The organism is Companilactobacillus hulinensis (assembly GCF_003946555.1).
GTDB lineage: Bacteria > Bacillota > Bacilli > Lactobacillales > Lactobacillaceae > Companilactobacillus > Companilactobacillus hulinensis.
In genome coordinates this window covers 1-57,671 of record NZ_RHOO01000002.1, presented here as the reverse complement: position 1 = coordinate 57,671, position 57,671 = coordinate 1, and the positions used below count along the sequence as shown (strand labels likewise).

The following is a 57,671-nucleotide window of genomic DNA, read 5'->3' as shown; positions in this document are numbered from 1 at the left end:
TACGATCTTTATTTACTAGTCTACCAATTTCTTTGCCATTTTCAATGATAACAAAGCTAGGAATTCCCATAATTTCCAATTCTTGAGCAATTTCCATATTATTATCACGATTAAAGCTTATCCATTCAAAATCTGAGTATTCAGCTTCAAGTTCAGGAAGTTTAGGTTCAATAAACTTACAATCTGGGCACCAGTCAGCGTGGAAGAACAAAATAAACTTGCCTTCTTTAGTAACTTGATGCCAATCTTCTACATTATAATCTTCAAAATTTTTCATAATTTATTTCACCTCTCCTTATTAAGATACTTTTTCTTGACCAATGGGTCAATTTAAATGTTCTTAGCTAGGGAATTAATATATAATAGTGTTAATATATGATTAAAACAAACATCAAGGAGTGATTTTATTATGAGTAAAAAAGGTATCGGTTCAGTACTAGTTGTAGGTACAGCACTTGTTGCAGGAGCTGCTGCTACAGTTTTAGTAAAGCATCACCTAGATAGTGAGAAGATCATTGCTAAAGTTAAATCTGTTCTTGGCGAGGATAGTAAAGTTATCGGCTCATGGGTTGAACCTTTCTACCAACGCGTAAATGTTAATGGACAAGCTTCTTGGGGCATCGTTGGCGGCGTTACAACTATGGACGACTTCGATGTTGCTCAATACCACTTCATCGCCGACGCTGTAACAGGCGAACTACTAAACATTAAAAAGGTTCAATAATTCAATATAACTATTCAAAACTGGCTTTCAGGTAATTAATCCTGAAGCCTTTTTTACTGAATTTTTCTTCATATTCAGTCGGAATATTGTGTTCATTCAAAGCTTCGTCATTATGCAGATCCAAAGAAATCTCTTCGAACTTCATACCAAAGTTATTCATACTTATAAGTGAATATTCGAATAATCCTTGGTTATCTGTCTTAAATTGAATGTATCCATCCTTGTTCAATACATATTTGTATTGCTCTAAGAATGACTTATATGTCAAACGACGCTTCTCATGACGAGTCTTTGGCCACGGATCAGAAAAATTGAGATACATACCAGTAATCTCATCTTCCGCGAATAAATCAAATAAATTAGCACCATTGGCTAATAACAATTGCAAGTTGGGAAGCTTATTCTCAACTTGTTTTTTTAGTAGCAAAGCAATTGCTCCTTCTTGAACTTCCATCGCAATGTAGTTATTCTGAGGGTTTTGCTTAGCTAGTTCAGTAATAAAGCCACCCTTTCCTGAACCTAGTTCAAGAAATAGTGGTTGTTTTTTTTCAAATCTATCCTGCCATTTACCGGCCATATTCTCAGGCTGAACTGAAATCAGATCCAAATTGTCATTGATCATGTCTTTTGCCCAAGGTTTGTTTCTAAGTCTCATAAAATCTAGTACACTCCATCTATATATTTTTTCAATTGTTTTGGCATATAAAAATAGCTAACAAACACTAATACCGCAAGTCCGGCGGCAATAATTATCAATCCATTCATGCTCAATCCAAATTTGTAGATCAATGCAATCGCACTGACTACCCATTGAATACACAACACAAATGCACTTAATTTGGTGAAATCGCCAATTTTGTCCTTGCTGGATACCGGATATAATTTTTGCATCATATTAAGCATTACATCCTTAAAGTACGGTTTCAACTGGAAACCAACTAAATAGATAAACAACATCTCTACAATTAAGGAAATGTAAAAATTGTCGATCAAAGCAAGCATCAGTGCTTGAATAATTGTCAAACGTAAGAACAAACCGATATACTCATTATTTCTAACAAATCCTCGTGCGAATAAATACAAATATGTATTCTTTTGAACTGGTTTGATTCCATTAAATAAGAAGTCCAGCCACTTACGACGTTTGATTTTGCTATTAACGCCTGGTACATCAGTAAATAAGTTGTAGAATCTCTTAACTCTAAACATTCTTTGGTTCTCATCCGCAATAGCTTGTTGCCATTGTAGTTGACCCGCATTACATATCTTTTTGTTTTGAGATTCCGTATATCCAAAAGCTACGATACCTACTATTAAAGTAAGCGAACTAAATAAGTATACAGAAACTACTAGTGAAATTAATAGTATTATATTAAAAATTAATTTTGAGCTCATACCAGAAATATGGTTTTTCCCATAAATATTGAACATTTCCAAGTTAAGAAATGTCAATTTGAAGAAAACCAGTCCAACCGCAATCACAACAATATCAAATATACTCATCCCCGCTGCTGTAAATGCAAACGGTGATAACAAAAAGTTGACTATTACGATTGCTACTACAGGCAACATAATACTGTAATTTCTTGCAGATTTGAAATACTGGTAAAACTCTCTTTCTTTTACTAATAAGAAAGTACTATCTGGATCTTCTAATAATGTTGCAACTTTCCCTACTTGGGTAATTAATAGAAGAAATAATATAACTATTGGTTTACCTATTACTAATTCGTTTTTGATTGTTCCAAGCAAATTTGAATACCAAAAACCTAATGCACCAATTAAAACAATGAACGCTAAAACAAAATTATCATTAAAAATCAATCTTAAATATTTGAACTGATCAAGTTGATGTCTTCTTAATCTATTTTTCCAAAGTTCACTCATTATAAGTCCTCATTTGACATCTTAATGTAGATATCATCAAGATTAGCATCTTTCATATCAAACTTGTCTTTTAGTTGATCCAGAGTTCCATCAGCTCGTACTTGACCGTGATTAAGTAGAACAAACTTGTCGGCATGGTTTTGAACAGTTGCCAAAATATGGGTAGACATCAACACTGAACACCCCGCCTGCTTCTTTTCTTCAACTATATTCAATAAATCATTTACAGCTAAAGGATCAAGACCGGTAAATGGTTCATCTATAATAAATAGTCTTGCATCGGTCATGAAGGCACAAACAATCATAACCTTCTGTTTCATACCCTTAGAAAAATTCTGAGGGAACCAATCTAATTTGTTGTCTAATCTAAATGTCTTCAACAATTCACTGGCATTATTCCATGTGGCATCATGATCAAGTCCATAAGCCATAATGGTCATATCGATGTGTTCTCTTAATGTCAATTCAGGGTATAAGATTGGCATTTCGGGAACATATGCAATCTTTTTACGATATGCCTCTACGTTATCATGTAAACTCATACCATCAATGAGGATTTGACCGCCACGTGGTGTTAATAACCCAATGATGTGTTTGATAGTTGTTGATTTACCGGCACCATTTAACCCGATAAGTCCGACAACTTGACCATTTTCAACTGTAAATGTTTCTTTCTTTAATACTGAAACTTGACCGTAACCACCGGTCAATTCTTTTATCTCTAAAGTCATGGATAAACCACCTATTGTCTGTTTTTAGTTTCTTAGTTATGATAGCATGTTAATTAATATTATATGTTTTTTGAAAGGAGATTTTTGTATGGACGATTGCATTTTTTGCAAAATAATTAATAATGAAATTCCTAGTACTACTATTTACGAGGATGACGATATTAAAGCATTCTTCGATATTTCTCAAGTAACTCCTGGACACACTTTGGTAGTTCCTAAGAAACATGTTCAAAACATCTTCGAATACGATGAAGAACTAGCTCAAAAAGTATTCAAGAAGATTCCCATGATTGCTCGTGCAATCAAAGAATCAAATCCCGACATCATTGGTATGAATATTTGCCAAAATAATGGTGAAATTGCATATCAAAGTGTCATGCATTCACACTTCCACCTAGTACCTCGTTACTCCAAAGATGACGACTTCTCAATGCACTGGGGCGACAATACTGGCAAAGCTTCAAATGAAGAGTTGCAAGAACGCGCTGATAAGATCAAACAAAACTTGGAGGGTTAAGATGAAATTTTTTGCAGGATTCGTAATCGGAACTATTTCAGGTGCAGCGATACAAATTATTCAATCACAAAAAACTACGTCTACCCTCAATAGTAACAAGTTATTCAATAATATAAAAGATTTAAAAGACACATTGATTGAACTAAAAGACAATATGTCCATAGTGCCAGAAGTTGTTTCTGGTATACAATCTGATATATCAAATTACGCAGAGGACATCGCTCCTGACGTTGAAAAGCTCAAAGATTCAATTTCTGAAATGCAAAACAATGTTTCAGAATTACAAAACATTAGTAAGTAATTTATGAATTTTTTGTGATTTTTTCATCAATAGATTAACTATTTCAGTAATTTTATGGTAGTCTTTTCAATTGAAGACATATTAAATAAGGATGTGTAAAGGATGAACAAACGTTTGACAAAATGGGTTCTAGCTTTGGCTGGCCTATTGATGGTAACAGTTGTTGCTGGTTGTTCTGGTAACAAAACAGTTGCTACATTAAAGGGTGGAAGAATTACCCAAGAAGAATACTACAAAGAAATGAAGAGTTCTTCATCTGGTAAGCAAACACTTCAAACAATGATCATTACCAAAGCTCTCGAAAGTCAATATGGTAAAGATGTTTCAACTAAGCAAGTAGACAAAGAATACAACAAATACAAGAGCCAATATGGTTCTTCATTCAGTTCTATTCTTTCACAAAACGGTATGACTACTGCTCAATTCAAGAAGAACATTCGTACTAACCTTCTTACAAAGGTAGCTTTGAAGAAGAATAAGACAGTTACAAATGCTCAACTTAAGAAAGAATGGAAATCATATCAACCTAAGATTACTGTTTCACAAATCTTAGTTGCCAAGAAAGACACTGCTACAGAAGTTATCGGTAAACTTCAAAACGGTGAAGATTTCAGCAAACTTGCTAAGAAGTATTCAACAGATTCAGCCACAAAGAACAATGGTGGTAAGATGGATGCCTTTGACAACGATAGTACAAGCGTTGACTCAGACTTTAAGACAGCCGCATACAAACTTGACAAAGTTGGCGACTACACAACAGAACCTGTTAAGACTAGTTATGGTTACAGCATCATCAAACTTGACAAGAAACCTGCCAAGGGTAAGATGAGCGATCACACAGCAGAGCTTAAATCTAAGATTTATGCTAGCTGGATGCAAGATTCAACTGTAATGCAAAAAGTTATTTCTAAGGTATTGAAGAAAGCTAATGTATCTATCAAGGATAGCGATTTGAAAGATGTTCTTTCAGGATATGTTTCATCATCAAATTCTTCTAAATAATTAGACAAATTAAAAGAGCTCGATTTTTAAAATCGAGCTCTTTTTTTGTTTGGAGTTTACGGGTACAAGATATTTTATCTACCGTGTGGACCGATTCCGTGGTTGATGAAATATCTTGTACCCTACGGCTGAGTAACTTCTTACTTTTAAAATTTAATCCATATAAAACACGATAACAACATAGCCGGAGGAACCCCCCACTTATGAATGCTTATAAAACGAACGATTATCTAATCCAAAGATACGTTCTGAAAAACTACCTTTTTCTGTTTTATCGAGCGCCTTAGTAATCATATTAATATCAGCATCCATAACATCAATATTATGTAATACTTCAGCTTCCAATAACTTAGGACGTTCAGGTGAACCGTACTCAAGCAAGCCGTGATGTGACAATACCATGTGTCTCAACAATATCATGTCTTCCGATTCGAGACTAATGTCCATTTCTTGGGCAGCTTTAACTATTTCCTCATCAACAATAGTTATGTGTCCCAACATGTTACCTTCAAAAGTATATTCAATATCCAGATTACCAGACAATTCAATTGTCTTACCTAGATCATGCAAACATGCTCCTGCAATCAATAATGCACGGTCAATTTGAGGATATTGGTCGGCAATATGTTGAGCCTGTCTGACCATACTCAAAGTATGATATGCAAGTCCACCTTGAAAATCATGATGGTTACTTTTGGCAGCAGCACTAGTAAAGAATTGGTCGTGATATTTTTTAAATAAATATCTGACAATTCTGTTCCAGGCACCATTAGTTATCTCAAGAAAAATATCATCGAAGTCACTTTCCATATCTGCACGTTTGATTGGTGCTGTCTGAACAAACTGCGACATGTCAACTGTTTCAGAATCAAGTACACCCAAATGGTTAATGATTATCTGTGGTTTACCTTGATAAATATCTCTTTTACCATCTAATTGAACGACAGTTCCAATTTTAAATGTTTTGGCGTTTTCTTCATTAGCATCCCAATATTTACCAGGAATTTGACCAGACTTGTCTTCAAAAACCAGTGATAAAAAGTTTTTACCATTTTTGGCTAAACGAAAATCAGACTTTTTAATAACTGCTTCCAAACTCATTGTTTCGCCATTTTTGTAATCAATAATTTTTTTTGCCATTAGCTACCTCTCTCTACGTTAATCACGTGATTCTTTGGTAAATCAACTGTCATATTGGCTGTGACATAAATGATCTGATTTACTTTTGATACTTCCTTAACAAGTTCGAACATATTACCAGTTCTTATTTTATCAAAATCGACAAATGCATCATCAATTAAAATTGGCAGATCTACTAAATCAGATATTTCAGATACAAATGCCATTCTTAAAGAGATATAAAGTTGAACCGTAGTTGCTTTTGACAGTTCATGGACATCAAATTTGGTTTTATCTTGACGAGTGACCTTTAAATTACGCTTATTAGCCAGGCTGCTAAACTCTATATCAATATAATTATTATTAGTTAGTAAACTAAAGTACTTACTAGCACGATCTAGCATTTTTGGATAGCGATTCTCACTGGCCGCATTAAGCATCTGATGAATCCACTTACTTGATAGTTTATCAGCAAGCCATTCGTCATACAATTCTATTATATCCGACTTATTCTGAGCTAATTCATCGATAAGATTCTGATACTCTTGATTATCAAACATTTGCTTACGCTGATTCTTTAGAGAACCAACTTGTCTATTAAGTTTGTTATTCTGAATAGATAACTCATTCAATTTCTGTTCAGCATTCACCAATTGATCTTTTAACGAGTTCAAATTTGAATATTCCTGTAATTTTGCAATATCATCACCAAGAACTGCCTTATTCCTATCGATGGCATCAATAATTTTCTTGTTATCGATCTGTTTCGTGTGATGTCTGGTAAATCCATCAAAATCTGAAACTGAATATTTGGCAAGAATATATTTTAGCTGACCAACAAGCTCAGTAATTTTATCGAAGTTAGATTTTTGAGATTGCTTTAATTCCGAATTACTCTTCTCAATCATTTCAGATCTTGTTTGAATATTCTGCAGTTTACTAAAGTAATCATCAATTGCCTGAGCATAATCATCATCCCCAGAAATCAACAAGTCATAATTATTAAGATAATTCTTCCACTTGTTCAATTCAATTTTGACATTCGCCAATGTATTCTCAATTGCATTTTGCTTATTCCGAAGACTATATATCTGAAGAATCACTGGCTGCAATGATTTGACCTGTTCAATAGACATCCCTTGATATCCCTTATCCACCAAAAATGGAAAACGCTCATCGATATCGGTAGGAACTCGAACTTTTGATCCATTGCTTTGCTGATAATAAATGAATCCTAATCCAGCAATGGCAACAATTGCCCCAATAATTCTTAAGAAGCCTGATGTAAATAATGCCAGTAATATGCCAATTACTGACACAACTGCTAACGGTATATTCAATGGTGTTTTAACAGGATCAGCATCAAATTGACGGTTTAACTTACTCATCTCGTCTTCTGTCAGCATCCTCATTTTTTCATCGTACTGAGGATTAGAAGAGATCAAATTATCAATCTGTAAATCGTTGCTCTTCAATTGTTCGTTCGAGTTATGCTTTTGATATTGTAGATCTCTGATACTATTCTTCTTAGCGCTCAAGTAATCCAGATCATTTTTGTTTATTTGATAATTCTTCAATATCCGTTCTTCAGTGTCGCTGAGGTGACTCATCTCAACAGAACTTTTGTTTTGTTGAAGAATTGTCAATTCTTGATTTGTTTTCAGAGCCTGCTCCCAGTCTTCATCTGAAATAGGATTGTCCAATTTATTATCATGCTGTATCTGTTGAAGATACTCACTATACTTGGGCCATTTTTGATAAAGTCTTTGCAAGTCACTTTTTTGCTTCTGAGCAATTTGGAACTCTTGATTATTATTATCAAACATTTCTTCAGTCTGGCTTACTTGACCATTGATCTGTTGGTAGGCAGTTTGCTGATTTGCAAACTCTGATTTTTTAGATATTAACGTTTTACGTCGATCGATTGCTTCCGACAATGGTTGTTTGCGTCCACGCGGCTTATAAGTCTCATCAGCTGACGATTCAAGCTGATCGGCGGTCAGTAGCCATTCTTTGCTTCCAACAGCTCCTACAGCTAGAATTTCAGTTTCTAACTGTTCTTCATCTAACTTATAAATAGACAAAATATTATTATCATCAATCACATGGGTATCTTCAAAATCTTCCTTGGTGAACCCTCTGGTTATCTTATCTGCAAGCAGATTCTCCGGAACCTGTTGATCTCCTCTATACAGCATCAGGTCTCCACCCGATTTACCATCTACACGCTTTACGGTCCAAACAGTGCCATCATCATCTCTAAATTGTAGTTCACCACCGTAACTATTCGCCTGCTTAGGCTTGTACTGTTGGTATTTATCATCCCCACGGGCAGTAGCAAATCCGAACAGAATACTTTTTATAAAGGTCAATAGAGTAGTTTTACCAGCCTCGTTCGGACCAAAAATAACTTGATAGTCTGAATTAAAATCAAATTCTTTATCGACCCATTTTCCGAAACCGTAAATTTTAACTTTAGTTAATTTCACGATTAATCTCCAATGTATTTTTTATTAATACTATTTTTTGTTAATTCCTTAATATGATTCAGAAATCCTGGATCATTTATATGTTCTCGAATTATTTCTTCACTAAATAATTTACTATCCATATCCTTGATATTATCTAAGTCAAAGACGTTTGGTTCACTATCTTTCCAATATTTCTCATCAATCATTGATAAACTACGATTGTTATTGAACTTCAAATATATTTTGTACAGTACCCCCGCAGTATTACTACCCGCAAAATGCATTAGGATCTCATTACGTTCAATTGCTTTAATAATATCTTTGTTCAACCTTTGAGCATTAACAATGTTTAATGTTACCAAACTATTAGACTCATTAAGTAAATTTTTAATTTTTTCATTTAAATCATTTATAGTATCGTTTTCTACCACGTCAATCTCAGCATTCTTCCAGACATAAATAGAACTCGAAATAAACTTCGGCTTAGTAATACCATTTTCAACTGTAACTAAATAAAATCCCTTTTGCTCAAGTTCATTCTGATTACGACCCTGTGTATCACCCGGATAAATTATCCATGGATTCTCGTGAAGAACTTCTCGCTTATGAATATGTCCTAATGCCCAATAATCATAACCTTTAGTTAACAATTCACTAACTGAAAATGGCGCATAATTACCATCACCGATTCCCGCATGTAAAATTCCAATTTGATAATCATATGACTTTCTATCGGGATAATTCTGTACCATATCTTCAGTAACATGATTCTGATAATAACTGAATCCAGTAATCCCAACATTCTGACCATCATTAGTAACTAACTCTGATGTAGATACTTCGTCACTAAAAATTGTCACATTATTGGGGAAATCTATCACTGAAAAACCGTCTCGGTAATAATCGTGATTCCCATAAACCATAAATACTTTGATACCGTACTTGTTTAGTTCATCAAACTTATTCTTCAAATACATCTGTGCGCCCAAAGTACGTTCGGTATTGTCAAATGTATCACCAGCTAGAATAACAAAATCAACTTGTTCAGATATTGCTGTCTGAAATATTTTGTCAGCAGCGGTATAAGTCGAACTTTTTAGTTTCTGTTGAAGCTCCTGAGAAAAATTGCTGATACTAATAAATGGTGTATCAAGATGTAGGTCAGCGGCATGTATGAATTTCATAACAATCTCCTTTACAGCAAAGAAGCTGGGACAATTACTCGTCTCAGCTTCTTTATATATCTATATTATTTATTTATCTTGATAGATTTCTGCGATTGGTTTAGAAATGATTTTGTTCAATTCTTCCATCATAGAATTCATCTTTTGTTCTTTATCCATCAAGTTTTTGATTTCGCTATAGTTTTGAAGTTGATCTGTTAATTGACGCATTGCTTCGATATCGTCATCAGTAATTTCTTGACCTTGCATTTGTTTTTGTTGTAATTCAAATTGCTTGTTTTGAACTTTATCAAAAAGTTTAAAAGCCAAGTCGTTAGCTTTAACAGCTTCAAATGCAAGCTTGAGATCAGCAACTTCTTGAGTCTTTCTCAAATCTTGTTCTAGTGAATTGGCGCTATCATAAATATTCATACAGTCCTCCTACTGACCAAAAAAATTCTTAATATCATTATACCATTCTGAAGCCTTGTCTTTAACGTTATTTACTCCATCTTGGAAAGATTTCACAATATCGTTGCTATCATTGTTATTATCACTTTCGCTATCTTCAGTGGCAATAGTTGCAGCATCCTTGACACCGAAACTAGTCTGGTTCGTTAATGGCAAGACATTTGTCATTTCAGACTTGAATAACGAAGCAACTCCATTCTCGCTGACACCATACAAGAAGTGATTCTGATCAGTCTTATCGAACCCGATCCAGCTTGCAACAACAATATCAGGAGTATAACCAATCATCCACTGGTCCTTAGTACCAGCATATCCATAAGAACTTGGTACTTCTGTACTACCGGTTTTACCAGCAATCTTATAACCATTTGGTTTGGCAGTCTTACCAGTACCCTCGTTGTAAACTCCCAGCATCATACTTGTCATTTCTTTGGCAGTATCTTTACTGATTATTTGCTTATTTGAAGTACTTGTATTGTCTACGATCACCGTACCCGTAGAATCAACAATCTTACGAATAAAGTGTGTTTCGGATAACTTACCTTCATTCGCAAAAGCTGTATAGGCTCTCGCCATTTGCAATGGTGACACACCTGTTTCCAGGCCTCCCAATGCAAGTGCAAGATTTCGATCATTCTTATGGACCTTAATGCCAAAGTTTTCGACAGAAGATACACCTTTTTTAACTCCAATTTTGTCCAATAATGAAACAGCCGGTACGTTTTCACTCTGAGCCAGAGCTTTGTACATTGGAATTTCATCTTGATACAATCCATCAGCATTTGTTGGTGTATATTTGTTCTTACCAAAACTAGTAATTTGATCCGGCAATTCTGAGTCATAACTGTAACCATTCTCGATTGCTGGAGTATAAACTGCTAATGGCTTAATGGTAGAGCCAGGCTGACGTTTCATCTGAGTAGCACGATTCCAACCTCTAAAGGTATGTTCACCACGGCCTCCCACAACACCCAGTACTCCACCATTTACTGGATTCACAGCAACTGATGCACCTTGTACCTCAGTTCCATCTGATGCATTGGGTGGGAATAGATAACTAGCATCAAATGAATTCTCCATCGACTTTTGAATACTTTGGTCCAAAGTCGTATAGATCTTGTAACCTTTATTCAAAATATCATCTTCACTGATACCGTACTTATCAACGGCTTCAGCAATTACAGCATCGAAGAAATAAGGATACTTGTATGAATTATTATTATTATAATTATCATTCAAAGTAATTGGCTGATCTTTGAAATAAGCTGCCTCAGATGAAGTAAGCTTATTATTATCGACCATCAAATCAAGCACAAGATTTCGACGAGACTTAGCATTATTCATATTATCTATTGGATTGTACATTGTTGAACCCTTCAATGTACCCGCTAGAACTGCAGCTTCACCAGCATTTAATTCACTGGCACTCTTACCGAAGTATTTTTCGGATGCATCCTGTACACCCCAAACTCCATTACCAAAGTATGCATTATTAAGATACATCGCTAAAATATTCTTCTTAGAATAAACGCGATTGATCTCAATAGACAGGAACAACTCCTCACCCTTACGAGAAAGCGTCTGTTTCTGAGTTAACAATGCATTCTTTGCCAATTGTTGTGTCAAAGTACTACCACCACCGGTAATTCGGTGATAAATCAATATACCAAGAAGTGCCCTTGCGTAACCTTTGATACTAAAACCTGGATTAGTCCAAAATGTTCTATCTTCAGTAGAAATAACCGCATTTTGAATATTCTTAGAAATTTTATCTAAACCAACATATGTTCCTTTGCTGGCATATAGTTCTCCAGCATCATCATTATCTTTGTCATAAACTGTTGTTTTAGTTTGTAATGATGATTTCAAATCTTCAACATTAGCTGTCTTGGCATCGTAAGTCCAAATCGTACTCAAAACTAATACTAATGTTAGGAATAGTAGAATCAACCAACGAGTCAATTGGAATCTCTTCCAATATTTTCTTACAAAAGCCCAAGCAATTTGTAATTTTGGTTTTAACCAACCCCAAAAACCATTATTATTATTCATTGTTATACCTCTGCTATAAAAACAAATTTTATCACATTATGATGGTGTTTTTAAAATACAATAAAAATCTTAGGGAGAAATCAAGCAATGTATACGCGTAAAATCAAGTATTACAACGATAATAACGACAAGATTAATATTCGTGAATTACTTCAAAAATGGTTAATTCCAAAAAAATGGCAGCATTTTTTTCGTGTTCAAGAAGATGTTTTGATCAATGATCAGTACCATCCCTTCAATACCATTGTCAAAAATGGCGATGCCATTACACTGAACTTTGACTTTTCTCCACGCTCAAATAGTCAACAATATCTCCCTGGAAATCACCCAATTGACGTATGTTACGAAGATGCAGATGTTATTGTGGTCAATAAAAAAGCTGGAATAAAAACCCATCCTAATTTACCAACTGAAAATGACTCACTGATGAATGATGCAGAAACCTATCTTGCACCAGAGGACCATCCCTTCATGGTTCATCGAATCGATATGAATACCAGCGGATTAGTCTTGATTTCTAAAACACCGTACCTTGTACCCATATTTGATCGGCAATTGAGTTCAAAAACTCTGCATAGAGAATATCTCGCAATCGTCAATTTGAATCACCCGATTGAAGAATCTGGTACCATTACGTTACCAATTGGATTAGATCCAACTGACAAACGGAAGCGTATGGTTAGGGATGATGGTCAAAGTGCCATTACAAAATATAAGGTTATAAAACAAAATAATAATTTTGCTTTACTGAAACTAAACCTACTAACTGGTAGAACTCATCAACTCCGAGTTCATTTATCTGCCAATAATTGGCCAATAGTTAACGATAACCTCTACAATCCTAATGGAAAACATGGTAATCTATTATTGTTCGCTCATAAGCTTGATTTTGTAAAACCGTTTTCTGAGGACATTCAGACGGTTGAAGCCGATCTACCCGACTTTATGATCAGCTTTATAAAAAACAATTTTAATTGAGTGACACTAAAGAAGTTTTAGGAGTGATTCTTTATCTATCATTTCTGTGGATTGAATACTTTTGCCGCCTCCGTTTGGAAGTGACAAGCCTGTTGTGGGAACAATTTCAGCCAAAAAACGGTCTGAAATCTCATTTTTGAACTCCTACGGATTTCAAAAAATGTCCTGTGCTGTAAGTCCGGCGAAATGCCGGCCAACACCACTATCACTGCTGGCTTATCATTTCCAAACTCCGACTAATCTATAACCATTATTTTATTTCCGACTATTCAGTAGATATATAGTTATTTGCGAATAGCTGTGTTAGCAGGAGGTTACGAATATTTTATCAGCCGTGAATGTGTCGTTTTACGACACGGACGATCTTTAAGATTTGCACAGCAAAGCTTAAAGTCGAGGTTTCAGACCGCTTCTTGGCTGAAACCGGTCCCCACGGCAGATGAAATACTTCGTAACCGGATGCGGAAAAGATAATACTTAATTTCAATCTAAATTATTTTTCTGAAAAACAAAAAAGAAGCCAGCTAATTCCCGACAAATTAGCTAGCTTCTTTTTTTATGTGTTCAGAAAGAAGTTTTAGGAGTGATTCTTTAGGACAATCTTTCTTATTAAGCAGTAACTTACAATGACTATCTCACTATATTGATAAAAGCCCCGACAGCAATTAAGAATATATTTGTAAGAATCAGTCGTGTCACAGCTTGGACAACCAAAGGACAGTTTGCGTTTTAACTTAAATCCTTCAGCATATAAAACTCACCCTCAATTGAGGGATACAGTAGTATCGCTAACAGCGTAATGTAAGGTACTACTTGTAACAAAGCTAAAATAGGAATTAACAGGAAGGTTAAGCCCAACTAGCTTTTAAACAAACTTAATACATTGGTAATATTTGCACTGAATGCCAATGTATGACGGCCATTTTTATATCTAATTTTCATCAGATTAGGAATGGCAATAGCCACCACTGTAACTTCATATATTGTTAATTAAGTGGCTTCAGATTTCCAATTTACGATAGCTCTAAATCAACACAAGTAATCCCGATTACTAACGTTGAGCAGATTAATTTGCAAACTATAGAATATTCCGATTAATAATGGAAAAATGGTCAAACCGTACATCCATTTTTGACTATTGCCAGTAAATCATAATTAATTTTAAAATTACATTTCTTCTGGTGCTTTAACACCTAGTAATGCAAGTGATTCTTGTAAGACGATTGAAACTGACTTAACAACAGCTAATCTAGCTTTCAATCCTTCATCTTCAGCAAGAATCTTACTGTGTGCATAATATTGGTTGAAGCTCTTAGCAAGTTTCAATGAGTACTTAGCAATTACTGATGGCTCGTAAATACGTCCTGCACGAGCGATAACTGATGGGAATGATTGTAATAATTTAATTGTATCCCATGCTTCTGGGTCATCAAGATTTAGCGCATCATTAGCATCAAATTCAATATTTCCAGCTTTTCTCAAGATACTCAATGCACGCGCATTTGTATATTGAACATAAGGACCAGTTTCACCTTCAAAACGAACAACTTCTTCAAGATTGAAGTCAAAACTATCACGTCTTTCATTCTTCAAGTCGTGGAAGACAACAGCTCCAACACCGACAGCTTCAGCAACGTCGTCTTTGTTCTTCAAGTTTGGATTCTTTTCGTTGATTTGCTTTTTAGCCAATTCAACAGCATCTTGAAGGACATTTTCTAGCAAGATAACATTACCCTTACGAGTTGAAAGCTTCTTACCACCAGTTGTGATCAATCCAAATTCGATATGGTGAATATCATCTGACCAATCATAACCCATCTTCTTCAAGACAATCTTAAGTTTCTTGAAATGTTCACTTTGTTCTGAACCAACAACATAAAGTGACTTAACAAAGTCAAATGTATCTTTACGGTACTTAGCAGCAGCCAAGTCACGTGTAATATAAAGTGTTGCTCCATCAGTCTTCTTGATCAAGGCTGGTGATAAATCATATTCTGAAAGATCAACAATTTCAGCACCGCGACTCTCAACTAACAAGTTCTTTTGTTCAAGAATATCAACGATTTCATCCATCTTATCGTTATAGAATGACTCACCAGTGAAGTGGTCAAATTCAACACCTAAACGACTATAGATACGGTTAAATTCCTTCAATGAAAGTTCCTTGAACCATGTCCATAGTTTAAGAGCCTCTTCATCACCATCTTCCATCTTCTTGAACCAAGCACGTGCTTCGTCGTCAAGTTCTGGCTTTTCTTCGGCTTCCTTATGGAAACGTACGTAGTACTTCAATAAGTTGTTAATAGGATCAGCCTCAACTTCTTCTTCTGAACCCCACATCTTATAACCAACGATCAACTTACCAAATTGTGTTCCCCAATCACCTAAGTGATTGATTTTGATTGGTTGATAACCCAATTTCTTTTCGATCTTAGCGATTGAGTTACCAATAACTGTTGAACGTAAGTGACCCATTGACATTGGTTTAGCAATATTAGGTGATGACATATCGATAGGAACATTGCCACCATTACCTTCGTTTTGATTACCATAATCTTCATTCTGTTTCAATACATCATGTAATACTGAATTGGCGAATTCTCCTTTATCTAAGAAGAAATTGATATATGCCCCTGTATTGACAACTTTTTCAAATCCAGCAGGATCGATTTGACCAACTAAGTCTTCAGCAATCATATTAGGTGCTTTGTGTAATGACTTAGCCAAAATAAATGTTGGGAAAGCATAATCACCTAAATCTGATGTCTTAGGTTTTTCAATCAATTTTTCAACTTGCTCTTCAGTAATTTCATCTGGTAAAACCTTAAGCAATGTATTTACTATTAACTTCTTTGAATCCATATTTTCCTCCTCTGGATGAAAAAAACGCCTCTTCCAATAAACTTCTTCATTGAAAGAGACGAGATTTCCCGCGGTACCACTCTAATTGATTAATATCCACTCATTATTAAATTTATTCAATTGTAAAAAGGGTGCGACTTAATCATTGATTCGATCAGCTCTCACCAAAACCTGATCTCGCTTAGAATCTACCGACTAATTAATCCTTCTTTTGCACAAGTTATGTTAGCACATAAAATTGGCAATAACAATACTTATTTGTGAATAACTGTTCCTTTATTCCCAATTATAATTTCTTTAACATCGTCCAAAGCACCTATCACAGCAGGATTCCCGGTAGCCTTTACAAATCCGACTGCTGCTTGGACCTTTGGACGCATACTTCCCTTGGCAAACTCATCTCTATTCAAATGTCTTTGAATTTCATCAATTGAAACGTCAAATATTTCTCTTTGATCAGGTTGCCCAAAGTTATAAAATACTCCACCTTTTGATGTCAGAATTATCAGCTTGTCCGCATCAACTAATTGAGCAATTTTGGATGCGCTGAAGTCCTTATCGATCACCGCTTCTTTACCTACAAGCTTGTTGCCATCCCTAACCACGGGAATACCTCCACCGCCTGCTACAATTGGAATTACTCCTGCATCTACAACAGCTTTAATAGCCGGATATTCAGTTATTTCAACTGGCTTAGGTGATGGCACCACACGTCTGTATCCACGTCCAGCATCTTCAATTAATTTCCAATCAGGATGGTCGCTTTTGACACTATCTAACTCTTCCTCAGTATAAAATGGTCCAATTGGTTTCGATGGATCTTCAAAGGCCGGATCATTTCCGTCTACGACAGTCTGAGTAATGACAGTAATAGATTGTTTATTGATACCATTATCCTTCATGACTTGATTCATCGCATTCTGAAGCCAATAACCTATACTGCCCTCAGTCATAGCACCGCAAGTATCTAGTGGCATTGCTGGATTAGTCCTACTGTTAGTAGCAGCCTGTTGCAACAATAAATTACCAACTTGTGGACCATTTCCATGAGTAATAATAAGTTCGTCACCATTTTTAACGAACTCAACTAATGACTTACACGTCTTTAAAACGGCCTCTTGTTGAGCTTTGGCACTAGCGTTAGTACTCAGAATAGCATTACCGCCTAACGCCACTACAATACGTTCTTTTGTCATTTCAATCCTCTCCTCAAAACTTAGACTTTAGGAATGAACAAATTACCTAATGTAGCCGCCATAATTGCCTTGATCGAATGCATTCTGTTTTCAGCCTCTTCAAATTGACGAGCATATTTGCTTCTAAATACCTCATCTGAAACTTCCATTTCAGTCAATCCATACTTCTTATAAATATTTTGGCCATATTGCGTTGTAACATCGTGGAAGGCAGGCAAACAGTGCATGAAAATAACTTGTCCATCAGGCATACCAGTCTTATTCATCATATCCATAGTTACCTTATATGGCTTAAGAAGTTTAATTCTTTCATCCCACTGATCTTCTTCGCCCATGGATACCCATACATCTGTGTAGATAACATTTGAACCTTTAACACCTTTGTCGATATCATCAGTGATCAATAATTTTGCTCCTGACTTATCAGCATATTCTTGAGCCGTTTTGACAACAGATTCATCAGTAAATAATTCTTTTGGTGCAACGATATGAATATTTACTCCTAACATTGCTCCAGTAACCAACAAACTATTGGCCATGTTATTACGACCGTCACCAACAAATGTCAAAGTCTTGCCCTTCAACGTACCAAAAGTTTCTTTGATAGTCATAAAGTCAGCAATCATTTGAGTTGGATGCCATTCATCTGTTAGACCATTCCAAACTGGGACTCCTGAAAATTTTGCTAGATCTTCAACAACTTGTTGACTGAATCCTCTGAATTCAATTCCATCAAACATACTACCTAAAACTCTGGCGGTATCTTCAACACTTTCTTTTTTGCCTAATTGAATATCATTTGCTCCTAAGAATTCAGGATGAGCACCTAAATCAATTGCCGCAGTCGTGAATGCTGAACGAGTACGTGTAGAAGTTTTTTCAAACAATAAGGCGATATTCTTGCCTTCAAGATAATGGTGAGGAATGCCCTTCTTTTTTAAAGCCTTTAAATGTAGTCCAAAATCAACTAAATATTCTAATTCTGCTGGTGTAAAATATTTTTCAGCTAGAAGGCTTCTGCCTTGAAATACTGATGTTTCTTTACCTTGATAGTCCAAATTAAATTCCTCCTTATTGATGCAAATCTTCACGAACTAATGGCATACTCATACAACGTGGACCACCGCGCCCACGAGATAATTCACTCGATACCGTTTCAATAACTTTTATACCATGCTGTCTCAATATTTCATTCGATACGTAGTTCCTATCATAAGTTACAACAACTCCAGGTGCAATCGCTAATGTGTTAGAGCCATCATTCCATTGCTCTCTAGGTGCAATGACTGGATCCCCATCACCTGTTGCAATCAAATCCAAATCATCCAGTTTAAGAACCTTCTTCAAAGCTTCCTTCAAATCATGTCCATGATTTATTATCAGTTCTTCATCCTTCCCGGGGTGAATAGTCCAAGTATCAATCTTTCCACCTTTACCCAGAATCCCTGGATGTACAGTGAATTGATCGTAATTGATCATTGTAAATACTGTATCCAAATGCATCATGGCGTGATTATGTGGGATTGCTATAGCAAGAACCGTGTCGTATCCACTAGCCTCTTCAAACAGATTGCGTGCAATATCCTGAATAGCCGTTGCCGAAGTTCTCTGAGACACTCCTATTGCGAGCACATGATCATTTAGAACAAGTTCATCTCCACCTTCAATCCGGTGCGTGTGATCTCTATCTCTCCACACATGTATACCTTTATTGGCAAACCTAGGATGATGAGCAATGATCGTCTCCATAAACATCGATTCACGCTGTCTGGCTGGATACGTCATATGATTGATACTCAACCCTTCACCAATTGCTGCAGCAGGATCTCTTGTAAAATAAAGATTCGGCATTGGATCTAAGTAAAATGGATAATCAACATCTTCGGCAGCACTAACCAAATCTGTAGGTTTGAAATTAAGCTCGCTCTTACGAACACCAACCATAAGTTTTTTGACCATTGTCGGTGTATCAAGACTCAATAGATATTCTTTCAAAGCATCGTGATCAGACCCTTTGGCGTAACCGGATTCTGATAGCATCTTTTCAAGAAACGCCGACTTAACATTACCCGCATCAATAGCTTCTATTGCTAAATCATCTAGATAAAGCACTTCGGCACCATTATCACGCAATATCTGCGCAAAATTATCATGCTCTTTTTGGGCTATTGGCAAATATGGGATATCATCGAATAATAAACGTGGCATCGTATCCGGTGTAATATTCTCGACTTCTTCTGATGGACGCTTCAACATTACAACGTCTAATTTGCCAATTTCCGATGTAACATGAATTGGTTTCGTCATATAATCACTCCTCTTAAATGTATTTAAACCCTGCCTTCACAATATATTAGTGTAAATACGTTTGCAAGCGTTTTCATATCTATTTTAAAAAATATTCCTGAACTAAAAAAAGACCTTTCAACTACCGTTGAAAGATCTCATTAATTTCACTTATGCATGATTTTATCGCGTAGTACAAAAATTCCACCTAGAACGTCGCCACCAATTGAGCCAATTAATGAACCTAACTTTGTTTGAAACTTAAACATTAGACATCGTCCTCTCATTAACTACTTATTTTTTACAATTTTATCTGGTTAATGAGTGCAAATCAAATTTAAAGCATAAAAAAAAAGAGCAACCACTGTGGGGTTGCTCTTCACAAAGATTTGATTAGTTCTTTGTAACGTTTGTAGCTTGTGGTCCACGATCGCTATCTTCTACATCGAAAGTAACGTGTTGGCCTTCGTCCAAAGTCTTGAAACCGTCGCCTTGGATAGCTGAGAAATGTACGAATACATCACTACCATCTTCGCGAGTAATAAAACCAAATCCTTTATCTGCATTAAACCATTTAACTGTTCCGTTTTCCATTATGAATGAAACCTCCGCGCTCTGCGCATTTAATTTTGTATTTAAAAGCAAAGTTCAAGAATATCATTCATAACGAACTTTTATACTTACACTCAACTACCAACACAATATGTATAATATACGACATTTTTTGGATATTAGCAAGGTTATTTCAAAAAAAGACAGAATAATAAAAAAGAATCGAAATACAGAGATAATAATCTCTGCTTTCGATTCTTTCTATAGTAAAACACATTTCAATTATTATTTACCGTTCTTTTGAACTTCTTTAATGGCCTTCTTGTGGCTTCCTTGGTACAACTTCCACTTTTTGCCATCAGGAGATTTGATTGTTGTTTTACCAACCTTAACGAAATTCCACTCGAAATCAGGTTCAGCGATAATTCTGAAACCATCGATCTTGAATTTCTTTGCGTTCTTCTTGTTCATAACAAGCTTAGCTTTTTGGAAGTTTGTAATAACCTTCTTTGAACCATCTTTGCTTACACGAACAAATTGAACAGTTTTGTCAGCCTTGCCAGTGAAGAATGTAAGGTATTCATCTTTGTTATCCTTACTTACACCAACGTAGTCATGACCCTTAATTTCTTTCTTAGTAATTTTCTTTGCTGAATATTGCGGTGCTGTACTCTTTTTAGAGTTTGAGCAACCAGTTGCAACAACAGCAATACTCAACATAGAAACAAATGCTAAGAATGCGACTAATGCTTTTTTCATATTTCAATCTCCTCGAAAAACTTTTCTTGATACTTTCATACCAACAATCTTGATTCTATTGTAACGACGATGAAAAATCAATTTATATCGCAATTTTCTAAGCCAAATTTACAAAAAATTTATCATTTTGTAATATTCTATTGTATAATTAGAAGTTGTTAGCAAATGCGAACTTAGTTTAATGGTAAAATGCCAGCTTCCCAAGCTAGTGTCGCGAGTTCGATTCTCGTAGTTCGCTTTTCTATAAATCAAATACCTGTGGTATCAAGCCCCTTGCTTAAAGCAAGAGGCTTTTTTATTGCACTTTTAAACTCCCTACACACAGATTACACACAGATATTGCAAAAAAATCCCCCCAAAATCAAATAAATGATTGGAAGAGATCAATATACATGTCATCTACGGTATTGAAAACTACAGTACAAACTTATTAATAACTTCGGCCAATGCATCATGATTATTGTCAGCCTCAGTCACATACTTTGCAGCCGCCTTAACGCTATCAATTCCGTTAGCCACACTAACTGGCAAGCCAACAGCCTTGAGCATTGGCAGATCATTACTATTATCCCCTGCAGCGATTATTTCTTCTGGTTTAATATTCAATGATTTACCCAACTGTACAGCGGCACTTCCCTTGTCGATTCCAGCTGGGTTGAATTCAACATAACGACCAGATGAGAAAGTAACTGCTAGTTTACTTGGATCAACTTTTGCTTCCACATCCGCACGCATCTGCTTACGTTCATCTATTGTCGGTAATGCCATGATAACTTTCATAACATTTTGTCCCTTGAATTGTTCAAAATCAGGTGTGGACATCACTGAAAATGATACTCCACGGTTCTCCAAATAATTTGAATCATCAGGGGCTGGATTATAAATATACAATTTATCTTGCGTATAAACATGAGTAGCCGCCTTTTTATTAGCTGCCCCAGTTTCAAATACTGCTTTTGCAACTTCAAACGGCATAGCATTAATAATCAAAGGACGATTATCTTTATTCTCCAAAATCAATCCGCCATTATAAGAAATTGAATACTGGTTAGGTTGATCACGAAGGTGCATTGTTTCCAGATCATTTTGGAAAGATGTATAACTCCGTCCGGAATTTGGTACAAAGTAAACGCCTTTAGCCGCAGCCGCTTGAATAGCAGCCGCATTTTTTTCAGAAAGACTACCATCGTCGTTCATCAAAGTTTCATCAAGGTCACAAACAATCATTTTATACATATTAATAACTCCTCAATTTTAAAGATTACTCTTCCACTTTATCGAACTACACATGTAAGCGCAACCTTACCCCAAAATAAATAGCCTCCAATCGGCAATTAATATACCAATTGGAAGTTATTTACATTATCTTTCATATAACATCTGACCCTGATTTACCATGGCATCTGCATGTATTTTAATATTTTCCTGTTTCGTAATCATACTTTTACTATCCTGTTGAAACTTCTGAAAATGATTTGATTGAAGATGTTTCTGGTAATTTGCTTCAGTATTGTACACCTCAAACAGAATCAGTTTTTGATTTTGATTATTATCTTTACCTAGATAAGTAACTAATAATCCCTTATCTTCTACAATAGCTTGTCTTATTTCAGATTTCATTAATGACTTATAATCAGCCATTTTATCTGAATCAACTTCAGTTTCTATTAAGCGAACAATCATATCCTTAGGCGATATTGAACACAATTCTGGACCTTGTTCTACTAATAATAATGGTGTCATAGGAATTTGTGATTGCTCCACCACTGCACTACTTGCTACTCTTTTAAAATCTGCAAATTGTGGAGAATCTGCATGGATCTGGTAATTAGCTTGATCCTTATACAATTCGAGAACACGGTTGTCTGTTCCATTATCATCTATATGACCAGTATACATAGCCATTGTTCCAGGCTCATTTTTTATAGATGTAAGCAGATTATTCCTTCCCACTTCTGTGAAGGAATCCTTACTATCGGATTTGATTCTTAATTTAAATAATCTGAAAAGTGGTTCCTGAGCTATTTTTATCATCACTATAATCCCCTTTAATCTTGATTCAGAGGTGCTAATGACTTGATAGTTTTGGCTGGTACGCCACCGACAACGGTATTATCTGGAACATCTTTAGTAACAACGGCTCCAGCACCAACTATTACATTATTGCCGATATGTACACTGCCGATAATAGTCACATTTCCACCGATCCAAACATCATCGCCAATAGTGATCGGTTGAGTATATGTGACCAGATACTTGCTTCCATCCGGACGTGTTCCAAAACGTTTAGTAGCATCCAAAGCATGTTCACCACAATATAGCTTAGTATCTGGTGCAATAATTACACGATTACCTAACGTAATTAAATTGGAATCTTGAAATGTACAGTTTCCATTAATAAAAACATCATCACCAACAGATATATGAGTTCCATAAACTGCACTGAATGTCCCATTAATAGTCAGATTATTACCTGATTTACCAAATAACTCCTTGATTGATTCTGCCCGTTCTTCAACATCACTCGATGTATTAATGGTTTGTAATAAACTCTTACATCTTTTAATCATCGATTGTAATTCTGGATCACGATAATCATAATCTTGACCAGCCAATAGTTTTTCATGTTCAGACATCATATTAAGTACTCCTCTTTCATTCATTACGATTATCATACAGACGAAAAATATGAATGTAAAATACTTACTTATTATGGTTTGTAATGCTTTTTGAGCATGATTATTGGCAAAAAAAATAGCACTCAATCTTTTTTGATTGTGCGCCATTTCTAGTAATGAAGGCTATTATCTTTTCCACTCAGTATTTCTTAATTTTGGTTCCAATTTATCAAATAAATCTTTTATCTCCTGAGGTGTTTCCTCTTTAAGAGTAACTAATTCATAAAAATCATCTTTAGGAAATTCAACATGGTCTACCCAAGGTAACACCTTATCAAAATATTCAATATATTCCTTAGGACCTTTAGCCATTATATCCATAATTTAACAACTCCTTTATAAGAGACACTAATTTTTTATCGTCTATATTCTCATTAACTTCTATTTCAGCAACCAACTCATTTATTGAACCAGTGTATTTCCAACTAATAACTGTATTCTCACTAATTCGATGCAAATAAGAAATGTCATTTAATTGTTGATCTTTTATGTACTTAATTATTGGTTCATCAACAATCATCTTAACTTCTGCAAGGTCATTATACTTGCCATGACTTTTGTTGTACATATTTTTGATAATATCCCAATATCTTTTATGTGTTAATTCATGCACTAGCACGCCTTTAAAATCATTAGCAACAAAATACCCATCACTAAGAATTTTTTCGACTTTCTTAAATGAACTTAATTTATCATCAATAAAAATTATATCAGAATTCTTTTCATATGCTGACATTCCATTTTCACCCAAAAGATTACGTTCGACAATCACAAATTTTGGCATATCATACTGTTTAAGTTGTGGAAGCATAATTTCTAACATTTTTAAAATATTCCTAGACTCTTGACTATTTTTTTGAACCCAAATCTCATATTCACAATTTATAATCCTGTGTACCCTCACTTGTTTGTTATCAAATTTAAATATTCTTGATTTGGACATCATTTCTAATTTCACGTAATCACATTTTTCCAATCAATTTACTTCAATATGAAATTACGCAAAAAAAGTGATTAACCACAAGGATTAATCACCATTATTAATATTCCACTACCACACTAGGATTATCGACATTCAACTTTTGCATCTTACTATCGATTTCAAAATACTTATCTGTTAATGACTTCAATTTTTTAACTGCTTCATCAGCACGTTTTGACTGAACAGCATTAATAGATTCAATTACCATGACCGCATTGGTAGTATCTTCCGTCAACATTGTTCTTTGCGCTTCACGCCAATTAAGGCACCGACAGATGGCACCGGTATTATCGTAATAAATTATTTCTCCTTCAAGGGCTGGTGAATCCTCGTCAGCACCAAGTGGTTTGAATGATTCTCCACCACGAGCCATTCCTAGATGAAGATCTCCATCCATTTTCTCTAAGTCTTCACCACCACATGGCGATGCAAACTCCAATGAAACGCTATTATAAATATCAACCAATGGATTGATTGGAGAAAACTCTTTGCCTTGATCGACACGTTTCAGTAAAGCTTCAATGGATGACCGTGCTCCCTTTTTCGTCTTAAACTTATGCAAAGCTTCACGCCACTCATTGACGACATCATTCAATCTAAAAGTATCATTAGTCAAAAATTTATGTGCTTCAGTTGATGCATCCTTTAATAATCCTTCAAAATAAGTATCATCTTTTTCATCAACATGATTATCAATCTTATTCAAAGTTAAAATATTGATTTGTCCATCTGGAAATAAATCCCAAAATTCTTTATCTACAATAATATTCTTTTGCATAATTGCCCCCGTTAAATTCTTTTTGCAAATATAAAGTCAGTTTGAGCTTGTGTTCCTAATTGGAAATTATGTGCTCCAACTTTATCAAAACCCATACTTTTATAAAACTTTTGTGCGCCGTAATTATATTCCCAGACACCTAAACAAATACTACTCCTACTCATTTGTTTTGCGACATCCAATGTTTTTTCGTAAAGTTTCTTGCCAAAACCTTGTCGTTGAAACTTATTCAACACATAGATACGCTGTAATTCCATTGAATTATCTTGATCATAATCCAAAGTATTACCATTCAAATTTAATTTTAGATAAGCGGCAATCTCATTATCTTTATATAAGAAATAGAATCTTGAATCCGGATTATTCAATTCCATCGACAAAATATCATCATTGTATGCTTCATCTAAGTATTCCTTCATATCCTCTTGAGTATTTGTATCATCGAACGTCTCTTTAAATGTCTGACGACTAATATTCTGTAATTCTTTTAAATCCTCGATAGTACAAGCTTTTATCTCTATCATTAATAACTCCTCTTATGTCCACTTTTAACATAGTCCCAATCATCCTCAACATTGTTCTGAACACGCATTAATAAATCGTAAATTTGTGCTTGTTCTTCTTCATTGAAGCCTTTTAATGCCACTGAATTTGAATATTCATTTTCCTTTTTAATAAATGGATAAATTTCTTTTCCTTTTTTAGTTGGATATATTTTCTTGATTTTTTTATTGACAGCATCTTCTCGACGTTCCAGTATGCCATTTCTTTCTAACTTTTGTACTGCCCTGGCTGCAGTCGTTTTATCAACTTTAATTAAATTGGCAAGTCTTTCCAAAATAATGCCAGGATTTTCGCATACCCTGACTAAATACAAATATTGTCCTCTAGTCAGATCAACTTCTTTAAATTCAATATTACTAATAGAATCTAATGACCTAGCAATAATACCTATTGGTCTCAAAATATCTTCCAAACTTTCACCTTCCAATTTTTAATTATCTAATGGAATTCATTTTATCATTTTTAGTTGCAATTACAACTAAAAATGATAAAAAAGCTGTGATGAATTTCATCACAGCTCCAATTACAATTTAACGGAAAACATCTTATATCTCCGATATGACAAATAACTAAACAAAATAATCAATCCAACCAACCATACAAGAGATTGTAAAAAGTTTGAGGAAGTAATTGAAAAATTATTGTTCAATAAATCTCTCGTTATGCCTACAAGTGCTGTCATTGGCTGATTTTCAGCAAACCACCTTACTGGTCTGACCATCCCATCCATGGGTATAAACGCAGAACTTACAAACAGTAACATCAGAATTATATACGAGAAGCCCCCAGCCGACTCTATACTGCTTGCTTTCAAAGAAAATGGGATTGCTATTAATGTGATCGTGAATGCAAACAACAGTGAGACTAATACAAATAATGCAAAATTTCCCACAGATAAATCTGGACGATAGCCCATTACAAATCCAGCAACTAGTACTACTGATTCACTTATAATCATAAAAATCACTGATGCTAATACATGTGACCCGAGTATTACCCAACGTTTAATAGGTAGGGAATGTAGACGTTTTAAGAACCCTTTTGTCTTATCCAAATTGATACGGACAGCAGTGTAAGCCGACCCCATAGCCATGGCCACCAACAAGAAGCCTGGTAAAGCATATTTCAAATATTCACCAGTGGACGCATTAACACCACTTATTGCAATGTTGCCGCCCAAAACATATACGAAAAACATCAGCATGAACAACGGCATTAGAATCACTGTAATAACCGTATCAACATTAGTTAAGTTTTGCTTCAAAATTCTTTTAGTTAAAACCATTAATTGTTTGATCGATTGCATCTTAATTACCCTCACTATCAAGTTTTGTAATATCTAAAAATACTTCTTCCAGGCTATTATCCTGCGGCACTACGCTGTTAATAGATACATTCTCATTGATCAATATCTTTATGCACATATCAGTATTTCTTTCATCAATAATAAAATTAGTCCCTTTATTGTTTTTAGAAACCACCATTCCTTCAGGAAGATCGATCAAATTCATGTTCGACGAATCAACATTGATCTGAACAAACTGTCTGGCATTTTGCTTGATCTCATCCGGAGTTCCGTATAATACGATCTTTCCATCATTCAAGAATCCAATATGATCTGATAATTTGTCTGCTTCATCAAGATATTGTGTGGTTAAAAAAACTGTTTTTCCAGAATCTCTTATTTCTCTAATAATATTCCATAGTTCAACCCTATTTTTAGGATCAACACCAGTTGTGGGCTCATCTAAGAAAATAATTTCTGGATCCCCCAATAATGACATTGCAATATCCAAACGACGTTTCATACCACCTGAATATTTACCTACTTTCTTGTTCAAGAAACTTGTCAAATCCAATCTTTCAGAAATTTGTTTGATTTCAGCCTTAGCATTTTTTAGTGATCTAAGTTCGGCAATTATTAGCAAGTTCTGATATCCTGTGAACTCTTCATCTAAAGTCACGGTCTGAGAATTCAAACTGATATTCTCCCGTATTAGACCAGCATCACTCACTACCGGATGACCCAGAATTTGCACATCCCCATCATCAGCCAAACTGATTGTTGTCAGAATATTGATAAGCGTTGACTTACCAGAACCATTTTCTCCAAGTAAAGTAAAAATCTCTCCACGTTTCACTGTAAGATTCATGTCCTTCAATACTGAATGATCTCCAAAACTTTTTTTCACGTGTTTAACAGTAATCGCATCCATCTTATTATCCTCTATTAATTTTACTTATTTATTTCTAATACATAATAATACACACTATTATGCTGTGTCAATTACTATGTGTGAAATAATAATGTGTAAAAAAAAAGCAATTCAAGCTTTTAAATAACTTGAATTGCTTTATATTTCCTGTTTACTTAAGCTTTTTGCAGTTTGCCGACGGCTTCTTCAATTGTCTTACCGTTAGCAAAAACATTTGTATTGTTTTTTTCGTAAACGGTAAACAATTGAGTATCTGTATTTAAAGTTACTTGATATTTCATCTTGCTTACCTCCTCAATAGTTAATAGTACCTAATATTAACCGTTTTCATAAATTTGTCAAATATTTTGGCACATTTTTGTAAAACGTTTTCAACAAATGCTCGCTATTACCCAGTTCTTATTTATTCTTAGATATTCTTTACAGAAAGAATCAATCTAGTAAATTATTTTTCCTGAAAAATAATCTAGAGGTTATCCGACTTATATCTAGTATCTACGTTATGACCATGCATCAAATCACGCATAATGTCCTTCCCAGGATGTACCAAATTATGTGTATCACGATATTCAATCGTCAATTGCGTATGTGCTTTTAAGTCACCCAACACTTGCATATATAATTCAGTATCATGTGGAATTTGCAATAGATCATAACTATGAACTAGTTTTTCATTATCCTTATTTGCTTGCAAAAAGAAACCATAACAATCGAATAAATGATTATCTACAATCAACAAATGATATCTCCATCTATACTTTCTCAAAAAATGCTTATCAAAATTTTCAATCAATTCTCTAGACTCTTTTAACAAAAAATACCACTACCTTATGCTTGATGTCCTCCAACCAATGTTGAACGGCTTATTGCTGTACCAGCTTTAGTCTTACTGTAGCCGCGAACAATTGACTTATAACCGTATTTATTTCTAATTTGGTCAATCGTATGTTCAAGCCGTAAATTGGCCTCATGATGCTTCTCATCGTCAAACAAAGACATCTGAAAGTTGTTCATCTTACTAATTCGATTAACTCTAACACTCAAATTACGTAATGGCTCTCCTTGCCAGCGTTTTTCAAACAAATATTTGACTGCCCTAATAAAGTCATCTGTAGCATTAGTTGGATCAATCTTTGTTTGAGCACTCCACCCTCGTTGACCCTTTTCGTTGGGTTCAGAAAATCCTACTTGAATACCAATAACTTCACCTAAAACCTCATGTTTTCTAAGTCTCGTAGCAACCTGATCAGATATTTCAAATAAAACTGTTTCTATATCTTCTTTAACTGCATAGTCACGCATCAAAACCTGTCCATTGCCATAACCTTTGTTTTCGGCTCTGGGAACGTATCTTTTTGCCAAATCAGAATAATCTATTCCCCAACTATGGAAGTACAAAGCATCTCCCAAAACTCCAAATTTTTCTTGGAGCTTTTTCCTATCAGCATGTGCCAAATCATAAATTGAATGAATACCAATTCGTTCCAATTTTTCAGCTGTTTTGGTTCCAATCGACCAAAAATCAGTTAAATTATCAATCTTCCAAACTGTATTAGGCACATCATCATATCCCCAATAAGCACGCCATGGAGCCTTTTCTTTAGCTGCATTATCTAAGGCTAGTTTTGCCATAAGTGGATTGGGTCCCATTCCAATAGTCGTTACTATTCCAGTTTCCTTAAAAATCTTCTCTTGAATCTTAAATGCAATTTCATCATTTGTTCCAAAAAGTGCATGGCTTTTGGTAAAATCTGCCAACAACTCATCGATTGAGTAAGTATAGGTATGTTGTTCATCAGTAAATTGCTGAATGATTTTGCTGATTCGATAATTTAGTTTTATGTAATCGCCCATATGCGGAGCAACCAATTCAATATCCATATCTGGTTTGATTTCATATTTTCGTGTTCCCAATTTAACACCATAGTCTCTCTTCGTATCAGGAGAAGCAGCTAAAATCAGACCACCCTGAGACTCTGAACGTGAAAGAACCGCTATCTTTGCAGCCAATGGATACTCTCCTCGACGAATTGCTTCAGTACTTGCAAAAAAGCTCTTACAATCTATACACATAATATCTCGTACTGGTAATCGACTCTTGTCATCCAACGGGGTCATCATATTCACCACTTTCTATTACACATAATTTAGGAAAAGGCCTAAATTATACTCTTTGACAATTCATCAAATAATTTCTCAATTTTGTACGATTTAACATCTAAAAATCATTATACAAACATGTGTTCGCGTTTTCAAGATATAGTTAAAAAGTTCTAATTAGACTGATTGATTTGTATTGAAGGCAATGCTACTAAAAAAATCCTCCAATTAAGATGAAATAATATAATTCATCTTAATTGGAGAATTCACAATGACGAGAAAAGTTAGGAAAATCCTCTAAAATATCTGTTGTTAATAATCAAAGTTATAATTATTCATTTCTTATTTGAAATACTTCTGATAATCCTCAATATAGGTTTGAATATTTCTTGGACTGTGACCAAGTATATTCTTTGCATTGTCGTTAACTTTCATGGCAGTAAGAGTACCAACTTGTTCAATTACATAAATTGTCAATAAAGTATTAACAAAATCCTTATTGATGCCACGTTGCAACATTGCTTTACGGAATTTCAACAAGCTAGGCCTGCTGTACTTATAATCAACACCAAGAATCTTACTCATAATTTGAGCTATTTCTTGATATGTCAAAGATTCTGGGCCAGTGATGTCTATTTTTTGATTAATGTATTCGTTGTTTAACAATGTAATTCCCGCAATTTCACCAACATCTCGTGTATCAACAAAACTAGTCCGAGAACTTCCTCCGGGAATAAACAAATCATGATCATTATAAATATCTTTCTGGTTTGTTGTATTTAGATTTTGCATGAAATAATTTGGTCTGATAAAAGTATAAGGAACATTCAAATTAAGAATCATTTTCTCAATCGTATGGTGTGGCATAAACGGGAGCGCCTCAACACCTAATAGGGAAATAAATACTAATTGCTGAATCTGTTCTTGCTTAATGTAAGTTAAAAATGGTAGCATATCTTGTTTTGGCTTCTCTAACTGTGGCGGCCTTACAAAAAATACTTTATTAACACCAGTCATAGCATTTTCAAAAGATTCAGGATCTAAGAAATCAAAATACCTAATTTCTACATTGTCCAATCCTGCCAATTTAATGGCTGCTTTATCAACATTATGTGTTCCAGCAACTACCTCTACATTTTTCTGATTTAAGTATTCAATTAAAGGAAAACCAATATTGCCCGTTCCCCCAATTACCAAAATTTTATCTTCCATAATGAGCTCCAATCAATACCATAGAATAACGATATCTTACTCTAAAAAAAAATATCTGACAACGATTAATAATCTTACTGACAATCAACTAGAATCATCAAGTAGCGTACTCATGCATTCCACCACTTATCATGTTCTTCTAACTCTGCGTAACGAATATCTTCTATAAAAATCGATTTGACGCTTCCATCTTCCAAATATAAATAAACTTGGTTGTTCTCAAATCCAGCTACTATTCCATGAATCTCTGGTACATAGTTATTGTCCTCTAAAATGTCCAATTGAATAATGACAAACTTGGAATAATCAAAAGATGATTGCAAACAATTACTGATAGATGAATTATCCATTTCATCATCTATGTGCCTTGGTTGTTCAGAATTACGAGCATTATCCAAAAATGCACTATGGTCAGACAACAACCATCCCATCCACTTCTTCATACAACGATCATCGTACAACCACTTTTCACGAGGAACGATCCTCTCCATATGAATCACCGTCCTTTATTTTTTATTATACGAACATACGTTCTAATTTTCAAGTGCCATTATTTCACCCGTAAGCGTTTAACTTTGCTATACTTGCATTAAAAGGGGGTAGTTAATTATGAAGTTGGATATTAATTTGATCAACGGTGAATCTATCACTGTTACAGACGATACTTACATTAAGGCTTGGAAGTCATCCTCATCACGCTTTAGTGACGATGGTGATGGATATTACTTGGAGAGCATTTTTGAAGGTAATTTTGAGGATGGAAAAGTTACTGATGAGGATGAAGTAGTCAAAATCGAGGGATTGATTGGTGCTGCTGAATGGTTCTCAATTGGTAAAGATAGTAATAAAACATATAAATCTACTGCAGTTCTTGGTATTAGCAGAGACTAAAAAAGATGGATATCTCAATTTAAGAGGTATCCATCTTTTTTGATTTCTTATTTTACTTTTTGTTCAGCCCATTTAGCTGAATACTGATTACCAGCGGTAATGTCATATTGAATTATCTTGTAATCATGTAGAACTTCTTTTTGCTTAGTTGTTAAATCGTTAGCCTTAATCTTCTTACTGTCCTTAGTAATGAACACTTGCGAACCATTAAAAGCGTTAGAACCGTTATCAGACGTATTTGTTGTTGCGGCTGGTAACGTTGAGGAAACCTTGGTCATCATAGCATAGTAAGGGCTGACCTTGATTCCAGCCTGCTTCATGGCAAGAGCTGAGAATTCATAAGGTGAAATAACTTGTACTCCACTCTGCTTAGTACGATCACGAATGTATTTATTGTTGTAAATAAAGTAATCAGTCTGATGCAACTGAATACCATACTCATCCATTGAATCATTGTCATATAGTGAAGCCAAATGATCTCCGTACCAAACTAAAGTAATTGGTTTATTTATCTTATCCAATTTAGCAAGAAACTCTTTGGTAGATTTATCTGTATAATTCAATCCTTGTGAATAATACTCAACACGTTCCTTATACACATCAGGAGCAGCATCTCCACCTACTGTATAGTCGTGTTTCTTATAATAGTTGTTGAATGGCATATGATTTTGCATCGTAGATAATTGAATGAATTGTGTCTTATTAGTCGACTTAGAAATCACATCCAAAGTATTCTTATAAGCCGATTCATCATCAATATATGGACTATCGTCAATCTTGTGAGTGTACTTCAGCTTATCCTTACTTCCAACATAATAGAATTGTTGGAATCCAAACTTTTTGAAGACATTCTTACGATTATACAACGAGGCTACATATGGGTGAACAGCAACTTTTTCATCAAACAAATTAGTAATATTCGGTGCAAGATTCTGTTTAGTTACCAATTGTGTATATGGTGTCGGAAGTGTTGGTGACAGACTACTCAAGTCTAGTCCCGTCAATGACTCCCATTCGATATTAGCAGTACCGCCACCATAACCAGTCGACATCATCAATCCAGAAGTTGTATTCTTCTTGATATTTCTAATGTTGGTCATTGGATCTGGTGTAATTGTCTGATTAGGTACACGAGCAGGATCACTGAAACTTTCACTTAAATTAAAAATGAAAGTTTGATCTTTTGCCCAAGGTGCACGTGTCTGATTAATAGAATCAGCTTCGTTATCATATTTCTTCATAACACGCGCCACTTCAGCCTTTGAATAGCCTTCAGGCTTAGTCATGACCTTTGTATCAACATTATTGATGAATTGCACGACTGGGCCATTAACCTGTGCACCCAATTCTTGATTGTAGAAGAAGCGATTAATTCTAGACATATTGAAGACAGTGAATGGTACTGAATTCTCGTGGTTTACAAAGAACGCACTCGATAAGAACACTAACGATAGAACTGTCCAAGCTAGACGTCCCTTCCATGTCATCTTCAAAGTACTCTGACTTTTAAACCGACGTTGTAGATATACAGCACCCAAAATAAAAATCAGAATCAAGGCGAACCCACCAATAATAACTACTGGACTTACCATACCAAGAATATCTTTGATACCACCTAGTAACTGCAAATCTGATGGTAATACTGGCTCATGACGCAATGGCATCTTCAAATAATTGGCTATTCCCAGAGCCAATTCAATTATTAAAGGAATAACAAATGAATACCAAAAACGCTTGGTAATCGAATATATCAAGATCAAAAGGGACATGGCAAATAACATGTTAATGATAATCGCTGCCTGACGATTAAATGGAATATATATAATCGCCGGTTGCCAAGTTGATACACCGACTTTTATCTTTGCTGGAGAAACGGAGAACATTTGAATCAAAGTAACTATATAGAAGAATAGTGCTGAATAAAACATCTTCTTATGCGAAACGATCCATCTTCCGATAGCGCTGAATTTAGAAGCAAATTCATTAAAACTATCAAAAGACATAACTGAAGCTATTCTCTTAAACAATTTAAACTTGGATAATATCAGCAACACTATTGTCATTAATATGGCCGCACCAATCGTAATTACGGAGGCCTTTATTAACACCACTAGCCATTGCTTAGTAGATGTAATTGCAAAATCCGATAAATACTTCTCTATCAAAGTAATATTAGGTTCCCAATTGATAACTACCTGGGTACTGATCAATAGAGCTCCAATAACATTTGCAGATACGGATACCCTCTTAGATATAGCCATACCAAAAACAAACAGACTCAGCGTTAAGTACATTGCAAACACAGAATTAGGAACGTCAAAACGTGTCATGGTCTCGAAGTTTTCCCTAATCATGTAAGAAATCTGCCCCATTAAATATGTCATGCCAAAGTAAATACCAGCACTAATTATCAAATGTACAAATTTCAAATGAATTCGAGTTAACAAATCAAATCTATTGATTGCATAGCCAAGCAACACTAGATATAACAACCAAACAGGATTATTCCCCGAATTCAAAAACCATACATCTTGACTAAAAATAGTTGGTACAACAACAAATAGAAAAGTCGTTATTGCTAGAACTCTTCTGATCATAGCATCGCTTAACGATTCTAAAAATGAATAAACAGTTGGGATCAAAAGCATAACTAAAACAAGCGCCGAACCATAAGCAAAGATATTCGTGCTCATTGGGAACAAAATTGCCCAAAAGTTCCTCCACGTTAATTCTGTTGAACGAATAAGCAGGAATGCATCAAACGCTAGGATAGAAATAACATAGTAAAGTAAGTATCTTCCAATACTGCTTGTGAATTTGCCTTTTCTAAATCTAGACGAATAAAAACCAAAATACAACGGCAGTAAATTAAGACCAATAACTGAGACTGACATCAATAATTGATAAGCCAAATATCTCAATTCGTTACTACTGTAATCTGGTAACGTACTGGACGTCATAACCCTTTGCAGTACCATCAAAAGAGCTGCAATAAATACAATAATAAAGCTAAACTTTTTAGATTCTCTTCCCTTGATCAAAACTAAACCTTCTCAACAAAATATAATTTTAAAAAAATGAAAATTCACATGAAATTATATCATATAAAAAATTTTAAATATTCATGATATAAAAAAAAGAGACGCAATTTTAACATTGCATCTCCAAAAACGATTGTGATTTAACACATTCATTCTTATGCTCTCTGGGGGAAAGCAGTAATCAGAATTTTGATTACGCCAAATTTTAACATCTGCTTTCTAATCAAGTCCAGAAACTAGCATTTCAATTGGCGATTTGTACAATTTTAATACAATTGCATATAAGCATCACGTTCCCATTGTGAAACGGTTTGTTGATATCGTGCCCACTCTTCGTTCTTTTCAGCGAAGAAACTATTTGTTAAGCCTTCACCAAGTGATGATTGAACGAATTCATCTTTACGTAGGGCCTTTAGTGAGTTGTGCAATGTTGATGGAAGATCAACGATTCCTTCTTCACGACGCTTCTCTTCTGACATTTCATAAATATTTTCTTTTACTTCTGGCATCAAGTCATAGTTATTCTCAATTCCATCAAGACCAGCATCTAGGATACATGCGATACATAGGTATGGATTAGTTGTTGGATCAACACTTCTCATTTCAACACGTTTTGACTTGCCTCTTGCTGCAGGTACACGGATAAGTGGTGATCTGTTCTTACTTGACCAAGCAATATATGTTGGTGCTTCAAATCCTGGTACTAATCGTTTATATGAGTTAACTGTTGGATTATTAACTGCTGTCAATGCACGAGCGTGTTTCAAAATACCACTCATGAATTGCTTGGCAACATCTGATAACATATCGTTTTCATCATCAAAGATATTTGTATCACCATCAAATAGTGACATATTAATGTGCATTCCTGAACCATTGATACCTTGTAGAGGTTTTGGCATGAATGTTGCGTACATACCATTTTCCTTAGCAATAGTTTTAACTACTAATTTGAAAGTTTGGATACTGTCCGCTGCTGAAAGTGCGTCTTCATACTTAAAGTCAATTTCTTGTTGACCAGGTGCTACTTCGTGGTGACTAGCTTCAACTTCAAAGCCCATTTTTTCAAGTTTAAGGACGATATCCTTACGCACATTCTCACCTAAGTCAACTGGTGAAAAGTCGAAGTAACTACCATCATCATTAAGTTGAAGAGTTGGTTCACCTTTTTCATCTGTCTTGAATAAGAAGAATTCAGGCTCTGGTCCGATATTAAAGTTTGTATATCCCATGCCTTGCATCTTTTTAACGATACGTTTCAAGTTAACACGTGGATCACCAGCAAATGGCTTGCCGTCTGTTGTGTAAATATCACAGATCAAACGAGCAACTTTTCCATGTTCTGATCCCCATGGGAAGATTAACCATGTTGATAGGTCGGGGTGCAACAACATGTCACTTTCTTCAATACGTGTAAATCCATCAATTGATGAACCATCGAATGTAGTCTTGTTAGCAAGTACCTTATCGATTTGAGATACTGGTACTTCAACATTCTTGATAATTCCGTTGATATCTGTAAACATCAAACAAATAAATTCGACATTTTCATCAACAGCCATCTTTTTAATATCTTCAGCAGAATACTTATGCACAATAACCACTCCTATTTTTGTATGTACCACTTTTTGGCGAGTCTTTAACCAGCGCCATTCTCATGGTGTTTTTTAATAATAGAACGATAATACCAATTTCAATTAATACTGTCAAATTAATTATTAGAAATTCTATAAATTAATTTAATTTACTTGTAAATTGTACTAGAAAACACCATGAAAAAGAAAGGGATATGTCAGTTTTTTTAATTGACAATTAGTACGTTACAAGTTAAATTATATATGCGAACAAAAACAGACATAAAAATAATTATTGTTCGTATTTTGGAGTGAATAAATATATGCAAGTTTTTGACTATGAAGATATCCAATTAATTCCGAATAAATGTATTGTAGACAGCCGTTCTGAATGTGACACATCTGTCAAATTTGGACCCCGTACTTTCAAAATTCCAGTAGTTCCTGCAAACATGCAGACTATCATTGATGAAAGTTTGGCTGAAAAATTATCCGCAAACGATTATTTCTATATAATGCACCGTTTCCAACCTGAGAAACGTATTGAATTCATTAAAGATATGAACGACAAAGGCTTATTTACTTCTATTAGTGTTGGTATCAAAGATGACGAATTCGACTTCATCAACGAACTCAAACATGAAGGACTCAAGCCAGACTACGTTACAATCGATGTTGCTCATGGCCACAGTGATCGTGTTATTCAAATGATCAAGTGCGTTAAGACCTACCTACCAGAAACATTCTTAATTGCTGGAAACGTTGGTACTCCTGAGGCTGTTCGTGAACTAGAAAACGCCGGAGCCGATGCCACAAAAGTTGGTATCGGACCTGGTAAGGCATGTATAACTAAACTCAAAACAGGATTCGGTACAGGTGGTTGGCAATTAGCTGCCATTAGACTCTGTGCGAAGGCCGCAAGTAAACCCATCATAGCTGACGGAGGGATTAGAAATGACGGTGATATCGCCAAATCTATTCGCTTTGGAGCAAGTATGGTTATGATTGGTTCCCTATTTGCCGGACATACTGAATCTCCTGGTAAAATCGTTGAAAAAGACGGACAAGAATTCAAAGAATACTTCGGTTCAGCATCTCAATTTCAAAAAGGTGTCTACAAGAACGTCGAAGGTAAGAAAATGCTAGTTCCTTATAAAGGACCTATCGTTGGTACTTTACGAGAAATGCAAGAAGATCTCCAATCAGCTATCTCATATGCCGGTGGAAAGAATCTCGATTCACTTAGAAAAGTTGATTATGTAATCGTTAAAAACTCCATTTACAACGGTGATTAAAACATTTTAAAAGAATATAAATAAAGAGGCTGTCTCCTACTTGATTATTTCAAGCAGGAAATAGCCTCTTTTTGATTAACTTATAAATTAAACACACACCTTTAAAGATTTAATATGCTAAAAGCAGAATATCTATTCAGCTGGAGGTTAAAAAACAATTTATCAGCCGTGAATGTGGCGAAAGCCACAGGACGAGCTTTGAGATTTGCAAAGCAAAGCTCAAAGTCGAGATTCGAGACCTTGGCTCGAATCGGTCCCAACGGCAGGTAAATTGTTTTTTAACCGGAAGCGGCAAAAGAAAACAAAAGCAACAAAAAAGCTGATGACTGGGTTATCATCAGCTTCTTCAATGAATGGGATAGTTCATGTTCAATTTGGTATTCAGTTGTCAAAGACAATTGCGTCACCTACCAAATTTAACATTACTTTAACACATTGAAGTGAGTTTAAAAAGCATTCAACTCCAAATAATTGAAATTTGTTTCAACATGTTAAATTGTTAAGTTAATTACGGTTTAAATACATTATGGGAGAACCTTCGTCACTTCCTTTCTTTACTATTATCCTTTCTATTCTCTTTACTAGAGTGACCAACATCAGTTGGTATTGCCAAGATTCCGACAACCACAACCAAACCAGTTACTCCAATCAAAAACTGTGTCATTTTCCACCTATGCTGTTTAATTCCTGATCTGTCTGGCTTCTAAGTGATGGATACCCTTGTTGCGCTCTTGGAATCCTTCAGTTTCACTAACAATGAATCTTGGTCGATTATTAACCTGATCCAATACACGGCCAAGGTAACTTCCTAGGATACCTACAGATAACAACAGTAATCCAAGTGTAAACAACAGGATAGTTACTCCAACTGAAGATGCTGTGTAATTACCACTAGCTACCAAATATCCAAGATAGAATACTCCACTTACTATCGGCACAATCGAGAAAATATTAGCAAATTGCAATGGCTTCATCGAAAATGATGTAATTCCATCAAGTGCCAATTTGATCATTTTGGATAGTGGATACTTAGTTTCACCAGCAACACGTTCTTGACGATGATACTTAACACTCGTTTGTTTGAAACCGATCCATGTTACTTGTCCACGAACAAACGGATCTTGTTCATGTAATTTCTGTAATTGCTTAACAGCCTTGCGATTCATTAATCTGAAATCTCCAGTATCTAGTGGCATATCAATCGTAGCTAATTTCTTAAAGGTACGATAGAACATTGCAGCAGTGAATTTTTTGAAGGCAGTTTCGCCATCACGTTGCATTCGTTTGCCATAAACAATATCGTAACCTTCATGCCATTTTTCAATCATCTGAGGAATTACCTCTGGTGGATCTTGAAGATCTGCATCCATGACTACAACCGCATCCCCACTGGTATATTGCAAACCGGCGGTAATAGCTAATTGATGTCCAAAGTTACGTGAGAACTCGATTAACTTGATACTAGGGTTACGTTCAATAGCTTTGTGAATGATCTGTACCGACTTATCTTTCGAACCATCGTCAACAAATATCAATTCATAATCTTCCTTTTGTTGCTCTGTAAAATTTAATAGTGTATCAATAGTTGCCTGAATACCCGGCTCTTCATTGAATACCGGCAGGACAATTGAAATCAATTGAGCCATGAATACTCATTCCTTTCGTGTAAAACTAATCATAAATACTTGATAGATCATAAAGCGTGCCGGTTGAACCGCCAGGTCCACCCATTCCACCAGTCATTCCTTCAGGAGCAGTACCAGTACCTGATGGTTTCTTAGAGGGCTTCTTCATCTTCTTACTTGAAGTACCAGATGGTGGCGTACCGCCTTGAGCTCCGTTCGGTGCACTACCAGATCCGGAACCTGATGGCGGTGTACCACCTTGAGCTCCACTTGGCGCTGTACCTGAACCAGATCCTGATGGTGGCGTCCCACCCATTTCATTTGTGGATGCAGAACTAACCTTGGTACTTGTTGTAATTGATGAAGTTGCCGAAGTATTACTGCTTAACTTAACTTTCTTAGCATGCTTCTTGATCCAGTTAACAATTGCGGTATTGCTTCCACCGGTTTTACCACCTGAATAGTAATATTTAACTTTTCCTTCTTTAACTAACTTCTTAAATTGTTTTAGTGTAATAGCCTTATCAGTACCATTGAATCCACCAATAGACATAACCGCTTTACCAGTTGAAATAATATAAGGTGCAGCGGTACTTGAGTCATCTGTAGCAAATAAGTATTCAGCATTGCCTTGATGCTTCTCCAAGTACTTAAGCAATGTAGAATCAGTTGAACCACCTAACCCTCCGGCATTGGTGCCCATTCCACCGCCACCAGATGTTAATAATGATGGTCCAGCAGTTGGAATCTGAGCTGATTCACCAGCAAGCGTTGGTGTTAATGACCAAAAGCTTGGTGCTAACATTATCAAAATAACGGCAGATATTGGGATCATATGCTTGCTCTTCAAACTCAATGAGATCCAAGGTAGTACGAATAACGGAATAGATATCAGAACTCCTAATCCTAACAATACCCAAGCCAAGATTGAATAATACTGTGCAACGTACCAAGCTTGAAGTGCTGCGGTTGATAATATTGCTACTGGCAATAACATTGACCACAGTGATTTTTGTTTCCACTGTTTGATCATTGTATAGATACCAACACCGCCTAAAGCAGCGATTGCCGGTGCTAGCATGATCGTGTAATAAGGATGGAAGAAACTGGCAACTGAGAAGAATCCATAAACTGGAACTAACCAACCAGCCCAGAGCCATAATTCCTTACGTTGTGGTGTTAATGACCACCACTTTTTCATCTTTGAACCACGGAAATAGAAGTAACTGGAAATTAATCCCAAGATAGACATTATTAGAAGCCAACTTATTTGTGGTCCTAAATCAAGTCCAAATAATCTAAATGGTCCGACTGTACCAATACTGAAAGCTCCACCTCCAGCACCAGCCGTGCCGCCTTTATTACTTCCACCTGGTCCACCTTGGCCTCCTTTTTGCATTCCTTTACCATTTGGTGGTGTTCCGCTAGGTTTCTTAGATGATGAACTAGAACCTGCTGACCCACTTGGCTTCGCAGGTGGGTTATTTGATGATGAGCTCGAAGACTTCTTAGAAGATGTACCATTTGGTGGCGTCATACTCTTTGAGCTCTTTTTAGAACTCGAACCCATACCGGGGAATGCTCCACCTGTACCAGTTGTCTGTCCCAATAATCTTTGGGTACCGTTATACCCAAAGGCAAGTTCCAAGGCAGAATTAGTCTCCGATCCACCTTCATAGGGGCGACTTGACGAATTCGTCATATCAACTGACAATGGCCAGATCAATGTGAATACCGCTAAGAAAACTGTGGCTATTCCTAAATGTGCCAGTTTCTTTTTCCAACCAATATTTGTAGCTATCCAATAGTAGAAATACAATGCTGGTAAAATCATAAAGGCTTGCAGCATTTTAACATTGAAAGCTATTCCCATTAATGAGAATCCAATCCATAAATATCTCTGTTGATTCTTAAAGACAGCTTTTTGAACAAAGAATATCGATAATAACAAGAAGAAAATCAATGTTGCATCCATATTGTTTGTTCTGGAATCAGCGACTGCGATTGGTGTCAGCGTCATAATTAATGCTGCTAATCTCGCTGGAATTTTGCCAAAACGTTTGTGGATCAAGTTGTACATAAGATATACCGAACCGATTCCGAATAGAATCGATGGTAAAACTACACTCCAACCGTGAACTCCAAATATCTTGGCACTAATTGCCATAAACCAAAGTGCCACTGGTGGCTTATCAACAGTAATGAATCCTGCTGGATCAAAACTGGCATACCAGAAATTTTTAAAACTCTTAGTCATACTGACTATGGCAGCGGTATAGAAACTATTAGCTTCCCCTGCTTCCCAAATATTCCATGTGTATAAGAAGGCCGCTAAAATTAAAATAGCAATCAACCAGTAATCATATTTGATTAACCTGATTTTTGTCCAAAGACTTACCTTTTTATTTTGTGTGGTGCGTGTTGGCTCGTTTTGCATCATTTATCAAACTCCAATCCCTTAAAAGGCAATATTGATTAGAAAACAAATGAAGAAGTAAACGAGGACCGATAAGAAAATGGGACTAAACTTTCTAAGTTTATTTTTCATCTGCTTAACATCCTTTCTTGACGATGTGAACAGATTATCCATGCTAACTTAAATTAAGCTTAAAGTTAAAAAAATGCTTTATAATAAACGTATTGATTAAAGAGTATCTTCGTATAAATAACTAGGATACACAGCTGAGGAGAAAGTTTATGCAAAATAATATTAAGATTCTTGTTGTTGAGGATGATGAGAATTTAGCAAACAATATTGCATCGTTTCTATCCGACTTTGCGGAAGTTGATATTGAGAATGATGGATTAAGTGGTAAATTTGCAGCAACTGAAGATGTTCATGATTTGATAATTCTTGATTTGATGCTTCCAGGAATGAATGGATATGATATTCTAAAAAATATTCGTGCAGATAAAATAACTACTCCAGTATTGATTTTGACTGCCAAAGCAGAATTAGATGATAAGGTACATGGATTCGATCTAGGTGCTGACGACTACTTAACTAAGCCATTCCATCGTGAAGAACTACAGGCTAGGGTGAAAGCACTACTGAAAAGAAGTGGCGTTATGGCCGATGATTCAATCTTAAAGATCAATAGCATTGAAGTAAATTTGAATAATCATGAAGTGTCTGCGGACGATCAAGTCATCTCACTGAATGGAAAAGAATACGACTTATTAGTTTATTTATTACAGAATAAAAATACTATTTTGACTAAAGACCAAATTTTCGAGCGCATCTGGGGCTTTGATTCAGATACATCTATTACGGTTGTTGAAGTATATATGAGTAATCTGCGCAAAAAATTACGTCCATCAAACAATGATTACTTGATCAAAACTATTAGAAACGTTGGGTACATTGTCCAAGATGAAGGCTAAAACTAAGCAGAACAAAATCACTCGCAGACAGCAGCTTCAACTTTTCATATCAATCATGGCAACTTTTGCCATCCTCTTCTTAACTTTGGGAATAATTATTTTTAATCTCTTCCAAACTTCCACATATAGAAGTATTGATTCTGACATTAAAGCTCAAGTTGCATCAATTAAAAAACAACCCAATATGCAAGCAAATACTCAAAATGGTCCGCAAGGTCCTGGTAGTTCTAGAATGAACGACAAAAACAAACAACCTGAACCCCGGGCTCCCTTCCAAGCCTCAATATTGGTTTTTGATGATAACGGCAAGTTATTGAACAAATTAAGTTTGGGAAACCGGTACTCAGTTTTAAAGAACATCAAACTGAATAAGAGGAACCTCAATCAGAAACAAACTATTGCTGTAAAAAAAATGAACTTTCGTGCCCTACTGATCAAAGTATCAAAATCAAATAATAACCCCATGTATGCCGGTCATTATGTTTTGATCATGCAAAATATTGATACCCAAATTCAGGCTACTGAAAACTTCCAAAGAATATTAATTATTACTTTCTTTATTTTTTGGGTCATTGCTTTGATCCTGTCATACGTCTTAACTCGTATCAGTATGTTCCCAATCATTAGGTCGTGGAAACAACAGAGTGAATTCGTTAACGATGCTGCACATGAATTACGTACACCACTGACGATTATTCAAGGTAAGCTGGAATACATGCTGACGAAGCCACATCAGACTATCATTGATGAAGCTGAATCAATATCCGTCTCACTCGATGAGGTCAGCCGACTGAATTCACTAACAAACAATCTATTAGTATTGGCACGTTCTGATCAGGCGACAACTAAGATGGATTATCAATTGACTACACCTGAATATTTCTTAAAAGATCCAATCATGCCGTTCAAAGAAATCATTAATTCGCAGTCTAAAGTATTCCAAGTTAACTTAAACCACAAAAACGATATCAAATTAAATGTCGACCGCGACAAAATCAAACAAGTTCTGATCATTCTTCTGGATAATGCTACAAAGTACACTCCTGAAAATGGAACCATTCGTATCTATGACCATATCGAAGGATCAAAATATCAGATTATTGTTTCTGATACCGGAATTGGGATTAGTGATCCTGATAAAAAGAAAATCTTTGGTCGCTTCTATCGTGTCGATAAATCTCGGAACAAAAATAGTGGTGGACACGGATTAGGTCTCGCAATCGCTCACCAAATTATTAATACACATCATGGTAAAATATTTGTACGTGATAATTTACCTACCGGTAGTGAATTCATTTTTGAATTACCTATCAAGCATTAAATTTATAAATCAAAAGAGCTTGGATAATGACTCCAAGCTCTTTTTTATATGCCATAAGTAATAAGATAAATAATTATTTAAATATAGAGCACTCAAAAACTTCGATGAATAAATTGTATTTTTTGGATTGTGAAAAATGTAAGCGTATGCTAATCTGATTGAACAAATAAAGCAACGGAGGATGACCCCCGCTATGATAATAAAAAGTATGATATCCCTTGTCCTAATACTGTTATTAGGACTATCCACCTTATTCACCAATATTATATACAGCTACGCCACTACTACTACTGAAACAAAAGCAGAATTCACAAGTATCAAAGAAACTGATAATGGATTTACGGGGACAATCAAGTACAACCTGAAATCTGAAACAGAAGTTCTCTCAATCAATAGTTCCGATATTTCAAAATTTGATTTGGATATTTTAAAAAAGCAACTTGGTAATAAGAACGTAACTTTGCAAAAGAATCAAAATAACATCTTACTTAATTTGAAAGAACATGTAGACAAAAGTCTCAACGGTGAATTCGATTTCAAAATTAACAAAATAGATTCAATAACAATTTCAATTACAGATTCCAAAAATAACTTTTTAGCATCTAAGAAACTAGATGTTGAGGCTAAACTTCCTACTATGGAAAGCGTCCTCACAAATAACGCAGACGAAAAAGATAAATCAAAGAATAACCTTACCGATATCAACACTGTCGACGAAACTAAAGAAAAAGCCGCCGCACAAGATGATGATCAAGACGACACAAATTGGACACAAACCTATAACCTTCGATTGAGCAGAGGTCCTACTTTAGAACATGCCAGTGGAAGCAAAGCAACCCCATTCTTATACTTCGGCGATTTCTTCTATGCTCGAAAGCAAATGCTCGTTAAAGATGCTTATCAAAAAGATACTGGCCGCGGCAAAGACGGTCGATTTGATAGTTTAACAGCACCAAACTTTGCCACGGTTGTGCAACCAGAAGGCGATAATGAAGAACTTAATACCATTGACGACGGTGAAAAAGGCGACAATGACGTCGGTAAAGAATTCATTACAAAAGGACGACATATTTACACGCACAACAATGGTGACGGTCAACATAAAGATAACGTTACCGGCTCTAAAGGAACATTTGTAACTACTGATCTACATAACTACAATCACGTTACCGACCACAAAACTATGCCATCAATGATGGGACCAGATCACCTAGGTTCAACGGTCGCAATGCTTACAATTCCGAAATTATTTTATAAATTAGATCCTCAAACTGGCTTTGAACAACAAAAGCTTATTTTCCAACAACAGTATGTCGCTGGAAAAATCAAATATAAGTTAGAAATGACCATAATAATCAAGTTCAATCGTTCTGGAGAAATGGTTACTGAAGTTAGTTATAAGAATATTGGAGATAAAGAGTTCAAAAACTTCATTGGCTTCGTGTTCCACAACATCGCTTTCAACCGTGATTACGTTCAAGAATACGATAAAGACAAGAAAATATATCACGGTGGCTACGTTCCCCTGAGATCCCTTGGTAACAACCGTGGCATGTATGCTCAATCTGACAGTGTCCATGCAAGAGTCAACTTCCACATGAATCTTGACAATGAACCAGAGGCATGGGCAGCACGGACAACTACTGATTCAAGTCATCAATTCAAAGGCTATACCTCATCTGGTGGGATATTGTCACTTGTATTCACTGGTATACTGCAAGCAAAATTTACTGGTAATCCGTGGAAGCATCATATGAACGACCGTTACAATCACACCCCGTGGTATCAACCGGGAAACTTACCAAAGGGAATGTTCAACTCGTTTAGAACTTATGAGGATCCTGGTGACAAGGGTCACGATCCTGGCGCTGGTAAGAAATTGGGCAGAATCTATGGCAAAAAGGATTTTGGAGCCTATATTGATGAAAATACCTACTTGTGGGATGCCGGAGTAACCATGCGTACTGAACCAACAACTCTTGAGGTGGATGATAGTAAAACAATCCGATATTCTCGAACTTTCGATATCATGGATGAAAAATTTGCTCCAGTAATTATCCTTGATCAAAATGGTACTAAAGATAAACCAGACAATATTGAGGCTGGACAGACTGATTACAAATTAACAGGAAGCTGGTACGACTTCGACAGTGAATCTGGCGACCTATTCTGGACAATGGATGATGAGAATCCTGATAAAAAGAAGAAAAAAATCAACACTTATTCTCAAAATGACAAAGACAAAACATCTGGGGTTCCCCATGATTGGAATGAAACCATTTCAATTCAAAAATATAAACCAGGATTACATACAGTTAATGTTTGGATGGTTGATTCAGAAGGAAACAAATCTATTGTCCAAACTACAACTATAAATATTGCCAAAGCACCTACCAATGAACCACAAATAATCATTGCTAATCCATATTCAACAGAAGCATCCCCTTTTGCTCCAAATGGTGACACTATTAATTTAAAGGGATACTGGACCGATCTTAACAGTCCAACTATTAAAGAAATATCCTATAGTATCGACGATAATCCCGAAAATATCATAACCACCAATTTAAGCAATCCCAATCTTGGAAAAGAAGTCAATTGGGAAATACCTCAAGTTAACATTTCCCATTTAACTGACCTGAAACTTCATAAAATAATAGTAAATATTTACGACGACGATGGGCTTAATGGCTCAGATATACTCTACTTCCAACGAAAAGAAGGAACCTGTAGATTGACTGCTCCAACTGAAATAGATTTCGGCAAACACTTTTTAGATGGAAAAAACACTTCTAAAATACATCCACAGTTTGAAAATAAATTAGAAGTTGACGATTATCGTGCCAATACTGGTAAACCAATGAAACTTACGCTGCACATCAACAAATTCATAAATTCCGAATACGAACAAATGAAACTTAACCATTGTGTTTATTGGGAAGGCCAACAATGTGCAACAAATGATCTACCAATTGGTGTCAGCAACAATCCAAAAGATGGCACTTGGTTAACCAAAACTGATTTTACTGACCTTATAAAACAAAAATTATCCCTCGTATTTCAATTCGATGGATTACCCAAAGCCGGTGAATTTAACAGTAAGTGGGATTGGATTCTAACTGATGCACCATAAATTCATTTGATTATCTTGTTTGTTTACCCACCTCGATTAATGAATAATGATATTATTTATACATAATCATTAATTGGAGGTTTGTTTCATGGACAAACACATTATTAAAGCTTACTGGGACAAGTTCTTGGAGAACAAGAGCCCCCGTGAGGACTACCCCATCGGGGACATTACAATTTTTGGCAGCGATCCCCAAACTCTGGCCGAATTAGTTGATAAAGGAATCAAAACGGCTACGACTTCATCGTATGATCTATACACTGAGACAGAATATATGCCTACAGTTGGTGATTACAATATTATTCTTGATGCAAATGAATTACCTGTTTGTATCACCAAAACACTTGTGACTGAAGTTGTACCTTTTAATTTGGTCAGCGCAGAACACGCCTATCATGAAGGCGAAGGAGACCGAAGTTTGAAATATTGGCGTGAAATTCATGAAGATTTCTTCACCAAAGAATATGCGGAAGCTGGCAAAAAGTTCACCGAAGACATGCCTTGCCTATGCGAAGTATTTGAAAAAGTCTATGACGAAGTTAACGGAGATATATAATCCCACCCAGCCGATAATTCTCTTATCACTCAAAACCCCGTATGTACACAAAATTATCAGTGGTGAACAAATCGAAGAACATCGTAAAAGATTCTTGCATAGTGCCTGTCAAGCAATTGTCTACTCATCTGGTAAAGACAAAGCTATAGAGCTGTTTATAAACCTGGGAACTCCAGTTATAGTTGAAGATGGATATAAAATGTCTATTATCTCCCATACAGAACTTACCAATAAAATTCCATTGGACACTATTCAAAAAGAGTTTCCAGATTTCAAAGCACCTAGGTCTTATATTTACATAGATAAACCAGACAAAGAATCGCTGCTAGAATATTTTTTGCAGCAGAACATAAAAAATGAGCAATGACATTAAAAGTCATCGCTCATTTTTTCATCCAGGATAATTCCCGTAATTATCAATCTTTTGCTCTAGTTCATTCATACGAACCGTATTGACTTCTGTAACTCGTTTGGACTTGAAATAAAGATTGTTCCCCACTTGCCAAACTTGTTCACCATTTATTGTTACTCTATTAGCCTTCCAATGTTGGATAGTCTTCCCTTTATTCATATTTACACGATTACCAGTATAAACCAACTTGTCATTCTTTAATTTGTAAACACCAATAGTACGGCTATTGCCCTTTTCTGCGGCACCAATAACAACTACCGCATTACCACCTTCATATGTTGGCAAATCTGGTGTGTAATTAGCATAATTATCGAATTTCTGTCCAAGTTCTTCCATTCTTGCGGTATCCACTACAGCTACACGGTCAGACTTAAAATATTTGTTATTAGCAATCTGCCACCAATCAGTTTTTCCCATTTTGACAGAATTTGCTCGCCAATATTGCAATTTATCGCCTTTATTCATCTTTTCAGATTTACCAGTTTTGATCATCTTGCCTTTTGCCTTTTTATAGACAGGATAGGTCTTTGAATCCTTTTTTGAAGATGCAGTGATAACAATCGTATCAGTTGCTTCAAACGTATAAGTTTTCTCAGCTGCTTGTACAACATTTGCGGAACCTAAGACAGCTGTCACTGCCAAAACCATTCCAATAATCGCCTTTTTCATAGTAGTTAACCCCTTACATTTTGTGCTAAATAAAAGTGTATCATACAGACAACAAAAAAAGCTCACTCTTACGAGTGAACCTCTTCATTTAATTCTTTTTTAGCTTTTTCAATTTGCATCTTAACTTGTTTGAATCCTGTACCACCAAGTGAATTACGTCTTTTTACTGCAACTTCTGGTTTCAATTCTTCATAGACATCTTCTTCGATCAATGGTGAGATCTGTTTGAACTCTTCCATCGAAATATCTTGAAGATTCTTGTGAGTTTCAATACCCTTTAGAACCAACTGTCCAACAATTCCATGAGCTTCTCTAAACGGAATACCCTTGGTTGCCAAATAATCAGCTAATTCAGTTGCATTAGAAAAGTCGTTTTCAGTTGCGTGATACATGTTATCTTTATGAACTTTGATAGTTGAGATCATCCCATTGAATACCTTCAGAGCTGGCAAGAGAGTTTTGACGGTATCAAAGGTACCCTCTTTATCTTCTTGTAAGTCCTTGTTGTATGCCAATGGCAATGACTTCATTGTCGACAATAGTCCCAGTAAATGTCCATAAACACGACCACTCTTACCTCTGATAAGTTCGGCCATATCAGGATTCTTTTTCTGTGGCATAATCGAACTACCAGTAGTATATTTGTCGCTCAATTCCAAATAATTGAATTCGTAGCTGACCCACATACTGATTTCTTCACAGAATCTTGACAGATGCATCATTAGAATTGAAGCATTGCTCAAGAATTCGAGTGCAAAATCACGATCAGAAACAGCATCTAATGAATTGACATAGATATCACCAAAACCAAGTTCCTTGGCAGTGAATTCACGATCAATTGGGAATGTCGTCCCGGCAAGAGCTGCTGCGCCAAGTGGAGAAATATCGGCGTGCTTCATGTTAAACTCAAATCTCTCTACGTCACGCTTCAACATTGAGTAATAAGCCATTAAATAATGACCATACGAAATTGGTTGAGCATGTTGCAAGTGAGTATATCCAGGCATGATGGTTTCGACATTATCCTCAGCCAAGGTTACCAAAGTTTTTTGAATAGTTTTGATCTCTTCAATAATCTTTGGTAGGCGATTCTTGACATAAAGATGAAAATCAGTCGCAACTTGATCATTCCGTGAACGACCAGTATGTAATTTACCGGCGACTGGACCTATTTTGTCAGTCAAAATACTTTCGATATTCATATGAATATCTTCATTTTCAACTGTGAATTCGAGATGATCTGCATGCAGATCATCTCGCAATTCTTCCAAGCCAGCAATTATCTGGTCACAATCAGACGCACTCAATATTTCTGTCTTCTTGAGCATCTTAACGTGTGCTAATGAACCTTCGATATCTTCATCAGCCATGAGTTGGTCAAAATTGATTGAAGCTCCGAATTCATCGACCCAAGCATCTGCTTGAGCTTGAAAACGTCCACCCCAAAGTTTTTGTGTACTCATTATTGCACCTCGTTGGTGTTTTCTTTCTCATTCTTTTGCGCAACTTGAGCTGCGACTTGAGTTGAAAGACCCCAAAGCTTGATGAATCCTTTAGCTGCTTCTTGATCAAATGAATCAGAAGATGTATATGTAGCAAGATTCAAATCATATAATGAGTTAGGTGACTTACGTCCTTGAATCCATGTGTTACCTTTGAACAACTTCATCTTGATGACACCGTTAACAGTCTTTTGACTTTCATCAAGGAATGCTAGAAGTGACTTCATCAATGGTGAGAACCACAAACCATTGTAGATAAGTTCTGTTAATTCTTTTTCGATAACTGGTTTGAAGTGACCTAAGCCGCCTTCAAGAGTTAAGTCTTCAAGTTCTTTATGAGCCTTCATCAAGACTTCAGCACCTGGTGTTTCGTAAACTTCACGAGACTTGATACCAACTAGACGATTTTCGATATGATCGATACGTCCGATACCATTTTCACCAGCAACTGTGTTCAATTCTTTGATAATATCAGCAAATTTCATTTCGATACCATCAAGTGCAACGGGAATACCTTTTTCAAAAGTAATTTCAACACTTGTTGGTGTATCTGGTGTATCTTCAATCGGCTTAGTAATTCCAAAGGCGTCTTCTGGTGCTTCTGCCCATGGATCTTCAAGAACTCCACATTCATTAGCACGACCCCAGATATTAGCATCGATTGAATATGGTGAATCTAGATTAATAGGAACCGGAATATTGTGTTCCTTAGCATAATCGATTTCTTCTTCACGTGACCAGTGCCAGTCACGAACAGGACTCAATACTTCTAGGTCGGGGGCTAGAGCATGAATCGAAACTTCAAAACGTACTTGATCGTTTCCTTTTCCTGTACATCCGTGAGCAATTGCATCGGCATTTTCTTCTTTTGCTACTTCTACTAATTTTTTACTAATCAATGGTCGGGAGAGAGCGGAGAGTAGCGGGTAAATACCTTCGTAGAGAGTATGTCCTTGCAACGCAACAAGTGCATAATCTTCTGCGAATTCGTCAATTGCATCAATAGCGATGGCCTTTACGGCACCAGCATTAATGGCTTTTTCTTTAATAAATTCAACATCCTTGCCTTCACCAACATTAATACAGCAAGCGATGACGTCATATCCTTTGTTCTTTAGCCACGGAATGGCTACTGATGTATCCAAACCTCCTGAATAAGCTAATACTACTTTCTTGTTCTCTGTCATAATACGTTCTCCTCCGATTAGAAAAAAATTAATTTTGTGTAATTTAATTTAACACCGTTCTTATATTATTACAACCCTATATTTGTGAAATACATTATGTAAACCTTTTCATTGTTGTTTTACAGTATTACAAACTTTTTCAAAAAGATATTTATGGAAAGAAAAAGAAAATTAGAAATAAATTAATAATTCCTATTGCAATTTGAATTTTCCCTGTTTATAATTAGCACCAATAAATCAAACAAACGTTGAGGAAAAAAGTAGAAATCTCAATTACGCACAGTGAGCCACGTTTAATGGGAAGTGGTCGTTAAGAGAATTTTGAAAATCATTTCTGAGTTCGATGTCGATATGTAGGTCATCGTGGTTGCCACCAATATTTGGCTAGCGGATCAATCTAGTCCGCGATTCGAGTGAGTAGTTTTTTTAAACTACTCAAAAAGGTGGTACCGTTCTAATATTAGAGCCCTTTTCCCAGTTGGGAAGAGGGCTCTTTTTTTATACAAACAACAAACGTTTAAATTTTGAGGTGGTGGAGATTATGGATTCTGATATTAGTGGCATTACACAGATTAGTCATATAACAAATATTACGCAAAATTCTAGGGGGAACCTTTATGCAAAACGATTTATTAGAACCAGAATCACACAAAAATAACTTTTTACAATTACTAGTTGTCAGTTCACTTATCTTCGGGATGTTCTTTGGGTCAGGTAACTTGATCTTCCCTGTCCATTTAGGTCAGATGGCCGGAAACAATTGGTTTTCCGCCGCAATTGGATTTGCTGTTTCAGGATCATTATTTCCACTATTAGCAATCCTAGCTGTCGTTATCACAAAGAGTGATGGCTTATATGATTTGGCAAAACCTGTCGGTAGACATTACGCAGCATTATTTCTTGTCTTAGTTCATTTGACGATTGGACCTTTCTTCGGCACTCCACGTACCGCTGCAACAGCTTTTGAAATGGCCGCAAAACCATTTTTACCAGCTCAATATAATCAATTAAGTATGTTCGTCTTCACTGCTGCATTCTTCGGACTAGCATACGCATTAAGCATTCACCAAAACAGATTAGTCAAATATGTTGGTAAATATTTAAATACTATCTTCTTGGCATTATTAGCAGTTATCTTCGTAGTAGCATTCGTTAACCCAATGGGCGGATTGAATCACATGCCTACCACCGCTTATCAAACAACAGCTACTGTCAGTGGTATGTTGGAAGGATACAACACAGTCGACGCTGTTGCTTTACTTGCTCTATCAGTTACTTTCGTCCGTTCGGTCAAGGGTCTTGGATACAAAGATAGACAACTATCATCTCTAACAGCCAAAGCTGGTACAATGGCCATCACACTTGAGGTATTCGTATACTTAGGCTTAGTTCTTCTTGGTGCCTTTAGCTTGAACAAAATGAAGTTATCCGCTAATGGTGGTGACGCCTTATCCGCTATCGTCAGTGATTACTTCGGTAACTTCGGTGCGGCATTACTTGGTGTTCTAGTTACACTTGGTGTTTTCACTACGGCTCTTGGATTAGTTGCATCATTTGCACAAGACTTCCATAAACTATTCCCCAGAGTTAGCTACCTCGCATGGTTACGTACAACCTGTATCGTTTCATTCGTAGTCGCAAACGCCGGACTAGATACTATCATCAGCTATTCATTGCCAGTCTTGATGCTTCTTTATCCACTATCACTAGCCTTGATCTTAGTATCACTAACAGTTCACAACAAACCATACGCAGGTGTTGTCTACAAAATGACAATTGCTTTCACTGTATTACCTGCCGTTCTTGATATGTTCAACGCTGCTCCTGCCGTATTCCAAGTGGGATTTGTCAGAACAGCATTGAATGTTTATCATCAATATCTACCATTCGCAAGCCTTGGACTTGGTTGGGTAACTCCTACATTATTAGGATTCGTACTTGGTCTTGTTCTTGGCAAAATGGGCGTCTTTGTTTCAAATAACGAAGCAGTCCCAGAGGAATCAAAATATTAATAGATAGCAAAAAAAGAAGCCAACCAGCTTCTTTTTTTTGCATATCATTCATCGTCAAATGTCTGGAAACTAACTAATTGATCAGTTGAAATCTGCTGATATAATTCGTTCCCTAATTCACGACTATATTTGTTATTGGTCACTTGCGACTGCACGAAGTTATGTTCATGTTGAAATACTTGTACGAGTATTTCGTTTTGAGCATCTTGTGATGAACGACTTCCCGATAAACGACGATGACGTTGATCAAATACACGACGGACAATTCCAGTTTCAACCTCATTTTTATCAGTCATTTGTTCTGCTAAGAACTTGGTTGCAGCTTTGTACGGCGTAGCTTCTATTTCACGAATACGCCCCCACATTTTACGATTGGTTTCAACTAACTCATCACGGGTTTTATTACGATTCTGTACAATACTTCTTTTGATTGCTTTACGGTGAGCTCTAGCTTTACTACTCATAGACAATCTAGTCATAACCCTAAATTTGAAAATCAATAATATCTGTTTCGTGAAACCATTTGAATTTTGTAATACCGTTTGACGCATGAACTTTGAATAAAGTTCATACTCAGAATTAGTTATCTCACCATTTTGCAACATTTTTTCAACGACTAAACGTTCAATTTCAAACGTTTTATCTAATAATCGAGCCAAAGCAGCCTTATCAGGACGCCCTTCAATTACACGCTGACCCTCAATAATTCGAATAACTTCTCCACCTTCAGGTGAATCTCCAAAGTCTGCTTGAACCATTTTGACCGCATTACGAACCATATCCGATTTGGCCTCAGTAAGCTCATCCTCACCTACAGCAGACACTTTTTTCGGTAACATGAATGGCAATACTATTGTCGGTACAATCAAACTAATCAAAATAACCATTGCCGCAACGAAGATTATGTCATTACGATAAGTAAATGCATGTCCCCCTAGTGTCAAGGGTAGTGAAAACGACATTGCTAGTGTGATGGTTCCGTGGACTCCACTCAAAGCCATAACAAGACTGTTCATAATCTTATCATGCATTGTCCATGCTCGAATCTCCGCAAAATCAAATTGTGTCCATAAAAATCTTAATAATGTCATTACAAGATAAAGTAGAACAGCCAATCCAACTAAAGTTGCAACTGATCCAGTATCTCTGTTATGAAGATTCTTAATAACAGATGGCAATGACAATCCCAGCAAGACAAATACAGTCCCGTTTAAGACACTAGCGACTATAGACCAAGTGGTACTCATAACTATTTGTAATCTGGAAGTTGTTAATCTCAATCTGTTCTGTTGTAGTCCGTGGATCAATCCAGTGGCAACAACTGCTAAAATACCTGAAACACCGATTGATTCAGCCACAAAATATACGGCAAATGGTGTTAAAAGTGTATACGGAACAATCACTGATGGCGTATCGACTCGCATATTTATCAACATAATACGGACTGCAACAATGCAATATCCCATAATTAGTCCAACAATAATTCCACCAACAAACACATATAGGAAGCTCTCGATTCCACTTGCTATCGAGAATTTGCCTGTAACTAAAGTTGCGATTGCTAAGTTAAAAGCCACGATACCAGAAGCATCATTAAATAATGATTCATTCTCAAGTGTATTCATAGCTTCTTTAGGTACCATTACTTTACTAGTAATAGACGAAACCGCCACAGCATCAGTTGGTGTAATAATGGCACCCAATGCTAGTGCTAAGGCTAGTGAGAACTGTGGTATCAAAATATGCGTGACAGTTCCTACTATTAGAATAGTAATTATTGCTAACACCACTGATAGTGATAACGTGGTTCCCATTTGATGCATTAGTTTCCTAATATTTGTATTCTGACCATCGTTGAACATCAAAACCGCAATTATTCCAAATAAAAACAATTCAGGTTCTAATTCAAAATGCTTATACAATGGTACAAATGACAAGACTAATCCTGCAGCAATTTGTAAAAAGGCTACCGGAACTAGATCAAATCGGGTATAAATTGCGTTAGCTGCAACAACAGCCACAACTATTAGTAGAACTAGAAAAATAGTTTCCAAATAAATTACCTCTCCCTGATAATTTTTGACTGTCTAATTCTAACGCAATCAATCTAAAGTTAAAACAAAAAAGAAGATAAGCCGAGGCTAATCTTCTTTTTGACTATCTTTATCTACTGATTCAGAGATTTTCTTCAAATACATGATCATTTCATCAGTTTTTGCATCATCTTCAGCTTCTTCTTCCTCGTCTTCAGTCTTACGAGCATTGATAACAGTGTTCATTGCTTTAACTAGGAAGAAGACAACTATCGCAATAATTAAAAAGTTAATAATTGATTCCAAAAAAGCTCCATACTTGAACGTTGCATCCCCAACCTCAAGCTTAAGATTACTCAAATCAATTTTACCTAAAAATAATCCAATCAAAGGATTTACCAAGTTACTTACAAGTGATTGAACAATGGCAGTGAAAGCAGCACCCATAATGACACCGACTGCCAAGTCCATTACATTGCCTCGACTGATAAAATCTTTAAATTCTTTAATCATAATCTACGACTACCCTTCTATAAATATTGTCATAATTAATTATGCTATTTTGACTGTAGTCTACACAACAAATAACACCTTCTCAAACCGAATTGTAAGACTTTTTTAAAGAAGTACAAAAAATTGGTTTTATCTGATTAACGCGGTAAGAATGGTCCCATTAATTATACTTTTAGTCTGCATTATTTAGATATTCATTATTCCCATGATAATTATCAAGATAGTCTTCATAAGAGTTTTTGATTGTATCATCAAAACAAGACATTATAATATCCATCTTGTAATCATGATTCTTTTTCAACCAATCACCAATAGTATCAAGTGCGATCCTTGCCGCATCATTTATTGGATAACCATATATACCAGTTGAAATAGCTGAGAACGTGACACTATGTAAATCATTTTCTTTTGCCAAATCCAACGAATTACGATAACAGTTAGCCAGCATAATAGAATCAGACTTCGATCCAGAATACACTGGTCCAACTGTATGAATCACATGTTTTGCTGGTAATCTGTAACCCTTTGTTATTTTTGCTTCACCAGTTTCACAGCCGTTTAGTGTTCGGCACTCATCTAGTAATTTGGGACCAGCAGCCGTGTGGATTGCTCCATCAACTCCACCACCGACCAAAAGAGTTTTGTTGGCGGCATTTACTATTGCATCGCATTTTACCATGGTTATGTCGCAGACTTTTACTTTTATTGAACTGCTTTTACCTAGTATATTCATGACATTCACCTGTTTGATTTTTAGTTAGACTGATTCAATATATTTCGTGAATTGTAAAATTAATCCGAACACCTAATCAAAAAAAAATACCCATAGTAAATGTTTTACAATGGTAGTGACTAAACAGACCATGAAAGAAGACATTTACTATGAGCATATCTACTTTAACACAGTATCACCGTGGTGCCA

The 57,671-nt window shown here is 35.8% G+C and carries 54 protein-coding genes, 1 tRNA gene and 1 other annotated feature (1 of these 56 running past the window's edge); of the genes, 14 read left to right on the top strand and 41 right to left on the bottom strand.

Annotated elements, in window-relative coordinates; genetic code table 11:
* Positions 1-277 carry the 5' portion of a thioredoxin family protein gene (locus EKM66_RS01435; protein WP_125760952.1) on the bottom strand. Its footprint begins 50 nt before the window's first position, so 277 of the gene's 327 nt are visible here — the first part of the coding sequence; it begins with the start codon at positions 275-277; the stop codon falls past the left edge of the window.
* Between the two features lie 132 nt (positions 278-409).
* On the opposite strand from EKM66_RS01435, the gene EKM66_RS01430 reads away from it, so the two are divergent.
* Entirely contained in the window at positions 410-724 is a 315-nt protein-coding gene (locus tag EKM66_RS01430; RefSeq protein WP_125760950.1) for a hypothetical protein, read from the top strand.
* Between the two features lie 10 nt (positions 725-734).
* Here EKM66_RS01430 and trmB read toward each other — a convergent pair whose 3' ends face one another.
* From trmB to EKM66_RS01415, 3 genes are read right to left on the bottom strand one after another with little or no spacing between them, the layout of a single operon-like run.
* Positions 735-1,379, bottom strand: coding sequence for a tRNA (guanosine(46)-N7)-methyltransferase TrmB (gene trmB / locus EKM66_RS01425; RefSeq protein ID WP_125760948.1), 645 nt, complete (start codon positions 1,377-1,379; stop codon positions 735-737).
* A gap of 5 nt (positions 1,380-1,384) precedes the next feature.
* A complete protein-coding gene (locus EKM66_RS01420; RefSeq protein WP_125760946.1) occupies positions 1,385-2,611 on the bottom strand; it encodes an ABC transporter permease in 1,227 nt (408 codons plus the stop codon).
* A complete protein-coding gene (locus EKM66_RS01415) occupies positions 2,611-3,342 on the bottom strand; it encodes an ABC transporter ATP-binding protein (RefSeq protein WP_125760944.1) in 732 nt (243 codons plus the stop codon). Before EKM66_RS01415 ends, EKM66_RS01420 begins: the two co-directional genes overlap by 1 nt.
* Positions 3,343-3,430: 88 nt before the next feature.
* On the opposite strand from EKM66_RS01415, the gene EKM66_RS01410 reads away from it, so the two are divergent.
* The 3 genes from EKM66_RS01410 (at position 3,431) to EKM66_RS01400 (ending at position 5,162) form a co-directional block, all read left to right on the top strand.
* Positions 3,431-3,859, top strand: a complete 429-nt coding sequence (locus EKM66_RS01410; RefSeq protein ID WP_125760942.1) for an HIT family protein — start codon at positions 3,431-3,433, stop codon at positions 3,857-3,859.
* A gap of 1 nt (position 3,860) precedes the next feature.
* Complete coding sequence (locus EKM66_RS01405; protein WP_125760940.1) at positions 3,861-4,160, top strand: hypothetical protein; 300 nt, start codon at positions 3,861-3,863, stop codon at positions 4,158-4,160.
* Positions 4,161-4,274: 114 nt separating this feature from the next.
* Positions 4,275-5,162 carry a peptidylprolyl isomerase PrsA gene (locus tag EKM66_RS01400; protein WP_164505017.1) on the top strand — a complete coding sequence of 296 codons (888 nt, stop codon included), beginning with the start codon at positions 4,275-4,277 and terminating at the stop codon, positions 5,160-5,162.
* A 201-nt stretch (positions 5,163-5,363) separates the two neighbouring features.
* Here EKM66_RS01400 and EKM66_RS01395 read toward each other — a convergent pair whose 3' ends face one another.
* The 5 genes from EKM66_RS01395 to EKM66_RS01375 form a co-directional block, all read right to left on the bottom strand.
* Positions 5,364-6,302 (bottom strand): 3'-5' exoribonuclease YhaM family protein, encoded by a 939-nt coding sequence (locus EKM66_RS01395; protein ID WP_125760936.1) that lies wholly within the window; start codon positions 6,300-6,302, stop codon positions 5,364-5,366.
* Positions 6,302-8,770: an ATP-binding protein gene (locus tag EKM66_RS01390; RefSeq protein ID WP_164505006.1), complete on the bottom strand. Its 2,469-nt coding sequence runs from the start codon at positions 8,768-8,770 to the stop codon at positions 6,302-6,304. Before EKM66_RS01390 ends, EKM66_RS01395 begins: the two co-directional genes overlap by 1 nt.
* Positions 8,771-8,772: 2 nt before the next feature.
* Positions 8,773-9,936, bottom strand: coding sequence for a metallophosphoesterase family protein (locus EKM66_RS01385; protein ID WP_125760931.1), 1,164 nt, complete (start codon positions 9,934-9,936; stop codon positions 8,773-8,775).
* A 69-nt stretch (positions 9,937-10,005) separates the two neighbouring features.
* On the bottom strand, positions 10,006-10,347 hold the full coding sequence (locus tag EKM66_RS01380) for a YlbF family regulator (protein WP_125760929.1): 342 nt from the start codon (positions 10,345-10,347) through the stop codon (positions 10,006-10,008).
* Positions 10,348-10,356: 9 nt separating this feature from the next.
* A complete protein-coding gene (locus EKM66_RS01375) occupies positions 10,357-12,438 on the bottom strand; it encodes a PBP1A family penicillin-binding protein (RefSeq protein ID WP_125760927.1) in 2,082 nt (693 codons plus the stop codon).
* Positions 12,439-12,525: 87 nt separating this feature from the next.
* Here EKM66_RS01375 and EKM66_RS01370 point away from each other — a divergent pair, with 87 nt between their 5' ends.
* Positions 12,526-13,416 (top strand): RluA family pseudouridine synthase, encoded by an 891-nt coding sequence (locus EKM66_RS01370; RefSeq protein WP_125760925.1) that lies wholly within the window; start codon positions 12,526-12,528, stop codon positions 13,414-13,416.
* A gap of 1,167 nt (positions 13,417-14,583) precedes the next feature.
* On the opposite strand, the gene argS is transcribed toward EKM66_RS01370, so the two are convergent.
* The 6 genes from argS to EKM66_RS01340 all read right to left on the bottom strand — a co-directional run bounded on the left by argS (position 14,584) and on the right by EKM66_RS01340 (position 21,071).
* Positions 14,584-16,278 (bottom strand): arginine--tRNA ligase, encoded by a 1,695-nt coding sequence (argS, locus tag EKM66_RS01365; protein ID WP_125760923.1) that lies wholly within the window; start codon positions 16,276-16,278, stop codon positions 14,584-14,586.
* 254 nt (positions 16,279-16,532) lie between these two features.
* Positions 16,533-17,474 carry a carbamate kinase gene (arcC, locus tag EKM66_RS01360; RefSeq protein WP_125760921.1) on the bottom strand — a complete coding sequence of 314 codons (942 nt, stop codon included), beginning with the start codon at positions 17,472-17,474 and terminating at the stop codon, positions 16,533-16,535.
* Between the two features lie 20 nt (positions 17,475-17,494).
* Positions 17,495-18,532, bottom strand: coding sequence for an ornithine carbamoyltransferase (argF, locus tag EKM66_RS01355; protein WP_125760919.1), 1,038 nt, complete (start codon positions 18,530-18,532; stop codon positions 17,495-17,497).
* A gap of 13 nt (positions 18,533-18,545) precedes the next feature.
* Positions 18,546-19,781 (bottom strand): arginine deiminase, encoded by a 1,236-nt coding sequence (gene arcA, locus EKM66_RS01350; protein WP_125760917.1) that lies wholly within the window; start codon positions 19,779-19,781, stop codon positions 18,546-18,548.
* Positions 19,782-20,153: 372 nt separating this feature from the next.
* A complete protein-coding gene (locus EKM66_RS01345; RefSeq protein WP_025024889.1) occupies positions 20,154-20,354 on the bottom strand; it encodes a cold-shock protein in 201 nt (66 codons plus the stop codon).
* A gap of 243 nt (positions 20,355-20,597) precedes the next feature.
* The gene (locus EKM66_RS01340) at positions 20,598-21,071 is read right to left on the bottom strand and encodes a hypothetical protein (protein ID WP_125760915.1); all 474 of its coding nucleotides are present in this window, start codon (positions 21,069-21,071) and stop codon (positions 20,598-20,600) included.
* Positions 21,072-21,238: 167 nt separating this feature from the next.
* Here EKM66_RS01340 and EKM66_RS01335 point away from each other — a divergent pair.
* Positions 21,239-21,309: transfer RNA gene (locus tag EKM66_RS01335), tRNA-Gly, on the top strand.
* Positions 21,310-21,485: 176 nt separating this feature from the next.
* On the opposite strand, the gene EKM66_RS01330 is transcribed toward EKM66_RS01335, so the two are convergent.
* The 15 genes from EKM66_RS01330 to EKM66_RS01265 all read right to left on the bottom strand — a co-directional run bounded on the left by EKM66_RS01330 (position 21,486) and on the right by EKM66_RS01265 (position 32,092).
* Positions 21,486-22,307, bottom strand: coding sequence for a Cof-type HAD-IIB family hydrolase (locus tag EKM66_RS01330; protein ID WP_125760913.1), 822 nt, complete (start codon positions 22,305-22,307; stop codon positions 21,486-21,488).
* 126 nt (positions 22,308-22,433) lie between these two features.
* On the bottom strand, positions 22,434-23,105 hold the full coding sequence (locus tag EKM66_RS01325; RefSeq protein WP_125760911.1) for a putative quinol monooxygenase: 672 nt from the start codon (positions 23,103-23,105) through the stop codon (positions 22,434-22,436).
* 14 nt (positions 23,106-23,119) lie between these two features.
* Complete coding sequence (locus EKM66_RS01320; RefSeq protein WP_125760909.1) at positions 23,120-23,710, bottom strand: sugar O-acetyltransferase; 591 nt, start codon at positions 23,708-23,710, stop codon at positions 23,120-23,122.
* 165 nt (positions 23,711-23,875) lie between these two features.
* Positions 23,876-24,070, bottom strand: coding sequence for a hypothetical protein (locus tag EKM66_RS01315; RefSeq protein WP_125760907.1), 195 nt, complete (start codon positions 24,068-24,070; stop codon positions 23,876-23,878).
* Positions 24,054-24,572: a hypothetical protein gene (locus EKM66_RS01310; protein WP_164505005.1), complete on the bottom strand. Its 519-nt coding sequence runs from the start codon at positions 24,570-24,572 to the stop codon at positions 24,054-24,056. Before EKM66_RS01310 ends, EKM66_RS01315 begins: the two co-directional genes overlap by 17 nt.
* 217 nt (positions 24,573-24,789) lie before the next feature.
* On the bottom strand, positions 24,790-25,509 hold the full coding sequence (locus EKM66_RS01305; RefSeq protein ID WP_125760903.1) for a B3/B4 domain-containing protein: 720 nt from the start codon (positions 25,507-25,509) through the stop codon (positions 24,790-24,792).
* An 11-nt stretch (positions 25,510-25,520) separates the two neighbouring features.
* Positions 25,521-26,033 carry a GNAT family N-acetyltransferase gene (locus EKM66_RS01300; protein WP_125760901.1) on the bottom strand — a complete coding sequence of 171 codons (513 nt, stop codon included), beginning with the start codon at positions 26,031-26,033 and terminating at the stop codon, positions 25,521-25,523.
* Entirely contained in the window at positions 26,033-26,485 is a 453-nt protein-coding gene (locus EKM66_RS01295) for a MarR family winged helix-turn-helix transcriptional regulator (RefSeq protein WP_125760899.1), read from the bottom strand. Before EKM66_RS01295 ends, EKM66_RS01300 begins: the two co-directional genes overlap by 1 nt.
* Positions 26,486-26,596: 111 nt before the next feature.
* Positions 26,597-27,379: an ABC transporter permease gene (locus EKM66_RS01290; protein ID WP_125760897.1), complete on the bottom strand. Its 783-nt coding sequence runs from the start codon at positions 27,377-27,379 to the stop codon at positions 26,597-26,599.
* 1 nt (position 27,380) lies between these two features.
* Entirely contained in the window at positions 27,381-28,289 is a 909-nt protein-coding gene (locus EKM66_RS01285; protein WP_125760895.1) for an ABC transporter ATP-binding protein, read from the bottom strand.
* Positions 28,290-28,444: 155 nt separating this feature from the next.
* Positions 28,445-28,570 (bottom strand): hypothetical protein, encoded by a 126-nt coding sequence (locus EKM66_RS12820; protein ID WP_263854119.1) that lies wholly within the window; start codon positions 28,568-28,570, stop codon positions 28,445-28,447.
* A gap of 185 nt (positions 28,571-28,755) precedes the next feature.
* Entirely contained in the window at positions 28,756-29,028 is a 273-nt protein-coding gene (locus EKM66_RS01280) for a hypothetical protein (protein WP_225426541.1), read from the bottom strand.
* Positions 29,029-29,117: 89 nt separating this feature from the next.
* On the bottom strand, positions 29,118-30,410 hold the full coding sequence (locus EKM66_RS01275) for a Y-family DNA polymerase (RefSeq protein ID WP_125760891.1): 1,293 nt from the start codon (positions 30,408-30,410) through the stop codon (positions 29,118-29,120).
* Positions 30,411-30,731: 321 nt separating this feature from the next.
* Positions 30,732-31,601, bottom strand: coding sequence for an NmrA family NAD(P)-binding protein (locus EKM66_RS01270; RefSeq protein ID WP_125760889.1), 870 nt, complete (start codon positions 31,599-31,601; stop codon positions 30,732-30,734).
* Between the two features lie 110 nt (positions 31,602-31,711).
* Positions 31,712-32,092 (bottom strand): DNA-directed RNA polymerase subunit beta, encoded by a 381-nt coding sequence (locus EKM66_RS01265; protein WP_125760887.1) that lies wholly within the window; start codon positions 32,090-32,092, stop codon positions 31,712-31,714.
* 118 nt (positions 32,093-32,210) lie between these two features.
* On the opposite strand from EKM66_RS01265, the gene EKM66_RS01260 reads away from it, so the two are divergent.
* Positions 32,211-32,492: a hypothetical protein gene (locus tag EKM66_RS01260; RefSeq protein ID WP_125760885.1), complete on the top strand. Its 282-nt coding sequence runs from the start codon at positions 32,211-32,213 to the stop codon at positions 32,490-32,492.
* 47 nt (positions 32,493-32,539) lie between these two features.
* Here the strand turns inward: EKM66_RS01260 and EKM66_RS01255 are convergent, their stop codons facing one another.
* Both EKM66_RS01255 and glnA read right to left on the bottom strand, forming a co-directional pair.
* Positions 32,540-35,533 (bottom strand): LTA synthase family protein, encoded by a 2,994-nt coding sequence (locus EKM66_RS01255; protein ID WP_125760883.1) that lies wholly within the window; start codon positions 35,531-35,533, stop codon positions 32,540-32,542.
* 266 nt (positions 35,534-35,799) lie between these two features.
* Positions 35,800-37,128, bottom strand: a complete 1,329-nt coding sequence (gene glnA, locus EKM66_RS01250) for a type I glutamate--ammonia ligase (RefSeq protein ID WP_125760881.1) — start codon at positions 37,126-37,128, stop codon at positions 35,800-35,802.
* A 302-nt stretch (positions 37,129-37,430) separates the two neighbouring features.
* On the opposite strand from glnA, the gene EKM66_RS01245 reads away from it, so the two are divergent.
* On the top strand, positions 37,431-38,402 hold the full coding sequence (locus EKM66_RS01245) for a GMP reductase (protein WP_125760879.1): 972 nt from the start codon (positions 37,431-37,433) through the stop codon (positions 38,400-38,402).
* A 541-nt stretch (positions 38,403-38,943) separates the two neighbouring features.
* Here the strand turns inward: EKM66_RS01245 and EKM66_RS12815 are convergent.
* From EKM66_RS12815 to EKM66_RS01235, 3 genes are read right to left on the bottom strand one after another with little or no spacing between them, the layout of a single operon-like run.
* On the bottom strand, positions 38,944-39,066 hold the full coding sequence (locus EKM66_RS12815) for a hypothetical protein (protein ID WP_263854118.1): 123 nt from the start codon (positions 39,064-39,066) through the stop codon (positions 38,944-38,946).
* 16 nt (positions 39,067-39,082) lie between these two features.
* Positions 39,083-40,048, bottom strand: coding sequence for a glycosyltransferase family 2 protein (locus EKM66_RS01240; RefSeq protein WP_125760876.1), 966 nt, complete (start codon positions 40,046-40,048; stop codon positions 39,083-39,085).
* Positions 40,049-40,073: 25 nt separating this feature from the next.
* On the bottom strand, positions 40,074-42,464 hold the full coding sequence (locus tag EKM66_RS01235; protein WP_125761298.1) for a glycosyltransferase family 39 protein: 2,391 nt from the start codon (positions 42,462-42,464) through the stop codon (positions 40,074-40,076).
* A 260-nt stretch (positions 42,465-42,724) separates the two neighbouring features.
* Between EKM66_RS01235 and EKM66_RS01230 the strand changes: the two genes are divergently transcribed.
* The 5 genes from EKM66_RS01230 to EKM66_RS01210 all read left to right on the top strand — a co-directional run bounded on the left by EKM66_RS01230 (position 42,725) and on the right by EKM66_RS01210 (position 48,788).
* On the top strand, positions 42,725-43,411 hold the full coding sequence (locus tag EKM66_RS01230; protein ID WP_125760874.1) for a response regulator transcription factor: 687 nt from the start codon (positions 42,725-42,727) through the stop codon (positions 43,409-43,411).
* Positions 43,401-44,732, top strand: coding sequence for a sensor histidine kinase (locus tag EKM66_RS01225; RefSeq protein WP_125760872.1), 1,332 nt, complete (start codon positions 43,401-43,403; stop codon positions 44,730-44,732). The genes EKM66_RS01230 and EKM66_RS01225 overlap by 11 nt, the downstream gene beginning before the upstream one ends.
* Positions 44,733-44,925: 193 nt before the next feature.
* Positions 44,926-47,865, top strand: coding sequence for a hypothetical protein (locus EKM66_RS01220; RefSeq protein WP_125760870.1), 2,940 nt, complete (start codon positions 44,926-44,928; stop codon positions 47,863-47,865).
* Between the two features lie 88 nt (positions 47,866-47,953).
* A complete protein-coding gene (locus EKM66_RS01215; protein ID WP_125760868.1) occupies positions 47,954-48,421 on the top strand; it encodes an ASCH domain-containing protein in 468 nt (155 codons plus the stop codon).
* Complete coding sequence (locus tag EKM66_RS01210; protein WP_125760866.1) at positions 48,396-48,788, top strand: hypothetical protein; 393 nt, start codon at positions 48,396-48,398, stop codon at positions 48,786-48,788. The genes EKM66_RS01215 and EKM66_RS01210 overlap by 26 nt, the downstream gene beginning before the upstream one ends.
* Before the next feature lie 24 nt (positions 48,789-48,812).
* Here EKM66_RS01210 and EKM66_RS01205 read toward each other — a convergent pair whose 3' ends face one another.
* The 3 genes from EKM66_RS01205 to EKM66_RS01195 all read right to left on the bottom strand — a co-directional run bounded on the left by EKM66_RS01205 (position 48,813) and on the right by EKM66_RS01195 (position 52,191).
* Complete coding sequence (locus EKM66_RS01205) at positions 48,813-49,502, bottom strand: hypothetical protein (protein WP_125760863.1); 690 nt, start codon at positions 49,500-49,502, stop codon at positions 48,813-48,815.
* A gap of 68 nt (positions 49,503-49,570) precedes the next feature.
* On the bottom strand, positions 49,571-50,965 hold the full coding sequence (argH, locus tag EKM66_RS01200; RefSeq protein WP_125760861.1) for an argininosuccinate lyase: 1,395 nt from the start codon (positions 50,963-50,965) through the stop codon (positions 49,571-49,573).
* Complete coding sequence (locus tag EKM66_RS01195) at positions 50,965-52,191, bottom strand: argininosuccinate synthase (protein WP_125760859.1); 1,227 nt, start codon at positions 52,189-52,191, stop codon at positions 50,965-50,967. The genes argH and EKM66_RS01195 overlap by 1 nt, the downstream gene beginning before the upstream one ends.
* 239 nt (positions 52,192-52,430) lie before the next feature.
* Positions 52,431-52,665, top strand: a binding site (T-box leader).
* Positions 52,666-52,808: 143 nt separating this feature from the next.
* On the opposite strand from EKM66_RS01195, the gene brnQ reads away from it, so the two are divergent.
* Complete coding sequence (gene brnQ, locus EKM66_RS01190; RefSeq protein WP_125760857.1) at positions 52,809-54,203, top strand: branched-chain amino acid transport system II carrier protein; 1,395 nt, start codon at positions 52,809-52,811, stop codon at positions 54,201-54,203.
* A 44-nt stretch (positions 54,204-54,247) separates the two neighbouring features.
* Here the strand turns inward: brnQ and EKM66_RS01185 are convergent, their stop codons facing one another.
* From EKM66_RS01185 to EKM66_RS01175, 3 genes are all read right to left on the bottom strand, one after another.
* Complete coding sequence (locus EKM66_RS01185; protein ID WP_125760855.1) at positions 54,248-56,257, bottom strand: cation:proton antiporter; 2,010 nt, start codon at positions 56,255-56,257, stop codon at positions 54,248-54,250.
* A gap of 87 nt (positions 56,258-56,344) precedes the next feature.
* Complete coding sequence (mscL, locus tag EKM66_RS01180) at positions 56,345-56,749, bottom strand: large-conductance mechanosensitive channel protein MscL (RefSeq protein ID WP_125760853.1); 405 nt, start codon at positions 56,747-56,749, stop codon at positions 56,345-56,347.
* Between the two features lie 172 nt (positions 56,750-56,921).
* The gene (locus EKM66_RS01175; protein WP_125760851.1) at positions 56,922-57,482 is read right to left on the bottom strand and encodes an O-acetyl-ADP-ribose deacetylase; all 561 of its coding nucleotides are present in this window, start codon (positions 57,480-57,482) and stop codon (positions 56,922-56,924) included.
* Between the last annotated feature and the right edge of the window lie 189 nt (positions 57,483-57,671).

Coding starts and splice junctions, on each gene's coding strand:
- EKM66_RS01430 (WP_125760950.1), top strand. CDS start 410: ATGAGTAAAAAAGGTATCGGTTCAGTACTAGTTGTAGGTACAGCACTT.
- trmB (WP_125760948.1), bottom strand. CDS start 1,379: ATGAGACTTAGAAACAAACCTTGGGCAAAAGACATGATCAATGACAAT.
- EKM66_RS01420 (WP_125760946.1), bottom strand. CDS start 2,611: ATGAGTGAACTTTGGAAAAATAGATTAAGAAGACATCAACTTGATCAG.
- EKM66_RS01415 (WP_125760944.1), bottom strand. CDS start 3,342: ATGACTTTAGAGATAAAAGAATTGACCGGTGGTTACGGTCAAGTTTCA.
- EKM66_RS01410 (WP_125760942.1), top strand. CDS start 3,431: ATGGACGATTGCATTTTTTGCAAAATAATTAATAATGAAATTCCTAGT.
- EKM66_RS01405 (WP_125760940.1), top strand. CDS start 3,861: ATGAAATTTTTTGCAGGATTCGTAATCGGAACTATTTCAGGTGCAGCG.
- EKM66_RS01395 (WP_125760936.1), bottom strand. CDS start 6,302: ATGGCAAAAAAAATTATTGATTACAAAAATGGCGAAACAATGAGTTTG.
- EKM66_RS01385 (WP_125760931.1), bottom strand. CDS start 9,936: ATGAAATTCATACATGCCGCTGACCTACATCTTGATACACCATTTATT.
- EKM66_RS01380 (WP_125760929.1), bottom strand. CDS start 10,347: ATGAATATTTATGATAGCGCCAATTCACTAGAACAAGATTTGAGAAAG.
- EKM66_RS01375 (WP_125760927.1), bottom strand. CDS start 12,438: ATGAATAATAATAATGGTTTTTGGGGTTGGTTAAAACCAAAATTACAA.
- EKM66_RS01370 (WP_125760925.1), top strand. CDS start 12,526: ATGTATACGCGTAAAATCAAGTATTACAACGATAATAACGACAAGATT.
- argS (WP_125760923.1), bottom strand. CDS start 16,278: ATGGATTCAAAGAAGTTAATAGTAAATACATTGCTTAAGGTTTTACCA.
- arcC (WP_125760921.1), bottom strand. CDS start 17,474: ATGACAAAAGAACGTATTGTAGTGGCGTTAGGCGGTAATGCTATTCTG.
- arcA (WP_125760917.1), bottom strand. CDS start 19,781: ATGACGAAACCAATTCATGTTACATCGGAAATTGGCAAATTAGACGTT.
- EKM66_RS01345 (WP_025024889.1), bottom strand. CDS start 20,354: ATGGAAAACGGAACAGTTAAATGGTTTAATGCAGATAAAGGATTTGGT.
- EKM66_RS01340 (WP_125760915.1), bottom strand. CDS start 21,071: ATGAAAAAAGCATTAGTCGCATTCTTAGCATTTGTTTCTATGTTGAGT.
- EKM66_RS01330 (WP_125760913.1), bottom strand. CDS start 22,307: ATGTATAAAATGATTGTTTGTGACCTTGATGAAACTTTGATGAACGAC.
- EKM66_RS01325 (WP_125760911.1), bottom strand. CDS start 23,105: ATGATAAAAATAGCTCAGGAACCACTTTTCAGATTATTTAAATTAAGA.
- EKM66_RS01320 (WP_125760909.1), bottom strand. CDS start 23,710: ATGATGTCTGAACATGAAAAACTATTGGCTGGTCAAGATTATGATTAT.
- EKM66_RS01315 (WP_125760907.1), bottom strand. CDS start 24,070: ATGGATATAATGGCTAAAGGTCCTAAGGAATATATTGAATATTTTGAT.
- EKM66_RS01310 (WP_164505005.1), bottom strand. CDS start 24,572: ATGTTAGAAATTATGCTTCCACAACTTAAACAGTATGATATGCCAAAA.
- EKM66_RS01305 (WP_125760903.1), bottom strand. CDS start 25,509: ATGCAAAAGAATATTATTGTAGATAAAGAATTTTGGGATTTATTTCCA.
- EKM66_RS01300 (WP_125760901.1), bottom strand. CDS start 26,033: ATGATAGAGATAAAAGCTTGTACTATCGAGGATTTAAAAGAATTACAG.
- EKM66_RS01290 (WP_125760897.1), bottom strand. CDS start 27,379: ATGCAATCGATCAAACAATTAATGGTTTTAACTAAAAGAATTTTGAAG.
- EKM66_RS01285 (WP_125760895.1), bottom strand. CDS start 28,289: ATGGATGCGATTACTGTTAAACACGTGAAAAAAAGTTTTGGAGATCAT.
- EKM66_RS12820 (WP_263854119.1), bottom strand. CDS start 28,570: ATGAAATATCAAGTAACTTTAAATACAGATACTCAATTGTTTACCGTT.
- EKM66_RS01275 (WP_125760891.1), bottom strand. CDS start 30,410: ATGATGACCCCGTTGGATGACAAGAGTCGATTACCAGTACGAGATATT.
- EKM66_RS01270 (WP_125760889.1), bottom strand. CDS start 31,601: ATGGAAGATAAAATTTTGGTAATTGGGGGAACGGGCAATATTGGTTTT.
- EKM66_RS01265 (WP_125760887.1), bottom strand. CDS start 32,092: ATGGAGAGGATCGTTCCTCGTGAAAAGTGGTTGTACGATGATCGTTGT.
- EKM66_RS01260 (WP_125760885.1), top strand. CDS start 32,211: ATGAAGTTGGATATTAATTTGATCAACGGTGAATCTATCACTGTTACA.
- EKM66_RS01245 (WP_125760879.1), top strand. CDS start 37,431: ATGCAAGTTTTTGACTATGAAGATATCCAATTAATTCCGAATAAATGT.
- EKM66_RS12815 (WP_263854118.1), bottom strand. CDS start 39,066: ATGACACAGTTTTTGATTGGAGTAACTGGTTTGGTTGTGGTTGTCGGA.
- EKM66_RS01240 (WP_125760876.1), bottom strand. CDS start 40,048: ATGGCTCAATTGATTTCAATTGTCCTGCCGGTATTCAATGAAGAGCCG.
- EKM66_RS01235 (WP_125761298.1), bottom strand. CDS start 42,464: ATGCAAAACGAGCCAACACGCACCACACAAAATAAAAAGGTAAGTCTT.
- EKM66_RS01230 (WP_125760874.1), top strand. CDS start 42,725: ATGCAAAATAATATTAAGATTCTTGTTGTTGAGGATGATGAGAATTTA.
- EKM66_RS01225 (WP_125760872.1), top strand. CDS start 43,401: ATGAAGGCTAAAACTAAGCAGAACAAAATCACTCGCAGACAGCAGCTT.
- EKM66_RS01220 (WP_125760870.1), top strand. CDS start 44,926: ATGATAATAAAAAGTATGATATCCCTTGTCCTAATACTGTTATTAGGA.
- EKM66_RS01215 (WP_125760868.1), top strand. CDS start 47,954: ATGGACAAACACATTATTAAAGCTTACTGGGACAAGTTCTTGGAGAAC.
- EKM66_RS01210 (WP_125760866.1), top strand. CDS start 48,396: ATGACGAAGTTAACGGAGATATATAATCCCACCCAGCCGATAATTCTC.
- EKM66_RS01205 (WP_125760863.1), bottom strand. CDS start 49,502: ATGAAAAAGGCGATTATTGGAATGGTTTTGGCAGTGACAGCTGTCTTA.
- argH (WP_125760861.1), bottom strand. CDS start 50,965: ATGAGTACACAAAAACTTTGGGGTGGACGTTTTCAAGCTCAAGCAGAT.
- EKM66_RS01195 (WP_125760859.1), bottom strand. CDS start 52,191: ATGACAGAGAACAAGAAAGTAGTATTAGCTTATTCAGGAGGTTTGGAT.
- brnQ (WP_125760857.1), top strand. CDS start 52,809: ATGCAAAACGATTTATTAGAACCAGAATCACACAAAAATAACTTTTTA.
- mscL (WP_125760853.1), bottom strand. CDS start 56,749: ATGATTAAAGAATTTAAAGATTTTATCAGTCGAGGCAATGTAATGGAC.
- EKM66_RS01175 (WP_125760851.1), bottom strand. CDS start 57,482: ATGAATATACTAGGTAAAAGCAGTTCAATAAAAGTAAAAGTCTGCGAC.